Genomic DNA, 57,671 nt, shown 5'->3' with positions numbered 1-57,671 from the left:
TCGATCCGCGCGCCGTCGGACACGTCGGCGTAGACCGGGATGAACACATCGCCGCCATTGTCCGGCACCCGCAGCAGGTCGATGTTCGGCCCCACGGCTCCCGGTGCGGTCAGGGTAATGGTGTTGCTGCCCGCCTGCAGATTGACCAGCACCTCCTGGAAGAACCAGTCGTCCTCGGCGTCATTGCTCTGGCCGACGAAGTTGAGCTGGCCCAGGTCAGTGCCATTGATGGTCAGTCCCAGCGGGCGGTCGGCCTTGCTGGCGGCAAGCGCATAGCGGAAACCGATCTCGTAGCTGCCGTCTTCGGCAACATCCACCGTCCAGGTGATGGTCTGATCGCCGCTGCCATCGAAGTCGACGAAGCCATCGCCGGACGCGTTGCGGTCATCCTGACTCTCCGGCACGAACACGGCACCGCCCAGCACGGCGTCTTCGGCCTCGTAGACGGTGAAGCCCGGCGTGGCGTCCTCCTCGCGCAGGATCTCCAGCTGGTCGATGTTGGGCCCGGTGTCCTGGGTCGCCTGGAAACGCACGGTATTGAGGCCGGCGGCCAGGTCCGCGGTGATGTCCACGGTCAGCCAGTCAGACCAGCGGGCGTCAGGATCGGTGATGCTGGAATCCTGGCTCGGCGGGAAGGACACCACCCCCACCGAGACGTTGTTGACGAAGACCTCCAGCGGGCGATCGATGTCCGAGCCATTGCCATAGCGCACCCGCAGCACCGACTCGCCGGCCTGGGCGGGGTCCAGTTCGAAGCTGAAGGTGATGAAGTCGACGTTGGTGCTGCCGAAGTCGGCATAGCCCCCCGGCACGCCATCGTCATCCACGGTGTTGCCATCCAGGCCAAAGGCGCCGGGACGCAGGCCATTGGGCAGGTTCTGGTTGGTCTCCGGATTGTTGATATCGCGGATCTCGATCTCCGCATCGGCGCCGGTGGCGATGGTCACCGAGGTGCCATCGTTGGGCGTCACGTCCTCGGCCTGAATCGTCAGGACGGTGATCAGGTCGTCGTCCGGGTCCGGATCACCGGGATCGGTGGTGCCGCCCGGCACCGGATCAAGGCGGATGATCTGGCTCTGGCCGTTGCCTCGGTTCAGGGTCAGCAGATACAGCTGACCGGTGGCCGGGTTCTCGATGATATCCAGCGGATCGACGTAGGTGATGACGTTGCCGTCGGGATCGCGCAGCACGTCGTCACCGATGACGTTGCCGTTGGCGTCCAGGGTGATGGAGCGCACGTCGTCACCGCCGGAGTACTCGGTGAACAACACGTTGCCCTGCAGGTTGCCGCCGAACACACCGCTGGTGTATTCCACCGCACCGTTGGGCGAACGGTTCTCGCCCAGCGAATAGACCCCGGCGATGTCATAGGTGCCCTCGGGGTTGGTACCCGTCGGATACTTGTCGACCTGATTGGGATCATTGCCACCGGTGGGGTTGCCACCGTTCAAGATGTATTCGTCGCGCAGCGGGTTGGGATGGCCGTAGTAGCCGCCCTCCTCGATGCGGAACAGGTAGTCATCCTGCTTCTCGACGTTGGTGTAGCGCTCGTCTTCCGGTGTATTCGGATCATCCGGCACGTTGCCGCCGGCGGCCGAGCCGTTGGTCGGCACGTACAGATAGCCGTTGGAGTGCCACACCAGGTCGTAGGCGTTGCGCGCCCCGGTGGCGAAGATGGTCAGCACCGCATCGGGAGCATAGGGGTCGTAGTAGGACTCGAGCACATTGCCGTCGGCATCCTGCACCGTGGCGACGCCGCGATCATCAAACACCAGGAACTCGCCATTGCCCATGGGAATGGGGTCGTCCTTGGGATGGCCGTCCGGATCATCGAAGCGCTGGTTGAGCCCGTTGTCGGGCAGCGGCTCGGTGGTCACGTCGAAGGGGCCATTCGACACATCGCGGGTCGGATCGATCTCCATCACCGCCGCATTCAACAGCCGCTCCGGGCGGTTGCCCCAGGCGCTGTCCGGCTCACCCATGGCCGAGTTGGAGCCCTGGATCAGGTACAGCAAGTGGCTCGGCACATCCGGGTTGGTGTCCGCGTCGTAGTCCGGGTTCACCCGGAACTCCAGGCTGTTGGTGACGTGGTCACCGTTGGAGCGCGGAAGGCCGGTGATGTAGGCCTCGGCGGTGCCGGAGAAGCCGGGTCCATCGTCCAGAGTGATCTTGGTGATGCGACCACTGAAGTCCGGCACCCCGTTGTCACGTCCCGACAGCGGGATCGGGTAGTTATCGGTGATCCACAGCACATTGGGGTCGGTGGGATCGACCACCAGGCCAATGATGCCCCGCTGCTGGGTTTCTCCCGGCTGATCGAAGTAGTCGTTGGGCAGGCTCAGCTCCAGCCGGTTGGACAGTGAACCATCGATGGGGTCCACGTCGTAGCGCAGCAGCTGGCCACTGATGGTGGCGATGTACATGAAGGCGCCGTCGGGGCTCATCTCCAGCGAGGTGAAGCCGAAGGCCCCATCGGCAGCGCCGTTGAGCTCGACCACATCATTGAAGGCCACATCACGGGCCACGATCTCCGGCTCAGGGCCGGTGACGAAGGTGTTGGTGTACTTCTGGAACTCCCGGGTCGGCGCGCTGGCATCATCGTTGGGGCCGCGATCCTGGAAGCCATCGATCACCAGGGTGTAGCTGGTGAAAGGCTTGAGCGACTGGCTCGGCGAGATGGTCAGGGAGTCGAAACCACCGGTGGTGTTGGCATTGAACGTGACCTCCTGGCCGGTCACGGTTTCGAACAGGCGGATGGAGCCATCGGCCAGGCTTTCCAGCAAGGCCCCGCCGCGGCCGTCCACCACCGAGATGCCGACGAAGATATCAGAGGTCGGATCAACGCCGGTGGGGATGCTACCGTCGTCCGGGTCGAGATCCACCTCCACTTCGTTCTGCCCCACCCCAGCGATGGCTCGGGCGTCGGTAAAGAAGGCGTAATCCTCGACCGCCTCGCGTCCATCTCCTGGCGTCAGATCCGGCAACGCCTGGATCTCGATGTACTGGATCTCGGTGTTCTCGTTATCGAGACCCATGGAGTCCAGGGTCAGGCGACCGTCGGTGACCTGAACGATGCGGGTCACCAGGTCGGAGCGCACGCCCTCGGTGTCATCGGCCGGATTGCCGTCTGCCGGGAAGTCGTCCGGGCGGAACGGGGTGAAGGGGTCGTTGAACAGCTGTCCTTCGGCATTGAGCACATTGTTGCTGTCGTAAGGCCCACTGGTATCGCCGATGGAGATGGTGACCTCGTAGTAGCCATCGTCGAGCTCGATCTCCCAGCCGGCGCGCACATAGTTGCCGGGCTGGTCAAAGTGCGCATAGGTGCCCTGGCGCGGGTCGAGTCCGGCGATATCGTCGGTGCGGTCATTCACCGCCACGCTGGTCAGCGAGCTGATATCCAGCGGCTCGGTGCCTGGGTCACTATCGTAGATCGACTCTTCGGTGACCCAGCCATACTGGTGCACCTGGCCATCCACCGTCACCGACTGGGTGCCAAAGGCCTTGCCGTTGTCGGCGATGTAACCATCGGGCACCGCGGTGCCTTCGGGCTGGAAGTTGATCTTCACCGAGAAGCGGTCGCCTGGCTCCACCGGGCGCGGCGGCGCTACGCCGTCACGGCTGACGGTGACCAGGTCAATGTTGGGGCCCGCGGTGCCTTCGTTGGCCAGGCGAATGGTGTTATCGCCGGCCGCAAGCTCCACCTCGATGGTAGTGGTGGTCCAGTTCTCCCAGCCCACCGGGTCGCCGCCGGTGGAAGCGAAGGCCAGGCTGCCCTGGCTCGCCCCGTCCACCAGTACCGTCATCGGACGGTCAGCGCCATTGCCCGCGCCGTTGGCGTAGCGCACTTCCAGGGTGTAGGTCCCAGCCAGGTCCACGCTGACCTGAAATTCCGCGGCGTCGCCCACGTCACCGCCCATGTCCAGATATCCGGCACCGCTGAAGCCATCCCACAGTCCGTCCGCGCCTGCCGCGGCGTTCGTCTCGGGGTTGCTCGGGTCGCGCACCTGGGTATCGCCATCGGCGTCGACGATATCCAGCGCCTCGCCTTCGATGCTGAAGCTGAACGGTGGCTGGGTCACGCCGTCGTTGAAGTCGAATACCACCTGGTCGATGTTCGGGCCGTTCACCGCGCCAGCGGGAATGGTCAGGGTGAAGGTGTTGGCGCCCTCCACCAGCTCCACCGTGACCTCGAGGGTCTGCCACTCTTCCCAGGGCTCGGTGACACCGGTGGCATTGGGGAAGCCTAGCTGGCCCTGGTCGCTGCCGTTGACGGTCAGATCCAGTGGCCGTGGGGCGTCACCGCCGTTGGCGAAACGAATGGTGGCGGTATAGCTGCCCGCCTCCACCGCGTTGACGTTGAAGGTGATCTGGTCACCGGGGTTGGTACCAAAGTCGAGATAGGCCTCGCCCACCGCGCCAGGGCGGTAATTGCCAAAGTCGTCAGGGTTGGCCGAGTCGACCACGCGGGTCACTTCACCCTGGGCGGTGCCACCGACGTCGACGATGTCGGCATCCTCTGCCTGCAGGGTGATCGGCGCTACCACCACAGCGCCATCGTCGTAGCTGACGACCTCATCGACGCTGGCTTCGTTACCTGTTGCGTCGGTGACGATCAGCGTCACCGTGAGATCGCCACTCTGATCATCCAGCAGACCGCTGAGGTCCAGGGTGATGTTGCCCGAGGCATCCGGCGTCACCTCGGTGCGAGTGGCGCCGCCGTCGTAAGACACCTCGACGGTGGTGACGTCGTCATCGACACCCGACACATTGAACAACGCCGTCGCCAGCTGGCTGTCGTCCAGGCTGTCGTCGGCGGCCACGAGAGCCAGATCGCCGTCTTCATCGGCGCTGTCATCGATCACGATGGGCCCACTACCGCCCTCGGTAATCTCGATGCGGTCAATGTTGGGGCCGGTGTTGGCACCTGCCGGGATCGCCAGGGCAATGGTGTTGCTGCCCGCCTCCAGGGTCACCGTGATGGTCTCGAAGGCCCAGTGGTCGAAGCCTTCTTCCGGGCCCGTGCCATCCGGGTCGGTGCTGGCCATGGCAAGCACCAGCGGATCACCACCGTTGATCACCAGATCCAGCGGACGATCGGTATTGGTGGCGTAGCGCACGTTGATGTCATATTGCCCGGCCTGGGCCACATCAATCTGCCAGCTGATGTTGTCTCCGGGGGTGTCGCCAAAGTCCAGGTAGCCGCTGCCGGAGAATCCCGGACGCAAACCGGTGGGCTGGTTGGGCTCCGGGTTGCTGGGATCGCGAATCTGGGTATCAGCGTCGTTGGCATCCACGTCGAAGCTTTCTACCGCACCATCCTCGGCCTGCAGCGATAGCGGCGAGAAAGGCGCTTCATCCACATCATTGACGCTAACCGACACCAGCTCGCTGGTCGTCAGGCCATCGTCGGTGACGCTGACCTCGACTTCGTAGACGTTGTCCTCGTTGGCGTCCACGGCCAGCTCGAAGTCACGGGCCGAGGTGAAGCTGAGCACCCCGGTATCGGGGTCGATGGTAAACAGCGGTGCGTCGATGCCACCGGTTATGGCGAACACCGGTGCGCTCAGCGCGGCGGGCTGACCGTCTTCATCGAGTACCGCGATGGCACCGATCTCGGTCAGGTTCTCGTCCACGTCGAGCGTCGTCTGTGCGATGGATAGGCTTTCGTTGAGGTCGTTGACCGTGATCAGGGTCGCCTGGGACACGCTGTCTTCCCCGTCGCTGACGACCACGGTGACTTCGTAGACGCCGTCTTCATCGGCGTCGACCGCCAGTTCCGCATCGGGCGGGTTGACGAAGCTGAGTACGCCGGTGGCCGCATCGAAACTGAACAGCGGCGCGTCGACGCCTTCCAGGGTCACGCTCAGGGTGTCACCATCCAGGTCGTCCAGGGTGAGCGTCGCGACCGCGCTCGAGTTCTCATCGACGCTGACGCTAGCGCCAAGCCCGGTGATGGTGGGCGCGTTGTTGACCGGCTCTTCAATGCGCTCGAACGCCACCGAGTCGATACGCATCAGCTCGCCGCCCTGGCCACGCAACTCAAGCCCCAGCTGCGAGTCGGCGGTGATCTCGACCGCTGTCTCGAACACGATCGCCTTGCGGTTACCGCTCTGGCCGGCGTTGCCTCTGGCGCCACTGCCCACCAAGGTGCCGAAGTCGTCGCTGAGCACCACGTCGGAGGTCAGGCTGTCACTCGACAGATTGCGAGCCTCGAGCGCCGTTCCATCGATGGACAGCGTCAGCTCTCCCTCTCCGTCGGTTTCATCGAAGACGTACAGGGTGACCCGATACCAGCCTGGCTCGACCCCGGCCGCCGCCAGGTCGGTGCCGATGGCGGCAGGCGCGGTGCTGGTCAGGCGAATCAGCTGGTCGTTGGAGGCACTGGTATTGGCGGTGACGATCAGGTTGGCGGCATCCAGGTCACTGAAGGCTTCCGCCTCGATGGTCACCACATCGCCGATATCGGTACCGGCGATCTGGAAGTCGAGCACCTGGATGGCCGACAGGCCGCCCGGATCGGAGGCCCGCAGCGTCACGCTGAAGGCCCCACCCTCGGTCGGGGTGCCCTGGATCACGCCATTGACCAGCTCAAGACCCGGGGGTAGGTCCTCAACGCTCAGCGTCAGGTCGTCCCCGTCGGGATCAGAGAACAGCACAGCGTAATCCGCCAGGGTAATCTGGACGAAACTTTCGCCTACCTCGCCAAAGAATGGCTCCAGCGCGGCGGGCTCGGCCACCGGCGCGTCGTTGACGTTCTCGATGGTCAGCACAAAGCTGTCGGAGGTCTCGAACTCCCCGTCGTCGGCGAACAAGGTAACGGTATAAACCCCCGGTACCAGGTCATCCAGGCTGCCGCCCAGTACGCTGCCATCGATGGCAAGGCCAGCGGCGTCGACGGGCGCGCCGTCGCTGTCGGCCACCTCGAAGCGATAGCTCAGGTCGTCGCCATCGGCGTCTTCGAAGGGCAGATCCACCTCCAGCGTTGCGCCCTCGTCCAGCACCAGGTCAGCGACGCCGCCTCCGACCACCACTGGGGCCTGATTGGTGTCCACGGTGGTGGCTTCGCTTAGCGTCACATTGGAAAAACGCGCACTGCCCTTGGCGCCAAGGTCATCGTCATTGACGAACACCAGGGAGTCGATGGTCGAGCCGGCCAGGGACGACAGGTCGATGGTGAAGGTCAGAACGCCATCGCCATCATCATCGGTGCCTTGTCCCCGCAGGTCGATAAAGCCCTGCTGGGTCTGGGTGCCGCCCAGCTGGAACAGGCTGCCGCCACCACCGAAAGGGTTGTCGTCCGGGTCGATACCGACGGCGATGATCTCCGATACCGGGGAGCTCGAGGCGTCCAGTTCCAGGGTCAGCTGTGTATCCGCGGTAATCTGGTAGTTTTCGCCCAGGGCCACCCGCTTCCATACGTTATCGGTCAAGGCCAGGGTCGCTCCTGCATCCTCCGACGCTGCGCCAGTGCCTTGGCTGGGGTTGTCCTGATTGCCGCCGTAGGACGTGATCGGCCCCGCGGCAAAGTCCAGCGTCAGCGGAGCATCGCTATCGTCTTCCAGGGTGACTTGGGTGGAGGTAGTGGCTTCGTTGCCGGCGAGATCGGTCACGTACAGCACAATGGGATGACTGCCGCCGCCCAGACCGGACAGGTCAAGCTGCAGGCTGTCGCCATCAACCCCGACCGGGGTGCGCGTGGCGCCGCCATCCAGGCTGACCTCGACGCTGTCGGCGTCAGCATCGAGCCCAGCCAGGGTGAAGGTCACGGCGGCACTATCCGCCTGGGCCACCGGGTCTGCCGGGCCGCTAAGCGCCAGATCGCCGCCTTCGTCGGCGGTGGTATCCAGGGTCAGGGCCAGCTCGCGAGTCCCACGGTTGCCATAGGCGTCCATGACAATCAGGGTGGCCGACAGTGGACCGTCGGCTTGACCGGAAAGGTCCAGGCTGAAGGCACCGCTGGCGTCCGGAGTGACCTCCTCTACATTCACGCCGTCATCGAAGCTTAAGCCCACGTAGACGATATCGTCATCAAGCCCCGCGACGGTAAAGGGCACAGCGTCGACGCTTGCGGCGTTGACCACACTGTCAGGCGTGGTAAAGGCCAGGTCATCGCCCTCGTCCCCTTCCACATCGCCCACCGGGCCGGAGCCCGCCGTGGTCAGCTCCAGCCGGTCGATATTGGGGCCGCTGCCGGCGCCGCTGGGAATCGCCAGGGTGATGGTGTTGTCGCCCGCCTGCAATGCCACCGTCTGGGTCTGATAGGACCACACGTCAAAGCCTTCCGGCGCTTCGTTGGTGGCATTGGGGTCGGTAGTGACGAAGGCCAGGGCGCTGGCGATACCGCCGTTGACCGCCATGTCCATGGGCCGGTCGCCGTTGCTGGCGTAGCGGAAGTTGAGGTCGTACTGACCCGCCTCGGCCACGTTCACGGTAAAGGTCAGGCTGTCGCCGGGCACGCTGCCGAAGTCCACATAGCCGGTCCCGGAGTAGTCGGGACGCAGGCCCTGGAAGCCGGTCCCGTCCTCGGGATTGGCCGGATCACGCACCAGGGTGCCCGCATCGTTGCCAGCGCCAAGCTCGGCGTCTTCCGCCTGGACCACCTGGGGCGCAATGTCGGGCCCGGTGACCGCGGCGCTGACCAGCACCAGCTCCATCTTGTCGATATTGGGGCCATTGGTATAGCCGCCCAGGCGCAGGGTGTTGCTGCCGGCGGCCAGCTCGACCTCTACCGTCTCGACCGTCCAGCCTTCCCACTCGCTCTGCAGGTTGCCGCCGCTCGTGCTCGGGCGGTTGGCCACGGCGATATCCGCTTCGGTATCGTCCGGGTAGTAGACCGGCTCCAGGGTCGGCGCAAAGTCAAAGGTGGCCAGGGTGGTGGTGCTACCGCCGTCGACCAGCATCAGGTCCAGTGGACGGGCGCCGGACGTCGCGTAGGTGATGCTGATGGCGTAGGTGCCAGCGGTGGCGATGTCCAGGGTAACGTCGGCAGTGGCGTTGGCATTGCCAGAGGCCCAATCCAGATAGGCTTCTCCTTCGGCACCAACCCGGAAGGTCTCCAGACCGCTGGTGAAGCCGGCGATGGTGTCCAAGGTCGCCACCCGGTTGGTGCCGCTGTCTTGCGCGTCTTCCGCCGGAGACAGCTGCATATCTTCGCCCTGAATCACGTAACGGTCAGGGTCCGGTGCGGTGATCTCGAGATAGTCGATGTTCGGCCCGCTGGCGCCGTTGGAGGTCAGGGTAATCGTATTGGTGCCCTGCTCCAGGGTCAGACGCACCGGCTGGGTCAGCTCGAAGTTGGTGAAATCGTCGCCGGTGGAGGTCAGGTCGAACATGCGGTCGAACAGCTCACCGTTGACGTCCAGGCGCAGCGGGCGATTGCCGGCGCCCATGGCGTAGCGCAGCACCAGGTCGTATTCACCGGCCTCGGGCACGTCGAAGGTAAAGGTCAGGCTCTCGCCGCCGGCCACCCCATTGCCATAGTCCACGTAGGCATTGCCCTCGGCGTCCGCCGCGTCCGGGTTGGCTGGATCATCCACCACCGCGATGCCGGTATCTCCGGTGATACTGGCCGATGCGCCGTCGCTGGCATCATCGTCTTCGGCCTGGATGCGCAGCGAAAAGCCCACGGGGGCTGCCAGGGCCACTATTGCCGGGGCCGCGGCCGCTGCAGGCAGGGTGTCTGACGAGGGGGCTGACGAGCTGTCTGGAAGGCTGTCTTGAGAAGCGTCTTGAGAGGCACCTGAAGCAGGCCCTGAGGACGCTGCGGCAGAGCCCGCCACCCCTGACGCGCTGTCCATGTCAGCGCCATCGCCTCCCCCGTCACCATCGCTGGCGCCCGCCTGCGGGCCGTCGACATCCTGCGCTGACGATCCCGGGTCGTCGCCCACGGCTGGGTCGATTGGCTCAGGGTGGCTTGCTACAGGGTCGGTGGAGCCTTGCTCTGCTCCATCATCGGTATCGGCCTCGGCGTCCTGCACCAGCACTTCACGCAGGGCGGCAACACCGGGGAGCAGCGCTCCTCTGGCGTCGAGCGCCTCGATCATCATCCCCAGCTTGCCAATGGGGGGCGTCGGCAATTGCTCGAACACAAAGGGTCTTTCGAATTTCTCGAAGACGCTTCTCGCTCCTGACGCGTCTTCCCATGTCATGCGCACGGCCGCGACAGCCTCTTGCCAGCGCCCGGGATGGGGCGCCACCACTACGTCATGCAACTCGAAATCTTTATTTAGGAAATGCGCCTTGTCTTCCAGGCGTTTTTGAAAGGACTTGCGACCGCGACCAACAAATGACATGGAAAACATGAGCTGTCCCCTGACGATGATATCGGATGATCAGTCCTTGACGAACCACATTTTATTGTCGGCATCCACTGCCAAAGCTTGGTCTTATTTGCGACTACCCTTGCATTGCCGAGGTAACGAATGATTCCGCGATTCGCGAGAACATCCTTTCCTCTTTCTGGTGCTCTTCCGGCCTTACCCTTGCCGACCACACCCTTGGAACCCACCCCATGGAGAAAAGCTGTCACTCAGCACTATGTTCCAGTAGCCATGCTCCACTAGCCTCTATGCTCCGCTAGCCTCTATGCTCCACTAGCCACCGTGCTCGAAACAGCAAAACTCATAAGATGTAGCCCACCTTCACTGATTCTATAACCCCATCGACATACAGCAAGATTTTTTTGACAGCGCTAACGCTAACGCCACTTAGCCTTCAATAAAGGAAGATATGCTACGCTCAAATCATTGTATAAATTGATTTTTTTAGTTATCTAAACTGAAAACACTAGACTTCATATTTGAAAAAATTCAGTTAAATAGCACTGACAGCACCAGCAGTAACCAACCCAACGATGAGACTTAAAGTGTAAAAAAGCAGACTAACCTCCACTTTTCTCCAACACCCTTTATTCAGGGATACCATCGCATTCTTTCCTCTCTGCAAAAGCCGAAGAAAACATTGGCTTCATTGCTGTCACCGCTATTGTGGTTGGCCATATTTTCGCTACTATCCCTTCGAGACCCGTTTCCGTTTCATGGCTCTTTTTCACCATCATCACATCACCTGGACGGACCAATATCTCGGAACACTTCCGAGGGTCTTCAGGAGAACACTCAAGAGAACATCAATAGATCGAAGATGCGCCACACATCACTAAAAAAAGAAAACCACGGATAACGACAACAACACCATCCCCGCAAGAGGGGTGATGTCAGGGGGAACCATCATGGCTGCAGAGAAGAATGACCTGCGTAAGGTCCTCGCCTTCTGTCGAAGAAGCTTCGGCTATGTGGCGCTGTTCAGCATGTTTATCAACCTGCTGATGCTGGTACCGCCGCTATATATGCTGCAGGTCTACGACCGCGTGCTGACCACCCGCAGCCAGGAAACCCTGTGGATGTTGACACTGGTGGTGGTGTTTCTTTTTGTGGTGATGGGGGGACTTGAGCTGATGCGCTCGAGAATCCTGGTCAGGGTGGGTAACCGACTGGACACCTTGATCAGCCCACGCCTCTACGCCGCCATGTTCAAGCGCAGCCTGGCGAGCCCCGGCAAACCCTCCGCCCAGCCGCTCAACGACCTGACCAGCCTGCGCCAGTTCCTGTCGGGCAACGGGTTGTTTGCCTTCTTCGACGCTCCCTGGGTGCCGATCTATATCGGCGTGCTGGCCCTCTTCCATCCCTGGTTTGGGGTGTTCGCTCTGGTAGCCGGGATCATCCTCGCGACCATTGCCGTGATCAATGAACGACTGACCAAACCGCTGCTGACAGAGGCCAACGGTCGCCACGTGCAGTCACAGGATCTGGCCAACAGCAACCTGCGCAATGCCGAGGTGCTGCATGCCATGGGCATGCTGCCCGGCATCCAGGGGCGTTGGGCAGCACGTCATCGCGAATACCTGGTGCTGCAGTCCATGGCCAGCGACCGCTCAGGCCTGCTGACCAACACCTCCAAGGTGCTGCGGCTGATGTTTCAGTCCTTGATTCTTGGAGTCGGTGCCTTTCTGGTTCTGCGCGGTGAGTTGACCCCGGGGATGATGATCGCCGGCTCCATTCTCATGGGCCGGGCGCTGGCCCCTATCGACCAGATGATCAATGGCTGGAAGGGATTCTCTGGCGCGCGTACCGCCAAGGGGCGGCTGGAAGCCCTGCTGGACGAGGTTCCTGCCGATCCGCCTGCGATGCCACTGCCGAGTCCCAAGGGTCAGCTGACGCTCGACGATGTCAGCGCTGCTCCCCCCGGTGTCAAGCTGCCCACCATCACCAACATCGACCTGCGCATGGCCAAGGGCGAACACATTGCGGTGGTGGGGCCCAGCGCGGCAGGCAAGTCCACGCTGGCTCGGGTGGTACTCGGGTTGTGGCCCACTCAGCTTGGGTGCGTGCGCCTGGACGGCGCCGACATCAATAAATGGGAACGCACGGCGCTGGGGCCGCATCTGGGCTACCTGCCCCAGGACATCGAGCTGTTCGATGGCAGCGTCGCCGAGAACATTGCGCGCTTTCAGGACGTGGATCCGGAACAGGTGGTGCGGGCCGCCCGCCGCGCCGGTGTGCACGAACTGGTGCTCAAGCTTCCGGACGGCTATGACACCTGGCTGGATCACGGCGGCAGCGCGCTGTCCGCTGGTCAGCGCCAGCGTATCGGCCTGGCCCGAGCGCTGTACGGCAACCCTGCCCTGATCGTGCTGGATGAACCCGATGCCAACCTGGACGATGCCGGCGAAGCGGCCCTGGCCCAATGCCTGATCGAATTGCGCCAGCAGGGCACCACTGCACTGATCATCACCCATCGTCAGCGCCTGCTGGCCAATGTGGACCGCATTCTCGTGCTCAAGGAGGGACGCGTGGCATCGCTCACGCCACCGGGGCGTCGAGAGCCTGTCTCCGCCGTGGCGGCGGGAACAAGACGGGTCTCCCCCGTCACCACCCTGCGCCCCAGCGCACGTGGCAGAAGCGCGGCCGTGCCCGCTGAATCGGCGTCGCCGGTATCCACGGCGTCCACTGTCCGTCCCGACAGCAAGGAGACCTGATCATGAATCCCGCAGGTGCCCCTCAACAAGAATTGCCGTTGCAAGATCAACGTTACCGCCGCCTTGGCCTGCTCATCCTGCTGGTGGCGCTGGGCGGCTTCGGCAGCTGGTCGGTGATGGCCAGTCTGGCGGTTTCCGTCGTTGCCCCCGGCTCCGTATCGGTGGAAAGCTTCACCAAGACGGTGCAACACCTGGAGGGCGGTATCGTCGAGCGTATCCATGTGGAAGACGGCAGTCAGGTCGATGCCGGCGACGTGCTGATCACGCTGGATGACACCCAAGCCAGGGCCCAGAGCCGTATCGTCGAGGCGGACTATCTGATCGCCAGGGCCAGCGAGGTACGGCTACTGGCCGAGCAGGCAGGAGCGGACCAGCTGGTGTTTCCCGACGCTCTGCGTCAGTCCGACAATGGCCGCGTCCAGGCGGTGCTGTCGGTTCAGCAGCGCCTGTTCGAGGTCCGTCGAGAGTCTCTGGACGGCACCCTGGCGGCACTTGATCAGCAGATTCTGCAGCTGGACGAGCAGATCACCGGGCTCGAGGCCACCCGCCAGATCACTCAGCGAAGGATCGACTCGCTCAATGGTGAGGTGGCCAATCACCGCAAGCTGTTCCGAGATGGACTGATCAGCAGCCAGCGGATGCGCGAAATGGAGAGGGAGAGCCTCGAGTACCAGAGCGACAATGCGCGTCATCTGGCCGAGGTCGCCCGACTGCGCGCGCAGATCAGCGAGAACGTGCTGAACAAGCAGATTCGCCTGCAGGAGTTCCAGCAACAGGTCGGCGAGGCCCTGCGCCAGGTGCAGTCGGAAGTGGCCGATGCGGAGGAGCGCCTGGTAGCCCTGACCGATACCCTGCGACGCACGGCTATTACGGCGCCGGTGGCCGGCACCGTGGTGGGACTGAAGGTCCATACCCTGGGAGCGGTCATCCGCGGAGGCGATCCGCTGATGGATCTGGTGCCAATGGGCGATGGCTTTATCGTCGAGGCCAGGGTAGCCAACCACGACGTCGACCATCTATACCTGGGGCAGCCGGCGGAGATTCGCTTCAGCGCCTTCAACCAGCGTCTGTCCAACGTCATCGATGGCGAGGTGGTCCATGTCAGCGCCAACAGTTTCGAGGACGAAGCCACCCGAGAGCGCTACTACAAGGTGCGCATCCAGGTCACGCAACAGGGCGAGGCCAACATGACCGACAACATGCGTCTGATGGCCGGCATGCCAGCGGAGGTGATGATCCGCACCAGCGAGCGCAGCTTCGCCAGCTACGTGGCCAAACCGGTCACCGACATGCTGGCAAGAGCCATGCGCGAGGAGTAAAGACGACGATCCTGCGCCGAATGGGAAGAGGTTCAGCCTACACGCCCTGCCGCCGTAGCCAGCGTCTGTTCTGCGTCTGTCCTAGGTCTGTCCTGGGTCTATAGTGAGGTAGAGACGCTGGTACGGCGATGCCACATTGCGGGGTTCGGCACGTGTACGACAATCGCACCAAGATGCTGCTGGTGGTGTCGAGGCGACTGCTGGTGTTCATCATTATCAGTCTGCTGGCCACGGCGGCCCTGTTCGCGGCAACGCTGTGGTTTCAGCAGCGCCTGATGATTTCCTGGCTGGTGTTCGAATGCGGCATCGTCGGAGGCTTTGTCAGTATTCAGCAACGCTTGAAGCACATCTCGTCGACCGAACTGCGACTGCTCACCCAGTCCTGGGCGACCGTGCTGGTGGTGCCCATCTACGGAGGCACCTTTGCGCTGGTGTTCTACGCGCTTACCCTGGCCGGCCTGATCGAAGGGCACCTGTTCCCCAGCTATCACATCGCCGCCTTCCCCGAACCGCCTACTACGGATGACATTCTTCACTTTCTCTCGCGAACCTATCCCGCCCAGGGAGAGGACGTCGCCAAACTGATCTTCTGGTCCTTTGCCGCGGGGTTCTCGGAGCGGCTGGTGCCACAGATCATTCATCGCACAACGGACCGACAGCCTTGAGCCACGCTTTAGCCTGCCCTGCACTCGCGGGACGGCGTCACACCGCTATCAGGCGTTGAAGCGAACGGCTCCCAGGTCAGAGACGTCGTAACCGCCGAACTGTTCGGCCTGCTCACGCAGGCGGGGTTGCCGTGCGAACGCCAGCAGTCGTTGCAGCGGCGGCTCGAAGTAACTCCTGCGGCGCAGCAGCAGATCAAAGGACTCCTGCTGCAGCGGCAGGAAGGCGAGTCCCTGACGTCGCGCGGCCGCTTCGACACCAAGGCCCGCGTCTGCCCTGCCCTGGGCAATCGACAGGGCAAGATCATCCTCGCTCATGGCGGGTTGCTCCAGCAGGCCAAGGGCGTCCATCGAGATGCCCTGCCGATCCAGCAGTCCTTGCAGCAGGCGATGGGCCCCTGCGCCCTGCGGTCGACGTGCCACCCGGACGTCGCCCCGGGTCAGGTCACCAAGACCCGAGATACCCAGCGGATTGTCCGCCGACAGCATCAACCCCTGCTGGCGACGTGCCCAGTGGACAACGACCAGGTCACGCATGCCTCCCAGTCCCAGCTGCGCAGGATCGTTATAGCCGCCATCGGCATCCAGCAGGTGCGCGCCGACCACGCTCGCCTTGCCGGCCAGCAGTCGCTGGATACCGTCACCACTGCCCTGGCACAGGCTGGCCAGGCCACAGCCGCTCTCGCGCATGGCCCAGTCGAGCAGCGGATCCTGACTGCCACCGAGGACTTCCTGAGGCCCCACGCTGGCTGCCTGATCCCCCTCCAGGTGATTCATGACCCACAGATCCACCGCCTGCCGCGGAAACAGCAGCTTGCCAGTGGCCCGGCTACACGGAATCTGCCCCTGGCGTACCAGGTCATAGACCTTGCGCGGCTTCAGCCGCAGGTAGTCCGCCACTTCCGAGGTGGTCATATAAGTCGGGAACGCTGCGTCATCCATGGTCCTGCCTCCCTTTTGCTCTGCGGGGCTGGTCGTCTGTCTCGAAGCGCTGGTTCACTGGTTCAGAACGAGCCACTAGCCGAAAGATGTAGCCAGTAACTATGCATGAAGATGTTTCAGGCTGCATAAATTTCAGTGCCCGGATGCGCATGCCGACGTTTCATCACATTATGCTGGTATATCAAGGGCATCCCGCGACCGCGGCGCCGTTCTGACCCTACCTGACCCGAGCCGTGATGACCAACTCCGCCTTTGCCACCGCCCTGGACCTGATTGTTGGACTGGATCCCGACCTGCTGGCCATCGTCAGCCTGTCCCTGCGCATCTCGCTGACGGCGGTCGCCATCGCTGCCGCGCTGGCGTTGCCCCTTGGCGCGGCGCTGGCACTGTACCGTTTCCCTGGCCGCGCCCCGCTGATCATCGCCCTTAACGCGCTGATGGGCCTGCCACCGGTGGTGGCGGGCCTCACCGTCTATCTGCTGCTGTCCCGGGCGGGGCCCCTTGGCTCCCTGGGCCTGCTGTTCACCCCCACCGCCATGGTGGTGGCACAGGTCATTCTGGTCCTGCCGATTCTGGCCTCGCTGACCCGGCAGAAGGTCGAGGAGCTGCATGGCGAATACGCCGAGCAGCTGGCATCCATGGGGATTTCCCGAGTACGCCGTATCCCGACGCTGCTGTGGGACGCCCGTCTCGCGTTGATTACGGTCATGCTGGCGGGCTTCGGACGAGCCAGCGCCGAGGTGGGCGCCGTGATGATCGTCGGCGGCAACATCGACGGCGTCACCCGGGTGATGACCACCGCCATCGTGCTCGAGACCAGCAAGGGCAACCTGCCCCTTGCGCTGGGTCTGGGCATCGTGCTGTTGGCCCTGGTAGGGCTGATCAACGCCCTCGCCCACCTGATCGGCGAGTCCACCAGGAGGCAGCTGGGATGACCACGATGACGCTGTCGGCGCCAGCCTCGGCCCCTCGCCTCACCCTCGACCGGGTCAGCTTCTCGACCGCTGGTCAGCGCCTGCTGGGCCCCCTGTCACTCACTCTCGACGGTCATCGGCGCACCCTGATCATGGGCCCCAATGGCGCGGGCAAGAGCCTCTTGATGCGTCTTGCCCATGGCCTGCTCTCGCCCACTCAGGGACAGCTGCAATGGGAAGGTTCGGCTCCCCGCCAGGCCATGGTATTTCAGCGTCCGGTCCTGCTCAGACGTAGCGCCCTGGCCAATCTCGAGTATGCGTTGGCGGTGAATCATGTGCCACGCCGACAGCGGCGCCAGCGCGCCATCGCCGCCCTCGAGCGCTTTGGTCTGGAAAGCCTGGCCAAACGCCCGGCTCGAGTGCTGTCAGGTGGAGAGCAGCAGCGTCTGGCACTGGCCCGGGCCTGGCTGCTGGAGCCCGAGGTGCTGTTCCTTGACGAACCGACCTCGGCGCTTGACCCCGCCGCCATTCGGGCGGTGGAAAGTGCCATCGAGACCTTTCATCAGCAAGGCGTGCGGATTGTCATGTCCAGTCACGACATGCACCAGGCGCGCCGTCTGGCCGACGACGTCATCCTGCTGCACCGGGGCCGACTGGTCGAACAAAGCCCGGCCAACCTGTTCTTCAGCCGCCCCGTCACCCAGGAAGCCAGCGCTTTTATCGCTGGAGAGCTACTGGACTAGATCGAGGCCACGGTGGTGACCACGCCTCAGGCCCATTCATCCACCGCACGACACCCGTCGTGCGATCTACGCAAGGAACTGCACCATGTCACATCGCCATACCCCATCGTCGCGCAGGCTGTCTCCCATGCAGGTTCGTCGTGCGGCCACCAGCGCTGCCGCGGCGTGCGCGCTGATGCTCGGTGCCAGCAGCGCACTGGCCCAGGACGAGGCCCCCTTCATCACCCTCGCATCGACCACATCCACCCAGAACTCTGGACTGTTTGACGCCATTATTCCGACCTTCACCGACAGCACCGGCATCGACGTGCATGTGGTCGCGGTGGGCACCGGCCAGGCCTTCGAAATCGCCCGTCGCGGTGACGCTGACAGCCTGCTGGTACACGACACTGCCGGTGAGGAAGCCTTCGTGGCGGACGGCTACGCCAGTCAGCGCGATGACGTCATGTACAACGACTTTGTAGTGATCGGACCGTCCGACGATCCGGCCGGCATCCGCGACGCCGACAGTGCAGCCACTGCCTTCAGCTTGATCGCAGAGAGTGGAGCCCCCTTCACCTCTCGCGGCGACGACAGCGGCACCAATCGGGCTGAATTGCGCCTGTGGGATGCCGCTGGCGTTGAGCCTGGCGGTGACTGGTATCGCGAGCTGGGGAGCGGCATGGGCGCGACACTCAACACTGCCGCGGGTATGGATGCCTACGTCATGTCCGACCGCGCTACCTGGGTCGCCTTTGATAACCGCCAGAACCTTGAGCTGTTGTTTGAAGGCGATGACGTCCTGTTCAACCAGTACGGCAGCCTCAAGCTGTCGCGGGAGCGTCACCCGGAGCTGAAGCATGACCTGGCTGACCAGTGGCATGACTGGCTGCTGTCCGAACAAGGCCAGCAGGCGATCGGTGACTTCGAGGTCAAGGGTCAGCAGCTGTTCTTCCCCAACGCTGACGCCCAGTAAGCCTATCCTGATCGACGCCGCGAGCCCTGTCGAGATAGCCCTGTCGAGATAGCCCTGTCGAAATAGCGCTGCATGGCTCCGGCGTCTAGGCTGCAATGAGGACCGACGCAGGACGGACGACGCCCCACTTGCGGGCTGCTCGTCCGTCCGCTGCACACACAAGGACCCTCAATGCGCGCACGCATCCTCTCTCTCTGCCATTGCCCGATTGCCCGAGAACACCACCAGCACGGCGACAAGGTCGACGCCAGCATCATCAACCTGACGCCGGTGCTGGGCATGCGCGATCTCGGTTGTCGCCGGGTCACCCTGGCGCCGGGCTGCCACGCCTGGCCCTTTCATTTCCATCACAACAACGACGAGATGTTTGTGGTGCTGAAGGGCAAGGGCAGCGTGCGCCTGGGCGACAAGCGCTATCCGATCGTCGAAGGCGAGTTGATCGCGGCACCTGCCGCAGACCCCGACTGCGCCCATCAGATCATCAACGACTCCGACGAGCCTCTCACCTATCTATGCATCAGCAGCATGAATGCCCCGGACGTGACGGAGTATCCGGACTCCGGCAAGTTCCAGGTCGTCACCGGCTCGGCCCCGGGGGGCGACAAGGCCAGCCGCGGCTTCGTGCACACCGGCCTGCGCAAGGATACCGTGGACTACTGGCAGGACGAGGACTGACGCTGGCTGAGCCGGCTGACCATCAGCCGACCTGGCCGGCTTCGCCAGGGGTCTAGCCCAATTAGCCCAAGGCCAAGAGGCCTTGGCAGAAAACCGAGAGGCCTTAGCCCAAAGCCAAGAGGCCTCTGAGGGCAGCTTGCGCTGTGCGCCGACTCCTACTCTGCCCATGGCTCCCCCCAGGTCCATCGATTCCCCCCTGCAGACGATGTCGCCCCCCACTTTGGTCGCAAGCGGCAGAAGCTGCACTTTACGTTAACGTCAACTTTGCCTAGTCTTCTTAGCATTCCGCCAGCCGCTGCCTCGACGGCCGCTGATCGGCTTTTTCAGCCCTACATCACTGCCGATGGTCGTGGTCTTGACCGCCACCGCAACGACCATTCAAGACGCTTTGGAGCCCGCCATGTTCAGCCCCTATACCCCGCTCGATTTTGGCCTCGATGAAACCCTGGTCATGCTTCGCGATCAGGTGAATGCCTTTGCCCGCGACGAGATCGCCCCTCGCGCCGCCGAGATCGACGAGCGCAACGAATTTCCCGCTGATCTGTGGCAGAAATTCGGTGACATGGGCCTGCTGGGCATCACCGTTCCCGACGAAGATGGCGGCAGCGGCATGGGCTACCTGGCCCACTGCATCGCCATGGAGGAAATCTCCCGCGCCAGCGCATCCGTCGGACTGTCCTACGGCGCCCATTCCAACCTGTGCGTCAATCAGCTGAAGATCAACGCCAACGCCGAGCAGAAGGCCAAGTACCTGCCCAAGCTGATATCCGGCGAGCATGTGGGCGCACTGGCCATGTCCGAGCCGGGAGCCGGTTCCGATGTGGTGTCCATGTCGCTGCGCGCGCGCAAGGAAGGCGATCGCTACATCCTTAACGGCAACAAGATGTGGATCACCAATGGCCCTGACGCCGATGTGCTGGTGGTCTATGCCAAGACCGACCCGGACGCCGGGTCCAAGGGCATCACCGCCTTCATCATCGAGAAAGGATTCGACGGTTTCTCGACCGCCCAGAAGCTCGACAAGCTGGGGATGCGGGGTTCCAACACCTGTGAACTGGTGTTCGAGGACTGCGCGGTCCCCGCGGAGAACGTGCTGGGCGAAGTCGGCAAGGGCGTGCGCGTGCTGATGAGCGGCCTCGACTACGAGCGCACCGTGCTGGCGGCGGGCCCTATCGGCATCATGCAGGCCGCCATGGATGTGGTCGTGCCCTACATCCACGAACGCAAGCAGTTCAACCAGTCCATCGGCGAATTCCAGCTGGTGCAGGGCAAGATTGCCGACATGTACACCACCCTGAACGCCTGCCGCGCCTACCTGTATGCGGTGGCCGCGGCCTGCGATCGCGGTCAGACGTCACGCAAGGACGCCGCCGGGGTCATTCTCTACTGCGCCGAGAAGGCTACCCAGGTGGCACTGGATGCCATTCAGCTGCTGGGCGGCAATGGCTACATCAACGAGTACCCGACGGGTCGCCTGCTGCGCGACGCCAAGCTGTACGAGATCGGCGCGGGCACCAGTGAGATCCGGCGCATGCTGATCGGCCGCGAGCTGTTCAACGAGTCCGCCTGAACCCGACGTTGACCCCGGAGCAGAGCGCGTTCAGCGCCTTGTGAATGCTGGCGTACGTCGCCCCTCTTTTGCCTACGGAGCCACCAGATGGCCATGTTGGATACCGCAATCAATCCGCGTTCCGAAGACTTTGTGGCTCGGGATGCGGCCATGCGTGCCGAGGTCGGCAAGCTGAACGAACTGACCGACGCCATTCGTCGCGGCGGCGGTGACAAGGCACGCAGTCGCCACGAATCCCGCGGCAAGCTGTTTGTACGCGACCGCATCGATCACTTGATCGACGAGGGGTCGCCCTTTCTGGAGCTGTCGGCCCTGGCCGCCCACGGCGTGTACGACAGCGATGTGCCGGCGGCAGGCCTGGTTACCGGGATCGGTCGTATCAGCGGCGTCGAGTGTGTGATCGTGGCCAACGATGCCACCGTGAAGGGCGGCACCTACTTCCCGCTGACGGTGAAGAAGCATCTGCGTGCCCAGGAAGTCGCCCGCAAGCATCGCTTGCCCTGCGTTTACCTGGTCGATTCCGGCGGTGCCTTTCTGCCACGCCAGGACGAGGTGTTCCCCGACAGAGACCACTTCGGCCGCATCTTCTATAACCAGGCCACCCTATCGGCCGAGGGTATTCCCCAGATCGCCGTGGTCATGGGCTCCTGCACCGCCGGGGGAGCCTACGTGCCCGCCATGGCGGACGAGTCCATCATCGTGCGCGAACAGGGCACCATCTTTCTTGGCGGTCCGCCCCTGGTCAAGGCTGCCACCGGTGAAACCATCAGCGCCGAGGATCTTGGCGGCGCCGATGTCCACGCCAAGATCAGCGGCGTTGCCGACCACTACGCCGACAATGATGCCCACGCCCTGCAGCTCGCCCGGCGCTGTGTCGCCCGACTGAACTGGCAGAAGCGTGGCCGACTGGCGATGCAGCCACCGCGTCCTCCCGCTCTCGATCCGGCCGAGCTGTACGGTATCGTCGGCACCGACCTGAAGAAGCCGTTCGACGTACGTGAGGTCATCGCCCGCATTGTCGACGGTTCCGACTTCGACGAGTTCAAGCGCTACTACGGCGATACGCTGGTCACCGGCTTCGCCCATATCCACGGCCACCCCGTTGGCATCGTGGCCAACAACGGCGTGCTGTTCTCGGAAAGCGCGGTCAAGGGCGCCCACTTTATCGAGCTGTGCGCCCAGCGCGGCATTCCCCTGGTGTTCCTGCAGAACATCACCGGCTTTATGGTCGGTTCGAAGTACGAGCATGAAGGCATTGCCAAGCACGGCGCCAAGCTGGTCACTGCGGTGGCCTGTGCCCGCGTGCCCAAGTTCACGGTGCTGATCGGCGGCAGTTTCGGTGCCGGCAACTACGGCATGTGCGGCCGCGCCTTCGAGCCCAACCTGCTGTTCATGTGGCCCAACGCCAGAATCTCGGTGATGGGGGGCGAGCAGGCGGCCGGGGTGCTGTCACAGGTCAAGCGCGAGCAGCTGGAACGCGCCGGGGAGTCCTGGACAGCAGAGCAGGAAGAGGCCTTCAAGCAGCCGACCCGAGAGCAGTACGAGCACCAGGGCCACCCCTACTACGCCAGCGCGCGGCTTTGGGATGACGGCGTCATCGACCCTGCCCAGACCCGCGACGTGCTTGGGCTGTCACTGGCCGCCGCGATGAATGCCGAGATCGAAGAGACGCGCTTCGGCGTCTTCCGCATGTAACCGAGGATGCAGACATGTCTCAGACATCGACACTAGACATTGATGCCAGGGGGGTGGCCTGGCTGACGCTGACGCGTCCGGAGGTCCATAACGCCTTCGATGATGCCTTGATCGGCGAGCTCAATCGCCACCTGGACCGAGTTCGCGCCGCCGCAGAGCGCGGCGAGGTCCGGGTCATGGTGCTCGGCTCGGAGGGCAAGAGCTTCTCCGCCGGTGCCGACCTCAACTGGATGAAGCGCATGGTCGACTACAGCGTCGACGACAACCTGGCCGATTCCCGCGAGCTGTCGCGCCTGATGCACGGACTGGACACCCTGCCCTGCGTCACCCTGTGCCGGGTACAAGGTGCCGCCTTTGGCGGAGCCGTGGGCCTCGCCGCCTGCTGCGATATCGTGCTGGCGTCCCAGCGCGCCAAGTTCTGCCTGTCCGAGGTCAAGATTGGCCTGTCGCCAGCTGTCATCAGCCCTTACGTGCTACGCGCCATCGGCAGCCGCCAGATGCGCCGCTATGCGCTCAGCGCAGAGGTGATGGACGCCACGACAGCGCAGGCACTGGATCTGGTGCACAGGGTCGTTGAACCCGAGGCCCTGGACCACGCGGTAGAGAGCATGCTCGAGACCCTGCTGGCCACCTCTCCCCAGGCCAGTCGAGCGACCAAGGCCTTGCTCGCTGAGGTCGCTCGCGCGCCGGACGAACAGGCCACGCGGGAGCGCACCTGCCTGGTCATCAGCCGCCTGCGCGTCAGCGACGAAGGCCAGGAAGGGCTTTCCAGCTTCCTCGACAAGCGCCGCCCTGCCTGGGCGGGCACCTCCAACCATAGCGGGAGCGCCTCATGAGCTCGACCCCCACTGCTGACCAGCTGCGCTTCGACACCCTGCTGGTGGCCAATCGCGGTGAGATCGCCTGCCGCGTGATGCGTACCGCACGCGCCATGGGCCTGAAGACCATCGCCGTCTATTCAGATGCGGACGCCGACGCCCGCCACGTGCGCGAAGCCGACGAAGCCATCCATATCGGCCCGGCGGCCGCCCGGGAAAGCTACCTGGATATCGCCAAGGTGATCGACGCTGCTCGCCGCAGCGGCGCCGACGCCATTCATCCGGGCTATGGTTTCCTGTCGGAAAACGAGGCCTTCGTGCGGGCCTGCGAGGACGCCGGCATTGTCTTCGTCGGCCCTCCCGCGGCCAGCATCAAGGCGATGGGCGACAAGTCCGCCGCCAAGGCACGCATGATGGATGCCGGCGTGCCACTGGTTCCGGGTTACCACGGCGATGACCAGGACGACGCTCTGCTCAAGCGCGAGGCGGATGCCATCGGCTACCCCGTGTTGCTCAAGGCCAGCGCCGGCGGCGGCGGCAAGGGTATGCGCGTGGTCGAGAGCGGCGGCGAGTTTCAGGCGGCGCTGGAAGGCTGCCGCCGGGAATCCAGAGCCGCTTTCAATGACGATCGCATGCTGATCGAGAAGTATCTGACCCAACCCCGCCACGTTGAGGTCCAGGTGTTCTGCGACCGCCACGGCAATGGGGTGTATCTGTTCGAACGGGACTGCAGTGTCCAGCGCCGTCACCAGAAGGTACTGGAGGAAGCGCCCGCCCCCGGCATGACGGCCGCGCTACGACGTGCCATGGGCGATGCCGCGGTTCGCGCCGCCCAGGAGATCGGTTACGTCGGCGCGGGCACCGTGGAATTCCTGCTCGACGCGACGCCCGGCGCTTCGCAACAGCAGGACGGCGCCTTCTATTTCATGGAAATGAACACGCGGCTGCAGGTCGAGCACCCGGTGACCGAGATGATCACTGGCCAGGATCTGGTGGAATGGCAGCTGCGGGTGGCGATGAATGAACCGCTGCCATTGCGCCAGGACCAGCTGTCCATCGATGGCCATAGCTTTGAGGCGCGCCTGTACGCCGAAGATGCCGACCAGGACTTTCTGCCTGCCACCGGCGTGCTCGATCGCTTCGCGCTGGACCTGGTCGGGGCCGACCTGAGCTCCGCTCAGGTGCGCCTGGATAGCGGGGTGGCCACTGGCGACACGGTATCGATGCACTATGATCCGATGCTGGCCAAGCTGATCACCCACGGCCCGGATCGTGCCTCTGCCTTGGCTAGTCTCAATCGCGCGCTGGCCGCCCTGGACGTGCAGGGAGTGATCACCAATCGAGGCTTCCTGCAGCGGCTGACGAACCATCCGGACTTTCAGGCTGCCCATCTCGACACCCGCTTTATCGAGCGCCATGAGGAAAGCCTGTTTGCCAGCCGCGGGCTGGACCAGCAGAGCCTGGCCAGCGCGGCCCTGGTGGCACTGCACCAATTGTCCCGGGAGTCGGAAAGTGACTCTCCATGGGATCGCCACGATGGCTTTCGCGTCAATGGCCCCCGTCAAATCCGCATCGCGCTGTGCGATCCACGGGAGGCCGCTGAGGCCGAGCCATCCAGCCTTTGCGTGGTGGAGGGACGGCACGCCGCCAGCGATCAGGCATGGCAGCTCAGCATCCGGGGTCCCGGGGAATCTCGTGCCGAGGTATCTGCCAGCCTGACTGAGCTGCCCGGCGATGCGGTGGCGATCACCCTGGACGGTCATCGCCGCCGGCTGCAGGCTCGCCTGCTGGGGCAAGGCCAGCAGCGTAATACCATTGTGCTGTCCAGCCCTGAGGGTGAAGTGCGCCTCTGCTGGCGTCGCATTGATGCCATCGATCATGGCCAGCACGAGGTGGAATCGACGCTCACCGCGCCGATGCATGGCACCGTCGTGGCACTGCTGGTGGCGCCTGGCGCCGCGGTCAGCAAGGGCGACGCGCTGATGGTCATGGAAGCCATGAAGATGGAGCACACGCTGACCGCGCCTGCCGACGGTTCGGTCGAGGCCTTTCGCTACGCCGCTGGCGACACCGTCGGCCAGGGCGATGTGCTGCTCGACTTCACTGCCCAGTCCGCCGACAGCGTGCATGACAAGGAGGCTCTCTGATGGCCTTTCCCGACAGTGTGCGGATTGTCGAGGTGGGCCCGCGGGACGGCCTGCAGAACGAGCCGGACCCGATCACCACGGCAACCAAGCTCGAACTGATCGAGCGTCTGGCCATGGCGGGACACTGCCATATCGAGGCGGCCAGCTTCGTCTCCCCCAAGTGGGTGCCGCAAATGGCCGATCATCGCGAGGTCATGCGGGCCCTGATGCAGGAGGGAGCAGCACAGCCCGGACGGCGTTATTCGGCGTTGACGCCAAACCTCAAGGGGCTGGAGGCTGCCATCGAATGTGGCGTACAGGAAGTCGCGGTGTTTGGCGCGGCCTCTGAATCGTTCTCGCAGAAGAACATCAACTGCTCCATCGCCGAATCACTCGAGCGCTTTGCCCCGGTGGTCGAACGTGCCAAGGCCGAGGGCATCCAGGTACGAGGGTATGTGTCCTGTGTTCTGGGCTGTCCCTATGAGGGTGACATCGCGCCTGGGCAGGTGGCCAAGGTGGCACGAGCGCTGGATGAGATGGGCTGCTACGAGGTATCGCTGGGCGATACCATCGGCACCGGCACGCCGCTGAAAGCCCGGCGCATGCTCGAAGCCGTCGCCCGGGATGTGCCGGTCACCCGACTTGCGGCCCATTTCCATGATACCTATGGCCAGGCCCTGGCCAACCTGGTGGCGGTGCTCGAAGACGGTGTCCAGGTCATCGACAGCTCGGTGGCCGGCCTTGGAGGCTGTCCCTACGCCAAGGGCGCCAGCGGCAACGTCGCCACCGAAGACGTGGTGTATCTGCTGGAAGGACTCGGCATCGACTGCGGGGTCGATCTCGCTCGCATTGCCGCCGTCGGTGACTGGATCACCCGCACCATCGGCCGCCCGAATCGCTCCAAGGCGGGGGTGGCAATGGTCGCCAAGGGCTAACGAACACCTGAGCGATCGGCGGCGCCGTCAGGGGCCGCTGGTCGCTGATGCCCGCTTCCCTGATCTTGCCCTCGGCGCCCTGCCCTGGACGCCCTGCTCGCGGTGTTTTGCTCGCTATGCGGCGCCGCGGACATGCTACTATCCAAGGTACGCGAAGCCTTTATCCAAGGTACGCGAAAAAAGAGGCATTGCCATGAGTAGCGAAGGGCAGCTCGTACTGGAACAGATTCAACAGCAGTTGACGACCTCCATCGAGGCTGCGGAAACGGTCGGCTGGGATGACGTCGAGGTGACGCCATCGGGTACCATCGTGGTCCGCAAATACGCCAACAAGGACGCCGCTGAACTGGAGCGGCAGCGGCTTGATCACGATATTCTCTAGCGCCAGTCGCTGACCATGATCGGCCTGCTGATCTTTCCCGTATTGGTCTGCGGCTACATCTACATCACCGAAAGCCCCAGAGAGCAGATTCGCATCAGCCTCTATCATGGCTGGCTGTTGTACATCCGGGCTGCCAAGTTCGGCATTCTGATCGTTGCCTTCGTTGCGGCACTTTTTGGCTATCTGCTCCCTGCCATTGGCACGTCCATCGGGCACTGGACAGGCATTACCCTTCTGCCTGACACCCACCTGTTCCTGTACCTGGCAAACCTGATGGGGTCGGGCCTGTACCCGGGTCGTCAGCTCGATCCGTCTACCCTGGCATCGTTGCAGTTGGCGTCCCTGTCCTTCTGCTCCATCGTGCTGACCTGGCTGACCGCTTTCACCTGCCAACGGGTCAACTGGCTAGGTGCCCAGAGGCTTCGTCGGGCCAGAAAGCGACAAGTAGAGCTGCTGCTCGAAGACAAGGCACCGATCGAACACCAGCTCATCACCATCAAGACACAGGCCAAGATTGACTTCGCCCACAATGCCGCGATCTACCGTGCCAGACGAGACGTCTTGTCCCATCTACGCTGCGGAAAGATCAAGCGACATGACCCGGAGGACAGGGCGGCACTGGCCGCGATACTGAAACAGCTAACGTATCGACAGGTCACCTACGCTCTAATTAGCCTCGAGAACGACAAAGTGTATATCGGGCTACCTACCCTGCTACCGGAGCCAGATGAAGAAAGCGTGATTTCCCGAGGCATTGGTGTGATTCCGGTACGCTCGGGATATCGAGACAAAAGGCGTCGTATCGTCATTACCGGCGGACATGACTTTGACCTGGCCGCCCCGCTACCGACCAATACCCTGTCGCTGACACGAGACAAGATCATCTCTATTTCGGGCTTTACCTTTCCCAGTCGTCCCTACCCTCGACTGCTTCCCCCCAGCGATATCAGCGACACGCCAGTCACGAGCTCCCGCCGCACCATTCGCTGATCCAGTGTCGCGACGACCTGGCTTCACCTACCCCAGGCAAGCGTTTACACCTCGCCTTGTGATTCGCCTTGCAGCCGCCTAGCGTGTGGATCAAAGGTCTCTGTTTTCACCACAATTTTCACCACAATTTTCACAACAAGGAAGTCACCATGTCCCCGGTTCTCGCCTTCAGCTTGATAGCGGCGCTCGGTATCGGTGCGCAGTGGCTGGCGTGGCGCTGGAAAGTGCCCGCCATTGTCCTGCTGCTGCTCAGCGGTGTGCTCATCGGCCCGGTCAGCGGGGTGCTCGACCCCCACGCCGTCTTCGGGGACCTGCTGGAACCCCTGGTCGCCGTTGCCGTGGCCATGATTCTGTTCGAGGGTGGTCTAACCCTCAACCTGACCCGCCTGAGAGGGGCAGAGCTCGCCGTCAAGCGTCTGGTGTTTCTCGGCGGACCGCTGGTCTGGGGCCTGGCCACGCTGTCGGGACACTACATCGGCGGTCTGTCCTGGGCCTCGGCATCGGTGCTGGGCGGCATCCTGATCGTGACCGGCCCCACCGTCATCATCCCGCTGCTGCGCCAGGCCAGTCTCAAGCGGCGCCCCGGTGAGATCCTGCGCTGGGAGGCGATTCTCAACGATCCGGTCGGTGCTCTGGCAGCGGTGCTGGCCTTCGAGATCACCATCGTGATGTATTCATCCCACGACCTGTCGGTGACCCTGGGGCATATGCTGCTGGGCATTGTCGTCGCCACCGCGGTCGGACTGGCCACGGCCTGGGGCTTGATACGCGCGATCAAGGCCGGACAGATTCCCGAATTTCTGAAAGTCCCGGTCATGATCTTTCTGGTCATGGCGACCTATACGCTGCCCAATGCCCTGCTCCATGAAAGCGGGCTGCTGGCGGTCACGGTGATGGGGGTAGTGATCGGCAATTCGTCGCTGTCGTCCCTGGACGAGATTCGACGCTTCAAGGAGAACATCACCGTCCTGCTGGTGTCGGGCGTGTTTATCCTGCTGGCCGCCCAGGTGGATCTTGGCACCCTGGCCACCCTGAGCATGCGCGAGTATGTGTTCGTCGCCGTCGTGCTGCTGCTGGTCAGGCCAGTGGCGGTATTCCTGGCCTTGATCCGGGTCGACCTGCCCTTCTCGGAAAAGCTGATCGTGGGTTGGATCGGCCCGAGAGGCGTGGTGGCGGTAGCCATTGCCGGGTTGTTTGGCGCCCGCCTCAGCGATGTTGGCGTCGAGGACGCCGCCCTGCTCTCGCCATTGGCGTTTGCCATTGTCGCCGTGACCGTCCTGCTGCATGGCTTTTCGCTGCAGCCCTTGGCACGCCGGCTCAAGTTGCAGTCCACCGATACCAAGGGGCTGCTGATCGTCGGCGCCAATCCCTTTACCGCGGCCCTGGCCGAGGCGATTCAGGCCCAGGGAAGACCGGTGCTGATCGCGGACCGCAACTACAATCACCTGCGCCAGGTCAGAGGACGCGATATCCCGACCTACTACGGCGAAGTGCTCACCGAGGAAGCCGAGCTGACGCTGGAGCTCAATCGCTTCGACAGTATGGTCGCGCTGACCGACAACGATGACTACAACGCGCTGCTGTGCATGCACTACGCTCCGGAGTTCGGACATCACCGGGTCTATCGCTTCGCTCCCGGCGGAGGCGTCGGCGGCGACCAGCTCGAGCAGACGCTGGGAGGGCGTTTCTTCGCCAAGGAACTCGACTATGAAGAGGCCAATTCACGGATTCGCCAAGGCTGGTGCGTGCGCCTGACACGCCTTAGCGACAGCTACTCGTTCGACGACTATCGCCGAGACAACCCGGATGCTCGGGTGATCTCCGCCTATGCCGAAGACGGCGACGTCAGGGTCATGCACAAGGACGAGAGCTTCGATGCGGACACCGGCGAAACCTTGCTCGCCCTAGTGCCCGACGACACCCATGAAGACAAAGCCCAGCGCCAGCGCACCAGGCAACAGCGCGCCTCGGCTCAGCCGTCAGCCGACACCAGGGAAGAGAGCAACGTCGGCGATGACGGCGAGGCTCCAGGCTCCGACTCTGGCTCCTGATGGCCCCGCCAGGTGCCATCACCCCCTGGCGCCAGCGGCCGGGACGGCTCATCATGGACAGCGCCGCCGCGGAACTTAACGTTCCTCGAGCACACCAAGCTAAGGTGGCCAGCGATGGCCGCCACCCTCTGCGACAGGACTTTCGACAAGGAGAAACGTCATGAAGGTTTGCTGGATTCCCGCTGCTGCCCTCGCCCTGCTGATAACCGGCTGCGCTGGCACTGGACAGCAAGGAAATGAGCCCCCGGCAGATGAGGCAGCTTCACCCTCCGCCGATTACATCTGCCAGGATGGCAGCCAGTTCACGATTGTCTTCGACAGTCCCGATTCGGCGGAAGTCCGGATGCACGGCGATCGCTATCCTCTTGAGCGTCAGCCTGTCGCTTCGGGCATGAGCTACGCCTCGGAAAATGGCCAGCATGTGTTCCGCGGCAAGGGTAATGAAGCCACCTGGACAATTGGCAGGCGCATGCCGGTCAACTGCGAAGTCAGCGGCTAAGCCCCTTCATTCGCCTATCGCTTGGCTTATTACAACCGCTTGGCTTGCCAGCACTGTCGATCTTGCCAGGGCAGGTAACGCTCCCCGGCCTGACTCTCAGCGCAGGATCATCACTACACAAGCTGCGGTCAGAGCGCCCATCAGCCCGTTGAACACTCGCCAGGCTCGGTCGGTCGTCAGCAGGCGACCGATGGCGGTGCCAAACCCTGCCCACAGGGCAATGCACGGGAGCCCCACCACTTCGGCGACGCCTGCCAGAATCAAGGCATTGAGCAACGGCTGCCCGGTCTCTGGCAGAAACCCCGCCATCAGGGCGATACCCATCACCCACGCCTTGGGGTTGGCAAATTGAAAGGCGGCGGCCTGCACGAAGGTCAGCGGTCGCGCGTCGCCCACGCGCAGATCCGGCGGCGGAGCGGTGGCGATTTTCCAGGCCAGATAGACCAGGTAGACGCTGCCGACCACCTTGAGCGCGGCTTGCAACGCCGGATAGCGCTCGAAGACGACACCAAGTCCCAGAGCGATTGAGGCAAACAGCACAAAACAGCCGCCGACAATGCCGAAAAGGTGCGGCAAGGTGCGCCTGAAGCCGTAATTCGCCCCGGAGGCCGTCAGCATGACATTGTTCGGCCCTGGGGTGATGGTCATGGACACCATGAACAGCCCAGCCGGTAACAGGAAGGCGAACTGGCCGGACGACAAGCCGTCCAGCACATTCTCGATCCAGGACGTTTCCCACCACACTGGCTCCATCAGCCTATCTCCCGTCATGTCATGCTCCCGTCCTGTCATGGATTGGCGGGACACTTATTGTACCCCTACAATATTTACGATAACGTCAATTGCTACCGTATAATCGAGAATACCTCCGCCACAATTCCCGTCAAAGGTTTTATTGTCACCATGACAATCTGGATTCCGGATCTGGCCCACGACGCCGAAACGCCTCGCTATCAACAGATTGCCCAGGCCATCGGTCAGTCCATAGATAGCGGGCAGCTCACCGCGGGACAACGGCTCCCCCCACAGCGAGCGCTGGCGGATGCCCTCAAGGTGACTGTCGGCACCATTACCCGCGCCTACGCCGAGGCGCAGCAGCGAGGCTGGGTGATGTCACGGGTGGGAAGTGGCACCTATGTCCGTGATACGGCCTCTCACGAGCCACCTTTCAGCGTTCACGTCGCGGATGATCAGGCCGACGTGATTGACCTGAGCTTGAGCTTTGCGCCCCCCCATCCATGGCGCGACGAGTGCCTGCGCGACGCCTTGGTGGAGGTCAGCCAGGATCCCGCCGCGATTGCCATGGCGGCTGCCTACCAGCCGGATATCGGCACGACGGCCCACCGCCAGGCCCTCAGCCAATGGTTGGCAGCCCTTGGCTTCCCGCTGCACGAGGTGCTGGCGGTCACCCAGGGAGGACAGCACGGCCTTGACCTATGTCTAAGAGCCTTAACCCGCCCTGGCGACCATGTCGCCGCGGATGCCCTCACCTATCCTGGCTTCAATGCCGCTAGCCGCCATGCTCACCTGCGGCCCATGGCCATTCCGCTGGATGAGCATGGTCTGGACACCGATGCGCTGGAGCAGCGCTGCAGGCGACAGGTGCCCCGACTGATCTACGTCACACCGGATCAGAACAATCCCACCAGCGCGGTGATGTCGAGCGAACGACGTCAGCATCTCGCCGAGCTGGCCGAACGCTACGATTTCTGGGTGGTGGAAGATGCGGTGCAATATGTGCCGGCAGCGCACCGGGGCCCTTCACTGGTCAGCCTGGTCCCCCATCGCACGCTACAGATATTCAGCACCTCCAAGATTCTCTCCGGCGGGCTGCGAGTCGGCACTCTGCAGATGCCAGCCACGCTGCGCGAGCGCATCGGCAGCCTGATGCGCGCCCAGTCCTGGATGTGTCCACCGCTGATGGCCGAAGTCGCCTGTCGCTGGATCGACTCACCTCGCTATACCACTTTGCTGGCCTGGCAGGAGCAGGAACTGGCCGCTCGCCAGCGGCTGGCTCAGAGCACCTTGGCCGACCTGGAACCGCGCAGCCTGCCCTATGGCGCCAACTTCTGGCTGCCGCTGCCAGAGGGCCGTCGCGCCAGCGAAGTGCAGACGCTGTTGCAACGAGAAGGAGTGCTGGTCGCGACGCCTGAGCCCTTCTGCAGCGGCAGCGACCCCGCACCACAGGCCATCCGTCTGTGTGTCGGCGCCGCCACCAGCAGAGCACGGCTGACAACGGCACTGACGACGTTGCGGCGGGTGCTTGACGAGGGCAACACCAGTCCCTGGGCCACCCTGTAGCCAAGTCTTTCGCCAAAGCGGCTGCCGTCCAGTCAGCTGCCGTTGCAGCGTAGAACGGTGCCCATGTCGTGCCGAAGCAGACACCTCCGGCACGAAGCATGGAGCGTCTAATGTATATACATTAGACTCGAGGTAACGCCCGCTCATCGCGTCACCTCACAGGGAGTTCATCAGCATGCCCACCCTCGTCATCACCCCCGGTCAACTTCGCCTGGAGGACGCACGGCGCCAGCTGGAGAGCCCCCTCGCCATCGCCCTGCCGCCTACCGCCAAGGCCGCCATCGATGCCTCGGTCGAGGCGGTCAATGCGGTGATACGCGAAGATCGCACCGCCTATGGCATCAACACCGGTTTCGGCCTGCTGGCCCACACCCGTATCGATCGACACCGCCTGAACGACCTGCAGCGCTCCCTGGTGCTGTCCCATGCCACCGGCGTTGGCGAGCCGCTGGACGACGCCCTGGTGCGGCTGATCATGACCCTCAAGGTCAATAGCCTGGCCAGGGGCTTTTCCGGAATACGACGGGAAGTGATCGAGGCCTTGATTACCTTGGTCAACGCCCAGGTGACACCGCTGATTCCGGCCAAGGGCTCCGTCGGTGCCTCTGGCGACCTGGCTCCCTTGGCACATATGAGCCTGGTGCTGCTGGGTGAGGGCCAGGCCCGCCATCGCGGTGAGGTGCTAAGTGGACGGGACGCGCTGGACATTGCTGGCCTATCCCCGCTGACCCTGGCCCCCAAGGAGGGGCTGGCGCTGCTCAACGGCACCCAGGTCTCTACCGCGCTGGCGCTCAAGGGATTGTTCGAGGCGGAAGACCTGCTGGCAAGTGCGCTGGTCTGCGGTGCGCTGAGCGTCGAGGCCAGCCTGGCGTCACGGGTGCCTTTCGATGCGCGTATTCACGAGCTGCGCGGCCAGCAAGGCCAGATCGACGTGGCACGGGTCTTCCGCGAACTGCTTGAGGATCAGAGCGCCGTGGGCAACTCCCACGCCAATTGCGACCGGGTCCAGGACCCCTATTCGCTGCGCTGCCAGCCACAGGTCATGGGGGCGGTACTGGATCAGCTGCGCCACGCCGCCCGCGTCCTCGATATCGAAGCCAACGCCGTCAGCGACAACCCTCTGGTGTTTGCCGACAGCGGCGACATTCTGTCGGGCGGCAACTTCCACGCCGAACCTGTCGCCATGGTCGCCGACAACCTGGCCCTGGCACTGGCGGAGATCGGTGCCCTGTCCGAGCGCCGGATTTCACTGATGATGGACACTCATATGTCGCGGCTGCCGCCTTTCCTCGTCGACAACGGAGGTATCAATTCCGGCTTCATGATCGCGCAGGTGTCCGCCGCCGCACTGGCCAGCGAGAACAAGGCACTGGCCCATCCTCACTGCGTCGACAGCCTGCCGACCTCTGCCAACCAGGAGGACCATGTCTCGATGGCTCCTGCCGCGGCGCGCCGACTCGGGGACATGGCCGCCAACGTGAGAGGCGTGCTGGCCATCGAGTGGTTGGCCGCCTGCCAAGGGTTGGACATGCGCGATGGACTCACCACGACGCCGCTGCTGGAGCAGGCCAGACAAAGCCTGCGCCAGCACGTGGCGCACTACGATCACGACCGGTACTTCGCCCCCGACATCCAGGTCGCCATCGAGTTGCTTGATCGTGGTGCGCTTTCTCAGCTGATATCAGGCGCCATTCTGCCCAGTCGAGCCTGATGGCTCGACACGGCGCGCCACGGCGAGCTAAACCCTAAGAATGATACCGACCATACCCTCTTGCCCTGCCTGTCGTTCATGCCATTCACGTTCAGTCACGGCTTATGAGTCGACCTATCTCGTTGAAGGATGCTGATTGAAGGATGCCCCGTAGCAACACCACGGCCCCGTCCTTGGCAGAGCGTCCTTGGGGGTTTCCTGGCTGCTATGTAACCGCATCGTAACTGCATCTCGGTGAGCTAGTTCGGACAGACTGACTTCAGGGCCCAGACAGGAGCGACAGGGAGCGATAAGGAAAAACAAGGAGCGACAGGGGGCGACAAGGCAGTACACAACAAGGCGGGCCCGCGTCTACCGACATTCTAGCCAGCGAGATATCAGCGATGACCCAAGACCCGCAGGGAAATGCGGCCGCCCGGCCGAGCACGAATGCTAATCAGACGCTCCCCCACGCCTTTGTCATCCTGTTTCTGCTGGCGGTGCTGGCCGCTGTGGTGACCTGGTTCATTCCCAGCGGCAGCTATGAGCGCGCCACCAACGCCCAGGGCCGCTCCGTCATCGTGGAAGGCACCTACCGGCTGATCGACAATCACGGCATCGGCCCTTTTGACTTCTTCAATGCCTTCTTCGAGGGCATGAAAAGTGGTTCCTCCATCATCTTCTTTCTGATTATTGTCGGCGGCACCTTTGGCGTCTTGCGCCAATCCCGCGCCGTGGAGGGGCTGGTCAACTTCCTGCTGGAGCGCCTGAAGGGCCGGGAAATTCTGATCATCCCGCTGATGATGACCTTCTTCGCCGTGTGCTCCGGAACCTACGGCATGATCGAAGGCAGCATCGTCTACATTTTCATCCTGCTGCCCCTGGCACGCCGGGTGGGCTACGACGCCGTGGTCGCCGCCGCCATCCCGCTGATTGGAACCGCCATCGGTTACACCGGTTCCTTCCTCAACCCCTTCAATGTCGGTGTGGCCCAGAGCATTGCTGAACTGCCGCTATTTTCCGGCATGGGCTACCGCATCATCTGCTGGCTGGCCTTTGTCGCCGTCAGCATTGGCTACGTCATGCTCTATGCGCGCCGCGTTCAGGCCTCGCCGGATCGCAGCGTGGTCTATGGCCTGGCACCACCCGAGGCCAGCGAAGTCAGTGCCGAACACATCCACTTGACCCCTCGTCACCTGATCATCCTGGGCGCCTTTGCACTGGCATTGATCGCCATCATCGCCGGCGTCAGCGCCTTCGGCTGGTACCTCAAGGAAATGGCTGGGGTCTTCCTGGTGCTCGGCATCGTTACCGGCGGAGTTGCCGGCATGGGCGCCAACCGCCTGGCAGCCTCGTTTTCCACCGGGTGCAAGGACATGGTGGACGGTGCCCTGGCGGTAGGAATGGCCTTCACCATCGTCGTTATCGTCCAGCAAAGCGATACCATCGACACCATCATCCACGTCCTGTCGTCCATCATCGGCGACACCTCCTCCAGCGCCGCTGCCCTGGGCATGTTTGCGATGCAGAGCGCGATGAACTTCATCGTCACCTCCGGCAGCGGCCAGGCCGCCCTGACCATGCCCATCATGACGCCGCTGGCCGACCTGGCCGAGGTCAATCGACAGGTCGCAGTGCTGGCGTTCCAGTTTGGCGACGGCATCTCCAATGCGTTCACCCCGACCGCTGGTTGGCTGATGGCTGGCCTGACCATCGCGGGCATTCCCTGGACCCGCTGGATCCGCTTCATGCTGCCTTTGATCGCGCTGCTGTATGGACTGGGCGCGCTACTGGTCCTGCTGGCCACCACGGTCGTGTGGCCTGCTGCCTGACACCTGCGAGGAGACAAGGGTTGGCCGATATCGCGTTACCTGCCAGCGTGCCCATGATCGAACGCCTGGTGACTTTTGATACCACAAGTCGACACTCGAATCTGCCGATGATCGAGTTCATCGCAGGCTGGCTAGAACGGCGAGGCGTGACCGTCACGCTGTGTCGTAACGGCACGGGCGACAAGGCCAACCTTATCGCCGAATTTGGACCGAGGGAGGCGCCGGCGATCATCGTCTCGGGACACTCCGATGTGGTGCCCGCGGACGGCCAAAGCTGGCAGATCACCCCACCCTTTACTCCGCGTCGACATCGGGGCCGGCTTTACGGCCGCGGCACCGCTGACATGAAAGGATTTGTTGGCGTCGCGCTGACCCGACTGACGGCCTGGCACCAGCGACATCGCTCACGCCATGGGGTGATCCTGGCCCTGTCCTTCGATGAAGAAGTGGGCTGCCAGGGCGCCCCGCTGATGCTGCCAGTGCTGGCCAGGCAACGGGAGCGACTAAGGGGCGTCATCATAGGCGAACCCACCGAGATGCGCGTTGCCACTGCTCACAAGGGCCATGTGGGTCTTCGCGCTGTCCTTAACGGCGTCGGTGGCCATTCCGGCTATCCAGAACGCGGCATCAATGCCATCGACCTGGCCGCCGATGTGCTGCTCAAGCTGCGCGAGCTGGCTCAGGAAAAACGCCAGCAGGCCCTGCACGACGTTCGGTTCGACCCTCCCTGGTCCACCGTGCACGTCGGCACCATTCACGGCGGCACCGTCCTTAACCGCATCCCGGAACGCTGCGAGATGGATATCGAGATGCGCTGCCTGCCCGATCAGCGTGTCGAGGAACTGCGCGAGTACCTGCAAAGGCTCTATCCGCCTTCCGCCGTTGGTGACCCGCTGGCATCCGGGACCGATGCATCCCGACCTCCTGGATGCCTGAGCACGGGCTCTCACGACACGGACTCTTACGACACGGCCTCTCACAGCACGGCCTCTTTGCCGAGGGCCCGCGCCTCATTGCCCAAGGAACCACCATCCCCCGCTGGGTCGGCAACGGTCGCAACGCAGGCCGGCCGAAGTCAGCGCGGATCCCTGAAGCTCGAAAGCCTGGGGCACTATCCGGCACTTGATGAGCGGCGCCGCGAGTTCCCGCGCTGGATCGCCGACCTGGCCGGCAGCCCCGCCCAGCCTATGGCGCTGGGGTTCGGCTGTGAGGCTGGGCTGTTTGCCCAGTTGGGTGCGCCGACGGTCATCTGTGGCCCCGGCAGCATCCACCAGGCCCACCGGCCCGATGAATACATCACCTTTGAGCAGGTCATTCAGTGCGAGCAGTTCTTCACCCGTCTACTGGCAGCGCTCGCCTTCCCGATTCCTGGCTCAGCTGAAGCGGAGTGCACATGAACCTACGTATACATCCTGACACCATCGTCGATGACGACGTTGTGGCAGACTTTCAGCGAGACGGCGCCATCTGCCTACGGGGTATCTTCTGTCCAAAAGAACTCGCCCGACTGGCAGAAGGCATCGAGCACAACATCCAGCACCCGAGCCCTCGCGCCAAGGTGGCCAGTCGTCCAGACGATCCAGGCTGGTTCTTCGAGGATTTCTGCAACTGGCAAGACAACCCGGCCTATCGTCACTTTATCTTTGATTCGCCCTTGGGATTGATCGGCCAGCGACTGATGGGCTCGCGCCAGGTACGCCTCTACCATGACCATGTGCTGGTCAAGGAGCCGGGTACACGACAGCGCACGCCCTGGCACCAGGATCAGCCCTACTACAACGTGGAGGGTCATCAGAACCTGAGCATGTGGCTGCCGGTCGACCCGGTACCGCGGGCCTCAACCCTCGAATTCGTGGCGGGGTCCCACAAGGGTCCGTGGCTAATGCCCCGCACCTTTATGGACAACGAAGCGAAGTGGTTCCCTGAAGGCAGTCTTGCCGACCTGCCTGACATCGAGGCCCATCGCGAGCGTTACCCCATTGTGGGCTGGGCGCTGGAGCCCGGCGACGCCGTGTTCTTCAACATGCTGACGCTGCATGCAGCAGGTGGGGTCAGGGGGCCGCAACGTCGCCGCGCCTTCTCCGTCCGGCTGCTCGGCGATGACATGGTCCACGCCCCGCGTCGCTGGACGACCTCTCCTCCTTTTCCAGGCCTGGATGAACAGCTGCCAGCAGGAAGCCCCATGGACCACCCTCTGTTCCCATTGCTGGTCGAGTGATTGTCGTTATCCAGGTATCTTGATCTGTACACTGCGACACCATGTTTGCCACGACACCTTGAAAAAGCCTCCTAGAACAGGACAACGCACCCTGCCGTGGCAGGGTGCGTGGGTATCGATCGTCATCATTCGTGGATAAGGGTGCTCTCTCCCAGCCATTGACCGAGGGGGTTGTCACTGCCCCACTGGAAGCCAGAGGCCAAGGCAAGACCCGGTGCCTGGACACTGCTACTGGCCTGGGCGTCGATGCTGGAGGTGGAATCGGCCCCTTGACCGCTGCTGCCCGTCACATGACCAGCCAAATGACTCTCCAAATGGCTATCCTGTGACGCCTCCATGGTCAACAGTACATCGCCCTCGTCGGAGTCATCCAATAGATCGCTAATGCTGAGCGCTACCTCAACCGAACCGCTGCTTGTCAGCGTACCCTCTCCTACCTCGGCCACTCGCTCGGCATCCAGATCAAACGTGACGACCTTGTCACCAAAGCGCCCCTCCCAGCTGATAGTGGAACTGGCATCAAAGCCGGAACCCATATTCAAGAAGTAGCCTGCACTGGTGCCGGCATCAAAGCTGGCATTGGCACTCAAGCTGTAGCCTCCCTGAAAGCTAGAACTGCCCTCAAAGCTTGAACTGCCCTCAAAGCTGGAGCCGTCCTCGATCAGCCGATCTGTCTCCACCTCAACAGTGGAAGATGCACTGCCAGAAAAACGAGTGGCCACAGGGGTGTCGACAGGGCTGGCGAGGACACTGATGTCGGGGCTAACGAGAGCACTGGCCACAGGAGCTACAAGCGCACTAACGTCAGAGGTAGCGACAGAGGGCTCAGCGGTGACGTCGTCATCTGCGCGATATGCCCGCGCAGACTCCACGGTAGGGTTATCCCGGATATTAATATGAAGCACGCCGGATGCGCTATCCCCCTCGCTATTGTTAACCGCGTAGCTATCGTAAATCGTATAGCCAACGTCCAGATCTATATTTCCAGGAAAGCTCAAATACTCCGCTCCGACACTATCGTGATCCAGCGGCTGGAACAGGGCCACTTTAAAAGCGCCATTTTCCACGTCCGGCAGCTGAATCAAGATGACGCGATCACCATTATCATCATGACCGGCAATCTGGCGGCCGTTACGCGTTATGGACCAGGTCACCGAGCTTCCGCTTTCCGTCGTCAGATCAGGAAGGTCATCTATGTGCCAAGTAAAGCGCCCCGGTCCATCAAGCCCAAAGTCATAGCCGAGAAATCCTTTCTTGACCAACACCCCCTTGACGTCATCAATGTGTGATTCCCACAGAACCACAGCCGGGTTACGGGTACTGTCATCACCGTCCAAGTCGGGCGTTACCGGCTTATCGGGGCCAGGAATGATAAGGACGGTGAAAACCTCCCTAACCATATCCCCATCACCGTCTACCGCATCATACAAAATCGTTGCAAGTCCAACAAAATCATTATTCGGAATAAAGGTGATCTCTCCGTCAGTGGTAAAACTGACCTGGCCGACCTCATCACCACCTTCTACCTTTGCTCGATAGAGCGCTAATCCATCTAAACGGCCAGAATCATTGTCCAGCACATTCCAGGATACCGAGATGGCACCTTCATTGGCATCCACGTGATCGCTATGCGTAGAAGGCCGACTGTCGTTAAACTGTAGGCGCAATGCACTGGACGCCGTATTACCCTCGCTATCGGTCAGGACGTACTCAGCATCGACGATAAGCAAGTCGCCAACGTTGAAAGAAAATCCATCTTGTAACAATGGGTTATCATGATCCAAGCCTCTATACCTGGTAGCATTGAAGTGGCCAGACAGCACATTATCCACCACTATTTCAAAGACCCTCATACCGTCAGGGGTTTCCGCGGTGAGTGTTAAGCCGTCATTCGATACCACGTAGGACAGTTTCTCTCCGCGTGACGTCAGTGCAGGCAGACTCTCCGTGGACCAGCTAAACGCGCCCGTTTCCGCAGGCTCGAGAGCACCAAAGCTATAGTTGAGATACCCCTCATAGCTTGCGCGATTATCAATGATAACTGAGCTGCTGGGGAGCTCGCTTCTCGCTACCCCCTTGTCCTCACTCAACGCTCCATTGCTGTCAGGTACAGATCGCGCACCAACATTCACTGAAGTTTGTGACATCGTATCCTCACCGTTCATATCCGCCTCCAGAAGCGCCACCAGGTACTATGGCCTACCCACTAGTGCCGACCATACTCAAGCGTATGCGAAGGTGAGAATTTCAGCATTGTCCTATTGAACCCGAACGCGGGCATAATTTTTCACTTCAGCACACTTTTTGGTCAATTACCACGCGGATATTGTTTCACTCCAAGAGCAATAACACGATGAATAGATGCACTGTCACGCTACTACCCGACGGCAGATGTTGCGATAATGGATCTCACCTCAAAGGTTTGCTCCAATTTCAAGGGATCAGTCTTTTATGACTGGCCGAATATCTGCTCCTGGAAGCATAGATATCATGCACATATCTTTTTAAGATCGTCGCGGCAGTGCATACATAGCGGACAATGTGGAACACTACCAATAGGACACACCAATCAGATGACGGCAATGACAGCGCCCTATTGTCCCCAATAGCGGAGTGACGATATCGCTATTCTCCCCTACTGACAGGAGAGCTCTCTTCACTACAGTCCCGGCAGCGCTACCTAGGCAATGGTAGTTGGCGCAGCGGACAGGCTTTTACCAATGGCGCTCTCGAAGTAGCTGAGGGTGGGTTCCGTCAGGCGAAACAGGCGCGCGGGAGGCCCCTTGCTGCTGACCGCCCTGGTGGTGCCGGTTTCTTCGAGCAGGCCAGCCTTGATCCAGCGGTTGATGACGGTTTGCTTCTTCACCTCGATACCGAAGGTGGCGTAGGCATCGACGATCTCACCGATGGTTACCTCGGACGGCAGCAGGTAGAGCAACAACGACGAGTACTTGATCTTGTTGACGAAGGCCTGATACGCACTGCTGACCAGCGTCAGGTGGTCAAACGGCAGAGGCACCCTGCCGTCCAACAGGTCCCACAGCGAGGCCCAACGCAGGTGATCCTGGAGCGCAAGACGATCGTTGTCGGTGCGATTGAACAGGCAAAGATGAGGAATGGTGACGGACCATCCTCGCGCTATGTCGCGGTAGAGACTGCCCTGGGCCCTGACCTGCTCCAGATAGCTGGGCGCTAGCCCCACCTTGTCGCGCAAGATACGATGCACAGCATCATCGAGACAGCTGTCTCCTGCGCCGGGCTTCTGAGTCCGTTCCTGGGTCCGCTCCTGGGTCTGTGGCTGGGTCTGTGGCTGGGTCTGCCCCTGGGCCTGCTCGCGGATCCAGCCGCCTACCAGGCCATAGCTACCATGTTCGGGTGACGTCTCCCGCTTTCGCAGCAGCACTTCCGGTGCCCGAGACTCTGGGTGGAGCCGGATGCAGACGAAATCCAGGGTGACGATCATGGCGTACCTCAAGGCAGATGCTGTGCCGCTAGTGTAAAGGACACCGAACTACAGTCAAACTGTTTGACAAAAGAACATGCAGCACGCAGACTGCATTTAGTCAAAATACTTGACAGTATGGAGCGCCCCCATGAACGGCCTGCCCAGGTTCCCTGCTGGAAAGCGCAACCCGATGGTTGCCGGCGTCAATCGCTCGCTGTTCCGCAACGAGCTGATCACCAGCCTACTGGACACAGACGCCTACAAGATCCACATGATGCAGGTGGTCTTCGAGCGCTACCCCACTGCCTGGGTCAAGTACCGCTTTCACTGCCGCAGCCAGGAAAACCTGGCCGCCTACGCCGACGACGTCAGACAGGCGATCCTCAAGCTCCAGCGACTTCGCTTCAGCGATGACCAACTGCGTTACCTGCGCACACGCGGCGAGATCAAGCCTGCCTTTGTCGACTACCTCAAGCGCTTCCGCTTCGACCCGGCGCGACACGTCACGGTAGCCATCGACGCCGGCCAACTGGCGATCGAGGTCGAGGGGCCCTGGCTAGACACCATTCTTTATGAGATACCGGTCCTGGCCATCGTCAGCGAGATACGCAACCGTCGGCGCTTTGGAGAGGTCCCTGAGGAGGCGATCGGACGCACCCTGCGCCACAAGGTCGAGCGGCTCAAGACGGAAGTGCAGCGAAGGGGTCTGACCGAGTTCCGTTTCGCCGACTTTGGTACGCGTCGACGCTTCTCCTATGCCATCCAACGTGAAGTCGTCGAATACATGGTCAACGAGATTCCCGAGCACTTCGCGGGCACCTCGAACTACCATCTGGCCCGGGAGTTTCAGCTGCCGGCCATCGGCACCATGGCCCACGAATTCATCATGGCGCACCAGGCACTGGTGCCCGCGCAGGAAAGCCAGAGACGCGCCCTCGATGTATGGAGCGATGTCTATCGCGGCCAATTTGCCGTGGCGCTGACCGATACCATCTCATCCGATGCCTTCCTGAAGGACTTCGACGCCAGACGCAGCCAGCAGTACCAGGGAGTGCGCCACGACAGCGGCGACCCGATACGCTGGGGCGAAAAATTCATCTCTCACTTCGAGCGACTTGGTATCGATCCGATGGAGCGAACGCTGACCTTCAGCGACTCCCTGACCTTCGATAGAGCGCTCGACATCGCCCAACACTTCCAGGGCAGGACCCAGACCTTTTTTGGCATCGGCACCTATCTGACCAATGATCTCGGCGACTATGCCACCGAGCAGGGCGTCCCTTACACGCCGCTGAGCATCGTGATGAAGATGGTCGAGTGCAACGGCCAGCCGGTGGCCAAGATCTCCGACGACCCTGGCAAGAGCATGAGCATCGATGACACCTATGTGGCAACGCTGAGGCAACATTTCGCCAGCGCGTGAGTCCATTCGTCAGAAGCCCCGCTAGTTGAGAAGCTGCTAGTCAGAAGCCCCGCTTCCCGGCAGAGCCTGTTACTCAGGAGCGTCCCATGAGCCAGATTGCCTCTTTCGATGTCGATCCCCAGAAGACCTTTACCCCGCTATGTCCCGACGAGCTGCCGGTAGCCGATGGCGATGCCATCGTGGACGAGCTCAACGCCCAGGCGAGGCTTGCCGATCTGCGTGTAGGCTCCCGGGACGCCCACCCGGCCAACCCGGTCTGGCTGGCGAAGCATCAGGATGAGCTGTTGACGCCGGTCGACAGCGCCATTGCCGGCCCCAATGTCGATGTCCGCTGGTACCGTCATGCGGTTGTCGGCACCCGCGGCTTCGAACTGCTGGACGGCCTGCCGCATCCGGTGGAGGGCTACGACTATATGGTCAGCAAGGGCCTCGATCCCGACTGCCACCCCTACGGCGCCTGCTTTCACGACTTGAATGACCGGGTCAGCACCGGCGTCATCGAATTCCTGCGGGGGCGCGGCGTAGACAGAGTGATCGTGGGCGGACTGGCTCTGGACTACTGCGTCGTCACGACGGTGATGCAGCTTCGCGACGCCGACTTTCAGGTTTACCTTAATCTGGCAGGTTGTCGCGGCATCGACCCACAGCAATGCGAGCAGGCACTGGCCCGCATGCGAGGCGCAGATGTGGTGGTGGCCGCCGACGCAGCAGAACTGGCCGCACTGCTGTGACGACGCTTCCCACCCTGAGCTCTCGGGATGTTACCTTCTGAGCGTTTATCCTTTTCTGCTTCGAGATCGACCGCCATGTGGTTCCAGAACAGCCTTCGCCTCTCCGCCCGTCCACGGGGGTTTCACCTGATTACCGACGAGATCGTCAAGGCACTCCCAGACCTGCCTGCGATGCGCGTCGGGCTGCTGCATGTGTTCATCCAGCATACGTCTGCGTCGCTTACGATCAACGAGAATGCCGACCCCAGCGTGCGCGGCGATTTCGAGCGCCATTTCAATCAAATGGTGCCCCAGGACGCTCCCTACTACCGCCATACCGATGAGGGCAGCGACGATATGCCGGCCCATCTCAAGGCGAGTCTATTGGGGCCCGCACTGACCATACCGGTGGGAGATGGCGAGCTGAAGCTCGGCACCTGGCAAGGTATCTATCTTTGCGAGCATCGGGACCATGGCGGGCCGCGCCAGCTTATCGTTACGCTCAATGGCGAGCGCTCACGCTGGCGGCCAGAGCAGACCATGCCCGATCCTTACCGCCGGCGCGACTGACAACGATCGCGAGGATGGACGGCACCGCTGACCTGTTACTTCATGTCAGTCTTTTCGTGGCGGTTTCTACTGACCGAGACGCCGATAGTCAGGCTGTTCGTTGGCGCGCCAGAGATACCAGGATGCCAGCGTGCGCCAGGGGCGACATGGCTCGCAACGTCGCCGCGTCTCGGCGGGGGTTGGCATGTGATCCAGCCCGAACAGGTAGCGCGTGCCGTCACGGATGCCGAAGTCGTCTACCGGCAGGATATCCGGCCGCCCAAGGGTCCCGATCAGCATCATTTCCACCGTCCAGCGCCCAATGCCCTTGATCCGGGTAAAGCGCTTGACCAGATCCTCGTCGTCCATCTCGGCGGCCTCTTCCCGCCCCGGTATGTCACCTGCCATCGCGGCACTGGCCAGGCCTTGCAGGGTCGCCACCTTGCGCGCAGAAAAGCCACATTCCCGCAAGGTCTCCGGCGCCAGCGCCGCCAACTGCTGAGGCGAGGGAAAATCCTGTCCCGGGAACCGTGCGACAAGACGCCCCACGATGGCCGCGGCGGCCTTGCCATGCAGCTGCTGGTAGGCCACCGACCGCGCCAGAGACTCGTAGGGACTGCGCTCCACTGCGGTCGTGAGTCGGCAGTCTCCGACCTGGTCGACAAGTCGCGCCCAGGCGGAATCAATACCGCGAAGGTGGGCCTGGCCGGCGCTCAGATGGCGGGCGATATCATGCTCGGGCATGAGAACTCCTGCGGGTTATTGGGGGCGGTTCAGCGGCCCTCGAAAGGAGCGCTGTCCGATCGTTTCGGTCTGGCTCATCATACCTTGGTAGCAGCTGTCCGCCATCTCTGACAGCCCATGCACTTTAGCTTCAAAAAATGCGACATCCGGGCTGTAACCGACACGTGAGCCGCGTATACTTTGCTGCGCTGCGAAATGCAGTGGACAGGACCCCAGATGCGCCCTTTAACCGGCGCCTGACCTCCGCCGGGAACGCTTCCACCAGGCAGGAGCCAGCGAGCCCCTGAACCCCACTGCTTGCAGCCCTTTTTCGCTTTCAGCAAGGCGCGTGAACGCGCCTCTTGCTCAGGACCCGGCTGTCGCGATGGACATGTCATTATCGCCTCTTCTGCCCGCCACGCATTCATGTCATGCGGGTATCACAGCAATGTTCATCCCGTTTGCCGTATTCGGTCGTCACCGCATCCCAGGTGGTCGGGCCAAGGTTCGGGCCAGCGCCAAAGAGGTCTCGGGGGCTTCTTCATCCGATGTCTCGGCCCCTGCCTCAACCGCTGCTACCGCCGCTGTTTCACCAGCCGTAACACACCCTGTTACCCATCCTATTTCCGTCGAGCTTCCAACCGCGCTGCCGACGATGCTTTCCACCGCTATCTCTCCCCCTACCCCAACCACTTCAGAGGCTTCACTCCATGTCGGTGTACGACACCCTATGCCTGCTCGCCGCGATGGCGATGGTGATCTCCTTGATCAACGGCAAGATAGGCAAGTTCCAGACCACCATCGCCATCACTGCCGGGGCGCTGATACTGTCACTTGCCATTGTCATCGCTGGGCACGCGGGCTGGTTCGCCCTTGATGAAACCGCAGAGAATGCCATCAACCAGTTGAATTTCGAGGATTTCCTGCTGAAGGGGATCCTCGGATTTTTGCTGTTTGCCGGCGCTCTCGGGATCAAGCTCCCCCACCTGCGTGATCAGAAGTGGGAAATCGCCATTCTGGCGATGGGCAGCACCCTGTTCTCCACTTTCTTTATCGGCTATACCCTGTGGCTGCTGGTCGGCTGGCTGGGCATCGACTTCGATCTGATCTACTGCCTGCTGTTTGGTGCACTGATCTCGCCCACCGACCCCATCGCGGTACTGGCCATCGTCAAGAAGATGAACGCGCCGCGTCGCATCTCCACTCAGATCGAGGGCGAATCGCTGTTCAACGACGGCTTTGGGCTGGTGCTGTTTGTCACGCTGTTTGCCATCGCCTTTGGCGGTGCGACCCCCACCGTCATGAGCGTCGGCCATCTGTTCTTGCAGGAAGCACTGGGCGGCATCCTCTACGGCTTCGTCCTTGGCCAGCTATTCCACTACCTGATCCGGCATACCGAGGATCACTCCATGGAGCTGATGCTGACCCTGCTGGTGCCCACCTCCGGCTATGTGTTCGCTGAGTTCCTGGAGGTATCGGGCCCCCTGGCCATGGTGGTGGCGGGCATCATCATCGGCAACAGAACCCGGCGCAAGGGCTTCTCCGAGGAGACCCAGCAGCACCTCGATCACTTCTGGGAGCTGGTCGATGAATTCCTCAACGGCGTGCTGTTCCTGCTGATCGGCATGACCATGCTATCGTTCAGCTTCCACCCTGAAGACTGGGTGCTGATGATCGCCGCCGTACCGCTGGTACTGCTGTCGCGCTATCTCAGCGTGCGCGTCGCCTATGTTGGCTTCCATCGCTTCCGCCGTTACAACCCCTACTCCGTGCGTATCCTGACCTGGGGTGGCCTGCGTGGTGGTCTGGCGCTGGCGATGGCGATGTCCATTCCCGCCGGCATTGACGTGATTCCCGACAAGAACATCGATGTGCGTGAAATCATCCTGGTGATGACCTACTCGGTCGTGGTGTTCTCGATCCTGATCCAGGGCTCCAGCATCACCCCCTTGATCCAGCGCGCCAAGGCCTGGGAGGTAGAGCAGTTCCGTCGCGGCAAGCGCAGCTGAACCCAGGTCGCGCCGCCGGGGCCCAGCCGCGGCGGCGCGACGACTCAACGACAGCGAATCAGCGCGGCCGTGGGGCTCTGCGCCCGGTCAGGCTGGCGGTTGCGGGGTGGCCACCAGGGCCAGATTGCGGGGCGTCAGCGCTCGCTCACAGAACTCGCTCAAGCGCACCTCGAAGCTGGCCTCCTCGAGCCACAGGGCCCGGTCCAGGACCAGCCATAGCTCCAGTGGTCGGCGAAACAGGTGGCGCACCAGCTCGAATCGATTGACCCGCCCCTGCCGCGCCACACCGCGACGCTCGAACGCTTCCCAGTCGACCCCCTTAGGCAGCGCCAGCCCCTTCTCCCGGGCGGCCCAGCGACAGAACCCGGCGAAGTCATCTGGCATCTGCCCGTAGGCCAGACTCGGCACCGCCAGGTAGTCGTCCGTCCCACGCAACTCCCGCTGCAACTCATCGAAGCCGAGCCGCCAGGCGTTGGCCCGTTCGCGCTTGCGTTGCTCCCCCCGGCTGGCGGTCACCGTCTCCTGCACCGCCATGGCCAGCGTCTCACGATCCAGCGCCAGATCATGCAGCTCAGCCTGGTATCGGGCCTGGGCGGACAACGGCCGGTAGCGCTCATCCCGGGTCCGCTGGTAGCAGCATGGCGCCAGCGTCACCGCCACGCGCTTGTCCCGCGCCAGCTGCAACAGGCGCACGTGCAGATCGCCACAGGCGTGCAGCGCCACCACCTGATCGGTGTGATCAAATTGCTCGGCCGCCTCCGGCTGCATCACGTCCTGCTCCACCAGACTCACTTCGAGCCCCTGGCGATCGGCCAGCGACTGGCCGCTGCGACAGAGCGCTGGCTGCCATTCCAGAGCACGTACCGGGCCATGATGCCAGCGCGCCAACAGCCGCGACAGGTGGCCCTTGCCGGCGCACCACTCGACCAGGCGCTGGCCACGCAGTGGTTCGACCTGAGGGGCAAACGCCAGCATCTGCGACCACTTGCGCCCCCCCACGTGGGCCGCCCAGGCCTCGGGGGCATCGATCGCCGGTTTCCCCGGGGCAACGTCGGTGAGTCGCTTCAGCTCGGCCACCGGCAGCCAGGCCGCCAGCGGCGAGTCGTCGAAGGGCCGCTGCTGCAGCCGCTGGCAGCGCTGGTCATCCACCGCTTCGAGGCAGGCAGCGATGTCTCCGGCCTGCGCGCGGTCGGGCCAGGGGATGGAGGCATGGGTGAAGGGGGTCGGCGACCACAGCCAGTACCACTCGGCTAGCAGGCGGGTCAGCGCCGCGAGGCGCTCGGTGTGGCTCAAGCTGGCAGTCATGCGCGCAAGGACGACGTCGGTCGTGTGGTCAAGGGGACAGGCGCGCCATGGTAGCAGACACGGGGCCTGTCAGGCGCGTCCATCGGACTGGTGCTGAAATAGCATAAATTGCCGGAACAGCTCTGCCTGGCTCGAGATGTTCAGCTTGGCATACAGGCGCTTGCGATGATTCTTGACGGTGCCGGTAGAAATTCCCATCTTGCTCGCGATCTCCGGACTGGTATGTCCCCGCAGAATCAGCCAGGCGGTCTCTCGCTCACGCTCGCTCAGCCGATCCTGTCCAAAGCTCGCCAGCAGGCTTGGCGTTTGTTCCTCCCGCGGCAGATGCAGACTCGACACCAGCCAGAACTGGCGAACCAGTGACTCAAGCAGAGGAAACAGATAGGCCACCTGGGCCATCAGGGTGACGTGATCGGCGCCCTCCTCCAGAGCACCGTAGGCCCCAAAAGACATCGTGATGCCATCCCCTTCTCCCAGCGAAAAGAACGCGGCGGCTTCCCGTTCAAGGCCCAGGTTGCGGTAGTAGGTCGCGAAGTATTCCGTCTCGCGGAAGCCGGCGGGCGCCAGTTCTTCAAGCCACCACACCCCTGGCGCCGCCTGGGACTGCCAATGCTGATGAAACGGGTCGAGCAGGTACATGCGCTCCACATAGGGTAACAGCACCCGACGATCGAGCACCGCCGACAGGTTATGCGCCAGCACCGTGGGCCTGCCCACGCCGGGAAAGTGCATCACCGCATAGCTGATCCCCGGGGCATAGGCACCCAGCACCTCCCCTAACCCCTCGAGAAAATTGGGCGAACGCACGCGGTCGGCAAGGCGCGCCACCGGCGCAAGATCGCTCGGTGGCAGCACCTTCGAGGGCAAACGGCAGGGGCGGCAAACATCCATCGGGTCAGAATACGTCACCCCAGGTGTCTGACCAAGCCATCAAGGCGTGCCAGCAAAGCCTCCTGATGCGGCTGCAACGTCTGCTGGCCCCAGCGTGCGATCTCGTCGTTCATGGGGTCATCGGCCTGGATCGCTGATCCTGCCAGAGTCTGGATGACCGCATGACCGCACAACGGCACGTAGCCCTCGCTGTAGCCTCCCTCATGCACCATCACCAGGCGGCCCTGGCACAGTCTGTCCGCCACATTGAGCAGCCTGGCCGTCATCTCCGCATAGGCCTGGCTATTGAGCATCATGCCGCCCAGGGGATCCATGGCGCTGGCGTCATAACCACAGGCCACCACCACCAGCTCTGGGCGAAAGCGCTCCAGCGCCGGCACCACCACGCGCTCGATGGCCGCCTGGTAGGCGCCGATACCCGAGCCCGGCGGCAACGGCACGTTCAGGTTGTAGCCGCGGCCGACACCACCCCCGATATCTTCGATGTCTCCACTGTCGACGGGGTAGTTGCGGTCCTGGTGCAGCGACAGGGTGAGCACGTCATCGCGCTCCCAGAATGCCTGCTCGGTGCCGTTGCCATGGTGCACGTCCCAGTCGATGACCGCGACACGCTTGAGCGGATGGCGCGCCATCATGGTCATGACCGCGATCGGGATATTGCCCAGCAGACAGAAACCGCGGCCTCGGTCCCGCTCGGCGTGGTGCCCTGGAGGGCGACACAGGGCATAGGCGTTGTCGGCGTCTCCGCGCAGCACCGCATCCATGGCGGCAATCGCCTGTCCGGTGGAGCGACGGGCGATGTCGTAGCTGTCACGCCGCAGCGGCGCGCACTCCCCGGCATCACCAAAGCCAAACTCGCTCATCTGCGCCAGCCGCGCCAGATACTCGGCGGTATGGAAACGCAGCAGATCGCTCTCATCGGCAGGGGCCCCCTTGATCGGCACCAGCTCATCCATCAGTCCGGTGACTTCCAGCAGATTCTTGAGGCGTCGCTTGGTCTCCGGGTGTTCCACCGCGGCCGCAGGCTGGACATGTTTACCAGGCGTCGCAAAGACCGAGCAGGGACCGTTGTCGTGCCACAGGCAGTGCTCATGAAAGGCGAAGGCCGTACGTCGTTGCATTCGTGGCTACCCCAGCAGGAAATAGAGAATGGCACTGGCACCTGCCGCCAGCAGCACGTACGGCAGCTGTGTCAGGGCGTGCTGGATCGGCGTCACTCCGCAGCCACGTGCACTGAGCACGGTGGAGTCACCGAAGAAACAGGCGTGGGAACCGAAGGCACCGGCCGAAATCATCGCCCCCAGGGTCAGCCCCATGGAGGCCCCGGTCGCCTCGGCCAGGGGAATCACGATGGGAAAGGCGATGGCGTAGACGCCCCAGAAGGACCCCGTCGCAAAGGCCAGTCCTGACAGCAGCAGGAAGGTGACGCCCGGCAACCAGCTTCCCTGCATCAAAGGTTCGACCCAGGCCACCAGCGTCTCGGTCAGGCCGAGGTTCTGGTTCACCGTTTGCAGCAGGAAGGCGGCGAACACGATGCCGAGGGGCAGCAGCATCTGCTGAAAGCCCCCCAGGAGCTCATCAAACATGCGATTGAGCGGCGCGATCCGCTGCGCTGCATACAGCGCCAGGGCAACCAGCAGGGCGAAGCCGACACCGATCAGCGCATCGATACCGAACCACCAGGTCGCCAGCAGCAGCGTGGTCACCGGCAGTACGAAATTGATCAAGCGGGGCGTGATCTGGCGCTGCACCTCGTCGGCTTGCTCGGCGCTGCTATCGTCCACCAGCTCATCTCCCGCCTCTGCCGCGCGCATGCGCCCAAGGGCAGGCAACACCCCCAGCGCTACCAGCAGTACCACCAGCAGCGCAATCAAGGGGTAGAACAGCATCGGTATCAGGCCGAGATAGGTGGCGAAGCCCTCTCCGGTTGAGGCAATGCCCTGGCTTTCCAGCAGTCCCGCCAGATAGATGGCCCAGGTCGAGAACGGTATCAGCAGACAGATCGGCGCCGCGGTGGAATCGACGATATAGGCCAGCATCGAGCGGGAAATCTTGAGTCGATCGAACAGCTTCTTCATCGCCGCCGATACCGTCATGGCATTGAGGTAATCGTCGATGAAGATCAGGATGCCAAGGCCCGTGGCCCCCAGCATGGCCCGTCTGCGCGTGGTCAACAGGCGGCCCGCGCTATCGCTGAAGGCCTCGGTGCCCCTGACGAACTGCAAAAGGCCAATCAAGGCACCCAGCAGCCCACAGACCAGGGCGATCCAGCCCATGGTCGGCTGCTGCATGACCTCCAGCCCCGCCAGCGCCATGTCCTGAATGGCGCTGGAAGGTGACAGGATGATGAAACCGCTAAGACACCCAGCCATCAGCGCCTCGAGGGTACGGTGGGTGATCAGCGCCATGGAAATGACGACCACCGTGGGCACCAGCGCGTAGGCGCCATAGTGGCCATCCTGGATCAGCCAGTGGCCGGACAGGCTGGCAACCAGCACCACACTGAGAAAGAGCAAGCCGCGACGCAGGCCGCGATTGGGGTCCTGGCGACGATTCGCCAGCTCTGAAAGACTATGATCCACTGTCGTCACCATCGGGTTGTTGTTGAAATGTGACCGTGCGATGCCTTTGATAGCACTGCCCTAGCACCTGCGGCGATATCCCCATGCGGACCATCGCCACACTCAAGACCCTCGATGTCAGGAGACTCATCCCATGTCCCAACACCGCCATGTCCGGCTATGTCTGCCAGCGCTGGCGTCGATGCTGGTATCACTGTCGGCACCGCTGAACATGGCCCTGGCATCCCCTATGGGCGATGACACCCAGCCACCCGTCGCCGCGCCCTCGACAGGCGCCCCGGGCACCGCTTGTGCCCTCCCCGGCGATTGGCGAACGCCAGGAGCCAGCCTGACCAGCCGCTCCCCTCCCATGGGCTGGGCGGCGCTGGCGGACGAGCAGGTGGTACTGCTGGGCGAGCGCCACGACCAGCCTGCCCACCATCGTTTTCAGCTGGCGGCGATCAGCGCCCTGCACGCCCAGCAGCCGCGCCTGGCCATCGGCCTGGAGATGCTGCCAAGGGAAAGCCAGGCGGCGCTGGATGCCTGGGTGGCCGGAAACATCGACGAGACAGAGCTGCTCAAGCAGAGCCAGTGGTATCGCTACTGGGGCTTTGACGCCGCGCTCTACCTGCCGATACTGCACTTTGCCCGTGACCATCGCCTGCCGCTGAAGGCACTCAACGTCACCCCGGAGCTACGCCGACGCCTGGTCGAGCAAGGTGTCATGGCCGTTCCACCCACTGAGCGTCACGGCATCCCGGAACCGGCCCCGGCATCGCCCTCGTACCGGCAGCGCCTGGAAGAGAGCCTGGCCCAGCACGCGGCCGAACTTGGTGACGAAATCGGCAGTCGCGTATTCGATGCCGGAATGATCGATGACTTCGTCTACGCCCAGCAGGTCTGGGACACGGCCATGGCGTACGGACTTACCGAGCTGGTAGACGACGGCTACCTGGCGGTGGGCCTGGTGGGAATGGGACATACCAGCTATGGCGAGGGCATCGAAACGCAGCTTTCACACCGGGATATCCGCGCGGTGTCGAGCCTGCTACCGCTGACGGTGGACGAGGCCTGCACGGCCGACGACGGGCTCGCCGATGCGATCTTTGTGGTGCACAACGACATGATTCAGCATGGACCGCGACTGGGGGTTGGCGTCGACATGGACGAAGGCAGTCTGGTAGTCAGCGAGGTGGCACCCGATAGCCCCGCCGCGGCTGCGGGGCTGCGTGTCGGTGATCGCCTGCTGCGCTTTGCTGGCCAACCCCTTGACCAGCCTGCGCAGCTCAAGGCGTTGGTGAACCGCGTAATGCCGGGGACCCAGGCGAGAGTCGAGGTAAGGCGCGAACGGGCCCACCACACGCTGACGGTCAGTTTTCCCCCAGCGCCCACCGAGGTTGAGGGATAGGTTGAGGAATAGCGCGCGGCCCATAGGCCGGTCCCGCAGCGACAGGAGGCTGAGGAAGCCAAGCAGTCCGAGCCTTGAGCGTGGCCCCTCACTGACGCCCGCCCTTCAAAACGCCTCGTCTGCGTCGAGCTGGGCCAGCCGCTCTCCCAGGGCGTCCAGCTGGTGGGGAGCGAAGACCTCAATGCCAGAGGCACGCAGCAACGCCGTGGTGACTCCCTCACCGGCCACCAGAGTGCCCTCAAAATGGCCGTCGTAGATCTGGGTGCTGCCGCAGGAGGGGCTGCGGTCAATCAACAGGGCCAGGCGAACCCCATGGCGCCTGGCCGCGGACAGCGCAAGCTTTGCACCCCGGATAAAGGCATCGGTGGGATCGTCCCCGGCGTCATCCGCGATCCTTGCCTGCCCGTGCAGCACCTGACGTCCCTGCCCTCCCTGGATTTCGGCGGGAGGTCTTGGCGTCGGCAATCCTCCCGCCACTTCCGGACAGATGGGTACCAGCCGCCCCTCCTCGCGCCAGCGCCTCAGACGCGCATCGCCCAGGGCCTTGTGACTGGCGTCATAGCGCACCGGGTCTCCCAGCAGGCAAGCACTGACCAGAACCTTGTTCACGTGGCAACTCCTCACCATCACTTCTATCGTCAACATGGCATCGCTGGCGGCTACCTCCGCTCGACGACAGGATGCCCTGTGTGCCGCAGCATGCTAAGCTCCGCCCACCTTTGATTCCCCCAGCACTCAATTGGAGTTTCCCATGGTTCAAGCTACTGCTCGCCATATCCTCGTCGACAGCGAAGACAAGTGCCAGGCCCTCAAGGCCGAAATCGAGAACGGTCGTGACTTTGCCGACGCCGCCCGCGAACACTCCTCCTGCCCGTCCGGCCGCCAGGGCGGCGACCTGGGCAGCTTCGGCCCCGGCCAGATGGTGCGCGAGTTCGACGAAGTCGTGTTCTCCGCCGAGCTCAACAAGGTCCAGGGCCCGGTCAAGACCCAGTTCGGCTACCACCTGCTGGAAGTCACCAGCCGCGGTTGATATCCCGCCGAGCGAGTCACGCCGATCTAGCCACACCATGCTAGTCAAACCAAGGCCACGCCAAAGCGTGGCCTTGGTGTCTAAAACAGTGTCTTAGGCAGCCTCTTCTGCCCCCCTTCCTGCCGCTGTTATCTACTCCACTGTCTTCTCGACTCGGGTCAGGGGTTCACCGCGGGTGTGGATCATCACCACGATCAATTCCGCAGCACTTTCATCGCTGGCATTGACCAGCTTCACATGACGCACGCCCTCCGGCTCTCGCCACTCGTCGCCAGGCCCAAAGCGTTCTTCTTCCCCACCCTCAAGCTGTGAGATCACCTCGCCGGCGGCCACCTTGACGTAGGCTGGCCCTGCGTGGCGATGGGGCGGCAGACTGGCCCCCGGGTCCAGGGTAACCAGTACGACGGTGGAGATCAGGTTGGAATCGTCTGACACCCACTTCTGCTGCATGATGTTCTGGGACACGCTGGGCGTTACCTGCTCGCCACTCTGTGCCGACGCCTGGGGCGTTACCGCAATCAGCAGCGCCAGGGCGAACGCCAACCGCGACGCCAACCACAGCAAGCGCCCGGGCGACTGGGGCAGAGTCACAGTACCGCACGCCTTGTTCTTGCTGGTCACTCGTTTCAACGTCAGGGGAGACTCAGGAACCATGGAGCAGACCTCTTGGGACAACGTCGTCGGTGACGAGAGTGTTTGGATGACGCCACCACCGCCTTCCTTACATCCGTTCCGGTAACGTCCCGTGCCGAACGGCATGTTCGACCCACGGCTGCAGCTTCGTGCACATTCTATTGGGAAAATTCCCCAGCCCTGCCCGCTGGGCCGAGTTAGGCTATGCAAAAACAACCATCGACCGCCCCGACCGAGGATGAGGAGTCCCCTATGTCGATCATCGATTCACCCGAACGTTATGGCAGTATCAGCCGTTTCTTCCACTGGAGCATCGCTGCCCTGGTGCTGTGGCAGCTCGTCACGGCCACCACCACAGTGCTGTTCGAAGATTCCTGGCTGGATAAACTGACCTGGGCTACCCACAAGCCGGTGGGCCTGCTGATTCTGATCCTGATGCTGGGCCGGGTGGCCTGGGCGCTGTTAAACCAGCGCCGCCGCCCATCCAGCCTCAACCTGCCGTCGCATCTGGGTCATCTCGCGCTATACGCCCTGCTGGTCGTGATTCCGTCGATTGCGCTGATGCGCCAATATGGCTCCGGGCGCGCCTTTTCGCCCTTCGGCATCGAGCTCATGTCAGGCTTTGACGGCGACAAGATCGAGTGGATGATGCTCCCTGCCAATCTGCTCCACGGCTGGCTGGGGTGGGCGCTGTTCGCGATGGCCCTGGGGCACGTGTTGATGGCGGTTCATCACCGCATGAATCCCAGGCAGCAGGATGTCCTGCCCCGCATGCTTGACGTCAGCGCCAGGAAATAAGTCCGCCGCAGCCATGGACGGCATGAACCTGCGGCCCCGGCGGAGGGGACACACCGGCCAGGGCGTGGATCGGGCCGGTGTGCAGATACAGACAACCGCGCTAGGATGGGCGAAGGCCATCGATAAGGACGTCAGCATGGAGCATTCATCAGGACTGCCTCACCCGCCGCACCAAAACCTTGACCCCGGGGGAAGGCACCCATGAGCGACTCCCCGATCATTGATGTCCAGGCGCTGACAAAGATCTATGCCGGCGGATTCGAGGCGCTCAAGGGCATCGACCTGAGCATCAAGCGCGGCGAGATCTTTGCCCTGCTTGGCCCCAACGGGGCAGGCAAGACCACCTTGATCAGCGTCATCTGCGGGCTGGTCAATCCCTCATCAGGCCACGTCAGGGTTGACGGCCACGATATTCTCGATGATTTCCGTGCTGCCCGTTCGCTGATCGGGCTGGTGCCCCAGGAGTTGACCAGTGAAGCCTTCTCCACCGTATGGGACACGGTGTCCTTCAGCCGCGGCCTGTTCGGCAAGCCCAAGGATCCGGCACATATCGAGAAGGTGCTGCGCCAGCTCAGCCTGTGGGAAAAGCGCAAGAACCGGCTGATCACCCTGTCCGGCGGCATGAAACGTCGGGTGCTGATCGCCAAGGCACTGGCCCACGAACCCCAGGTACTGTTTCTGGATGAGCCCACCGCCGGGGTCGACGTCGAACTGCGCCGTGACATGTGGGAGGTGGTGCGAGGCCTCAGAGAGAGCGGCGTCACCATTATCCTCACCACGCATTACATCGAGGAAGCGGAAGAGATGGCCGAGCGCATCGGCGTCATTCGTGCCGGAGAGCTGGTGCTGGTGGAGGAAAAGCAGGCGCTGATGGCGAGCCTCGGCCGCAAGGAATTGACCCTGCACTTGCGCGAACCCCTCGACGCTGTTCCGCACGCCCTGGCTCACCACCACCTGGCCTTGAGCGACGAGGGCCATGCGCTGGTCTACCACTATGACGGTGCAGACGACGGTGAGAGCAGCATCGCCGACTTGCTCGCAGACGTCGACGCCGCCGGCATCGCATTCAAGGACCTGCACACTCGCCAGAGTTCGCTGGAGGAAATCTTCGTCAATCTGGTCAAGGAGCGACCATGAACATCACCTCGGTCAAGACGCTCTACCTGGCAGAGATGGCCCGAAGCCTGCGCACCGTGCTGCAGAGCGTGGTATCCCCCGTGCTATCCACCTCGCTGTACTTCGTGGTCTTTGGTTCCGCCATTGGCTCACGCATCAGTGAGGTCGAGGGCATTCCCTACGGTGCCTTCATCGTGCCGGGGCTGATCATGCTGATGCTGCTGACCCAGAGTGTCTCCAATGCCTCATTCGGGATCTTCTTCCCACGCTTTTCGGGGTCGGTCTACGAGATTCTATCGGCTCCCATCTCGCCGCTGGAGATCGTGCTGGGCTTTGTCGGCGCTGCCGCCACCAAATCTATTGTGCTCGGCTTGATCGTGCTGGCAACGGCCAGCCTGTTCGTGCCCTTTACCATCATGCACCCGCTGTTGATGCTGCTGTTTCTGGTGCTGACCGCACTGACCTTCAGTCTGCTCGGTTTCATTATCGGGATCTGGGCCGATGGCTTTGAAAAACTACAGCTGGTGCCGCTTCTGGTCATCACGCCGCTGACCTTCCTCGGCGGAACCTTCTACTCCATCGACATGCTGCCTCCCCTGTGGCAAACGGTGACCCTGTTCAATCCGGTGGTCTACCTGGTGTCGGGTTTCCGCTACAGCTTCTATGGACTCGGCGATGTCAGCGTATGGGTCAGTCTGGGCATGATTCTGCTGTTCATGG

42 protein-coding genes (2 of these 42 only partly in view) are annotated in these 57,671 nt (G+C 62.8%); 30 read left to right on the top strand and 12 right to left on the bottom strand.

Going from position 1 to position 57,671, the window contains the following annotated elements:
- Positions 1–10,301, bottom strand: partial view of a carbohydrate-binding protein gene (locus KUV72_RS10475; protein ID WP_222238266.1) — the 5' portion only. It extends 4,063 nt beyond the left edge of the window; 10,301 of the gene's 14,364 nt are visible here — the first part of the coding sequence; its start codon is at positions 10,299–10,301; the stop codon falls past the left edge of the window.
- 926 nt (positions 10,302–11,227) lie between these two features.
- Here KUV72_RS10475 and KUV72_RS10470 point away from each other — a divergent pair.
- The 3 genes from KUV72_RS10470 to KUV72_RS10460 all read left to right on the top strand — a co-directional run bounded on the left by KUV72_RS10470 (position 11,228) and on the right by KUV72_RS10460 (position 15,017).
- Positions 11,228–13,033 (top strand): type I secretion system permease/ATPase, encoded by a 1,806-nt coding sequence (locus KUV72_RS10470; RefSeq protein WP_222238265.1) that lies wholly within the window; start codon positions 11,228–11,230, stop codon positions 13,031–13,033.
- Between the two features lie 2 nt (positions 13,034–13,035).
- Positions 13,036–14,352, top strand: a complete 1,317-nt coding sequence (locus tag KUV72_RS10465) for an HlyD family type I secretion periplasmic adaptor subunit (protein WP_222238263.1) — start codon at positions 13,036–13,038, stop codon at positions 14,350–14,352.
- 152 nt (positions 14,353–14,504) lie between these two features.
- Complete coding sequence (locus KUV72_RS10460) at positions 14,505–15,017, top strand: hypothetical protein (protein WP_206937883.1); 513 nt, start codon at positions 14,505–14,507, stop codon at positions 15,015–15,017.
- Positions 15,018–15,065: 48 nt separating this feature from the next.
- On the opposite strand, the gene KUV72_RS10455 is transcribed toward KUV72_RS10460, so the two are convergent.
- Positions 15,066–15,956, bottom strand: coding sequence for a helix-turn-helix transcriptional regulator (locus KUV72_RS10455; protein ID WP_222238262.1), 891 nt, complete (start codon positions 15,954–15,956; stop codon positions 15,066–15,068).
- Between the two features lie 236 nt (positions 15,957–16,192).
- Here KUV72_RS10455 and KUV72_RS10450 point away from each other — a divergent pair, with 236 nt between their 5' ends.
- The 13 genes from KUV72_RS10450 (at position 16,193) to KUV72_RS10390 (ending at position 30,309) form a co-directional block, all read left to right on the top strand.
- The gene (locus tag KUV72_RS10450; RefSeq protein WP_222238260.1) at positions 16,193–16,891 is read left to right on the top strand and encodes an ABC transporter permease; all 699 of its coding nucleotides are present in this window, start codon (positions 16,193–16,195) and stop codon (positions 16,889–16,891) included.
- Positions 16,888–17,613, top strand: coding sequence for an ATP-binding cassette domain-containing protein (locus KUV72_RS10445; protein ID WP_261317439.1), 726 nt, complete (start codon positions 16,888–16,890; stop codon positions 17,611–17,613). The genes KUV72_RS10450 and KUV72_RS10445 overlap by 4 nt, the downstream gene beginning before the upstream one ends.
- 175 nt (positions 17,614–17,788) lie before the next feature.
- A complete protein-coding gene (locus tag KUV72_RS10440) occupies positions 17,789–18,568 on the top strand; it encodes a substrate-binding domain-containing protein (protein ID WP_261317453.1) in 780 nt (259 codons plus the stop codon).
- 171 nt (positions 18,569–18,739) lie between these two features.
- Positions 18,740–19,243 (top strand): cupin domain-containing protein, encoded by a 504-nt coding sequence (locus KUV72_RS10435; protein WP_222238259.1) that lies wholly within the window; start codon positions 18,740–18,742, stop codon positions 19,241–19,243.
- A 400-nt stretch (positions 19,244–19,643) separates the two neighbouring features.
- A complete protein-coding gene (locus KUV72_RS10430) occupies positions 19,644–20,813 on the top strand; it encodes an isovaleryl-CoA dehydrogenase (protein ID WP_222238258.1) in 1,170 nt (389 codons plus the stop codon).
- Positions 20,814–20,900: 87 nt separating this feature from the next.
- Positions 20,901–22,508 carry a carboxyl transferase domain-containing protein gene (locus tag KUV72_RS10425; RefSeq protein ID WP_206937874.1) on the top strand — a complete coding sequence of 536 codons (1,608 nt, stop codon included), beginning with the start codon at positions 20,901–20,903 and terminating at the stop codon, positions 22,506–22,508.
- A gap of 14 nt (positions 22,509–22,522) precedes the next feature.
- On the top strand, positions 22,523–23,344 hold the full coding sequence (locus KUV72_RS10420) for an enoyl-CoA hydratase-related protein (protein WP_222238257.1): 822 nt from the start codon (positions 22,523–22,525) through the stop codon (positions 23,342–23,344).
- Entirely contained in the window at positions 23,341–25,473 is a 2,133-nt protein-coding gene (locus tag KUV72_RS10415) for an acetyl/propionyl/methylcrotonyl-CoA carboxylase subunit alpha (RefSeq protein WP_222238255.1), read from the top strand. Before KUV72_RS10420 ends, KUV72_RS10415 begins: the two co-directional genes overlap by 4 nt.
- On the top strand, positions 25,473–26,387 hold the full coding sequence (locus tag KUV72_RS10410; RefSeq protein ID WP_222238254.1) for a hydroxymethylglutaryl-CoA lyase: 915 nt from the start codon (positions 25,473–25,475) through the stop codon (positions 26,385–26,387). Before KUV72_RS10415 ends, KUV72_RS10410 begins: the two co-directional genes overlap by 1 nt.
- Positions 26,388–26,580: 193 nt before the next feature.
- Complete coding sequence (locus KUV72_RS10405) at positions 26,581–26,769, top strand: hypothetical protein (protein ID WP_222238252.1); 189 nt, start codon at positions 26,581–26,583, stop codon at positions 26,767–26,769.
- Between the two features lie 15 nt (positions 26,770–26,784).
- The gene (locus KUV72_RS10400; protein WP_222238251.1) at positions 26,785–27,759 is read left to right on the top strand and encodes a hypothetical protein; all 975 of its coding nucleotides are present in this window, start codon (positions 26,785–26,787) and stop codon (positions 27,757–27,759) included.
- Positions 27,760–27,908: 149 nt separating this feature from the next.
- Complete coding sequence (locus tag KUV72_RS10395) at positions 27,909–29,810, top strand: cation:proton antiporter (protein ID WP_222238250.1); 1,902 nt, start codon at positions 27,909–27,911, stop codon at positions 29,808–29,810.
- Positions 29,811–29,970: 160 nt separating this feature from the next.
- Entirely contained in the window at positions 29,971–30,309 is a 339-nt protein-coding gene (locus KUV72_RS10390; protein WP_222238249.1) for an MliC family protein, read from the top strand.
- A gap of 96 nt (positions 30,310–30,405) precedes the next feature.
- Here the strand turns inward: KUV72_RS10390 and KUV72_RS10385 are convergent, their stop codons facing one another.
- Positions 30,406–30,966, bottom strand: a complete 561-nt coding sequence (locus KUV72_RS10385; protein ID WP_261317452.1) for a LysE family translocator — start codon at positions 30,964–30,966, stop codon at positions 30,406–30,408.
- Positions 30,967–31,212: 246 nt separating this feature from the next.
- On the opposite strand from KUV72_RS10385, the gene KUV72_RS10380 reads away from it, so the two are divergent.
- From KUV72_RS10380 to KUV72_RS10360, 5 genes are all read left to right on the top strand, one after another.
- Entirely contained in the window at positions 31,213–32,610 is a 1,398-nt protein-coding gene (locus KUV72_RS10380) for a PLP-dependent aminotransferase family protein (protein ID WP_222238248.1), read from the top strand.
- Positions 32,611–32,785: 175 nt separating this feature from the next.
- Entirely contained in the window at positions 32,786–34,321 is a 1,536-nt protein-coding gene (hutH, locus tag KUV72_RS10375; protein ID WP_222238246.1) for a histidine ammonia-lyase, read from the top strand.
- 383 nt (positions 34,322–34,704) lie between these two features.
- Entirely contained in the window at positions 34,705–36,132 is a 1,428-nt protein-coding gene (locus tag KUV72_RS10370; protein ID WP_222238245.1) for a YfcC family protein, read from the top strand.
- A gap of 20 nt (positions 36,133–36,152) precedes the next feature.
- A complete protein-coding gene (locus KUV72_RS10365; RefSeq protein WP_222238243.1) occupies positions 36,153–37,529 on the top strand; it encodes a M20/M25/M40 family metallo-hydrolase in 1,377 nt (458 codons plus the stop codon).
- On the top strand, positions 37,526–38,350 hold the full coding sequence (locus tag KUV72_RS10360; RefSeq protein ID WP_222238242.1) for a phytanoyl-CoA dioxygenase family protein: 825 nt from the start codon (positions 37,526–37,528) through the stop codon (positions 38,348–38,350). Before KUV72_RS10365 ends, KUV72_RS10360 begins: the two co-directional genes overlap by 4 nt.
- 125 nt (positions 38,351–38,475) lie before the next feature.
- Here the strand turns inward: KUV72_RS10360 and KUV72_RS10355 are convergent, their stop codons facing one another.
- Together KUV72_RS10355 and KUV72_RS10350 are read right to left on the bottom strand one after the other, a co-directional pair.
- Positions 38,476–40,515, bottom strand: coding sequence for an Ig-like domain-containing protein (locus KUV72_RS10355; protein ID WP_222238241.1), 2,040 nt, complete (start codon positions 40,513–40,515; stop codon positions 38,476–38,478).
- A gap of 515 nt (positions 40,516–41,030) precedes the next feature.
- On the bottom strand, positions 41,031–41,813 hold the full coding sequence (locus KUV72_RS10350) for a hypothetical protein (RefSeq protein ID WP_222238240.1): 783 nt from the start codon (positions 41,811–41,813) through the stop codon (positions 41,031–41,033).
- A 130-nt stretch (positions 41,814–41,943) separates the two neighbouring features.
- On the opposite strand from KUV72_RS10350, the gene pncB reads away from it, so the two are divergent.
- From pncB to KUV72_RS10335, 3 genes are all read left to right on the top strand, one after another.
- Positions 41,944–43,218: a nicotinate phosphoribosyltransferase gene (gene pncB / locus KUV72_RS10345; protein WP_222238239.1), complete on the top strand. Its 1,275-nt coding sequence runs from the start codon at positions 41,944–41,946 to the stop codon at positions 43,216–43,218.
- A gap of 86 nt (positions 43,219–43,304) precedes the next feature.
- Positions 43,305–43,949 (top strand): isochorismatase family protein, encoded by a 645-nt coding sequence (locus tag KUV72_RS10340; RefSeq protein WP_222238238.1) that lies wholly within the window; start codon positions 43,305–43,307, stop codon positions 43,947–43,949.
- 75 nt (positions 43,950–44,024) lie between these two features.
- Complete coding sequence (locus KUV72_RS10335; RefSeq protein ID WP_222238237.1) at positions 44,025–44,498, top strand: secondary thiamine-phosphate synthase enzyme YjbQ; 474 nt, start codon at positions 44,025–44,027, stop codon at positions 44,496–44,498.
- 66 nt (positions 44,499–44,564) lie between these two features.
- Here the strand turns inward: KUV72_RS10335 and KUV72_RS10330 are convergent, their stop codons facing one another.
- On the bottom strand, positions 44,565–45,221 hold the full coding sequence (locus KUV72_RS10330; protein ID WP_206937824.1) for a DNA-3-methyladenine glycosylase family protein: 657 nt from the start codon (positions 45,219–45,221) through the stop codon (positions 44,565–44,567).
- Positions 45,222–45,910: 689 nt separating this feature from the next.
- Here KUV72_RS10330 and KUV72_RS10325 point away from each other — a divergent pair.
- A complete protein-coding gene (locus KUV72_RS10325) occupies positions 45,911–47,209 on the top strand; it encodes a cation:proton antiporter (protein ID WP_206937822.1) in 1,299 nt (432 codons plus the stop codon).
- A gap of 87 nt (positions 47,210–47,296) precedes the next feature.
- Here KUV72_RS10325 and KUV72_RS10320 read toward each other — a convergent pair whose 3' ends face one another.
- From KUV72_RS10320 to KUV72_RS10305, 4 genes are all read right to left on the bottom strand, one after another.
- Positions 47,297–48,502, bottom strand: a complete 1,206-nt coding sequence (locus tag KUV72_RS10320; protein ID WP_261317438.1) for an SAM-dependent methyltransferase — start codon at positions 48,500–48,502, stop codon at positions 47,297–47,299.
- Positions 48,503–48,583: 81 nt separating this feature from the next.
- On the bottom strand, positions 48,584–49,423 hold the full coding sequence (locus KUV72_RS19975) for a helix-turn-helix transcriptional regulator (RefSeq protein WP_206937816.1): 840 nt from the start codon (positions 49,421–49,423) through the stop codon (positions 48,584–48,586).
- Positions 49,420–50,526 (bottom strand): class II histone deacetylase, encoded by a 1,107-nt coding sequence (locus KUV72_RS10310; RefSeq protein ID WP_222238235.1) that lies wholly within the window; start codon positions 50,524–50,526, stop codon positions 49,420–49,422. The genes KUV72_RS19975 and KUV72_RS10310 overlap by 4 nt, the downstream gene beginning before the upstream one ends.
- 6 nt (positions 50,527–50,532) lie before the next feature.
- Entirely contained in the window at positions 50,533–51,987 is a 1,455-nt protein-coding gene (locus KUV72_RS10305; RefSeq protein ID WP_315857876.1) for a Na+/H+ antiporter NhaC family protein, read from the bottom strand.
- Positions 51,988–52,120: 133 nt separating this feature from the next.
- Here KUV72_RS10305 and KUV72_RS19855 point away from each other — a divergent pair, with 133 nt between their 5' ends.
- Positions 52,121–53,374 (top strand): ChaN family lipoprotein, encoded by a 1,254-nt coding sequence (locus KUV72_RS19855; RefSeq protein ID WP_222563583.1) that lies wholly within the window; start codon positions 52,121–52,123, stop codon positions 53,372–53,374.
- A gap of 105 nt (positions 53,375–53,479) precedes the next feature.
- On the opposite strand, the gene KUV72_RS10295 is transcribed toward KUV72_RS19855, so the two are convergent.
- Positions 53,480–53,983, bottom strand: coding sequence for a DUF523 domain-containing protein (locus KUV72_RS10295; protein ID WP_222238233.1), 504 nt, complete (start codon positions 53,981–53,983; stop codon positions 53,480–53,482).
- Between the two features lie 142 nt (positions 53,984–54,125).
- On the opposite strand from KUV72_RS10295, the gene KUV72_RS10290 reads away from it, so the two are divergent.
- Positions 54,126–54,404, top strand: coding sequence for a peptidylprolyl isomerase (locus KUV72_RS10290; protein ID WP_206937791.1), 279 nt, complete (start codon positions 54,126–54,128; stop codon positions 54,402–54,404).
- A gap of 132 nt (positions 54,405–54,536) precedes the next feature.
- Here the strand turns inward: KUV72_RS10290 and KUV72_RS10285 are convergent, their stop codons facing one another.
- Positions 54,537–55,058 carry a cupin domain-containing protein gene (locus KUV72_RS10285; protein ID WP_222238232.1) on the bottom strand — a complete coding sequence of 174 codons (522 nt, stop codon included), beginning with the start codon at positions 55,056–55,058 and terminating at the stop codon, positions 54,537–54,539.
- 231 nt (positions 55,059–55,289) lie between these two features.
- Here KUV72_RS10285 and KUV72_RS10280 point away from each other — a divergent pair, with 231 nt between their 5' ends.
- The 3 genes from KUV72_RS10280 to KUV72_RS10270 form a co-directional block, all read left to right on the top strand.
- Positions 55,290–55,835, top strand: coding sequence for a cytochrome b (locus KUV72_RS10280; protein ID WP_222238231.1), 546 nt, complete (start codon positions 55,290–55,292; stop codon positions 55,833–55,835).
- Positions 55,836–56,036: 201 nt separating this feature from the next.
- A complete protein-coding gene (locus tag KUV72_RS10275) occupies positions 56,037–56,972 on the top strand; it encodes an ABC transporter ATP-binding protein (protein WP_222238230.1) in 936 nt (311 codons plus the stop codon).
- Positions 56,969–57,671, top strand: partial view of an ABC transporter permease gene (locus KUV72_RS10270; protein WP_222163075.1) — the 5' portion only. Its footprint extends 59 nt past the window's final position; only the first 703 of its 762 coding nucleotides appear in the window; its start codon is at positions 56,969–56,971; its stop codon lies off the right edge, out of view. The genes KUV72_RS10275 and KUV72_RS10270 overlap by 4 nt, the downstream gene beginning before the upstream one ends.

The sequence above is a fragment of the Halomonas sp. DP4Y7-1 genome (assembly GCF_019800705.1).
Taxonomy (GTDB): domain Bacteria; phylum Pseudomonadota; class Gammaproteobacteria; order Pseudomonadales; family Halomonadaceae; genus Halomonas; species Halomonas litopenaei_A.
The sequence above is the reverse complement of the archived record's forward strand: the minus strand, read 5'-3'. Positions and strand labels throughout refer to the sequence as shown.

Coding starts and splice junctions, on each gene's coding strand:
- KUV72_RS10470 (WP_222238265.1), top strand. CDS start 11,228: ATGGCTGCAGAGAAGAATGACCTGCGTAAGGTCCTCGCCTTCTGTCGA.
- KUV72_RS10465 (WP_222238263.1), top strand. CDS start 13,036: ATGAATCCCGCAGGTGCCCCTCAACAAGAATTGCCGTTGCAAGATCAA.
- KUV72_RS10455 (WP_222238262.1), bottom strand. CDS start 15,956: ATGGATGACGCAGCGTTCCCGACTTATATGACCACCTCGGAAGTGGCG.
- KUV72_RS10450 (WP_222238260.1), top strand. CDS start 16,193: ATGACCAACTCCGCCTTTGCCACCGCCCTGGACCTGATTGTTGGACTG.
- KUV72_RS10445 (WP_261317439.1), top strand. CDS start 16,888: ATGACCACGATGACGCTGTCGGCGCCAGCCTCGGCCCCTCGCCTCACC.
- KUV72_RS10440 (WP_261317453.1), top strand. CDS start 17,789: ATGCTCGGTGCCAGCAGCGCACTGGCCCAGGACGAGGCCCCCTTCATC.
- KUV72_RS10435 (WP_222238259.1), top strand. CDS start 18,740: ATGCGCGCACGCATCCTCTCTCTCTGCCATTGCCCGATTGCCCGAGAA.
- KUV72_RS10430 (WP_222238258.1), top strand. CDS start 19,644: ATGTTCAGCCCCTATACCCCGCTCGATTTTGGCCTCGATGAAACCCTG.
- KUV72_RS10425 (WP_206937874.1), top strand. CDS start 20,901: ATGGCCATGTTGGATACCGCAATCAATCCGCGTTCCGAAGACTTTGTG.
- KUV72_RS10420 (WP_222238257.1), top strand. CDS start 22,523: ATGTCTCAGACATCGACACTAGACATTGATGCCAGGGGGGTGGCCTGG.
- KUV72_RS10415 (WP_222238255.1), top strand. CDS start 23,341: ATGAGCTCGACCCCCACTGCTGACCAGCTGCGCTTCGACACCCTGCTG.
- KUV72_RS10410 (WP_222238254.1), top strand. CDS start 25,473: ATGGCCTTTCCCGACAGTGTGCGGATTGTCGAGGTGGGCCCGCGGGAC.
- KUV72_RS10405 (WP_222238252.1), top strand. CDS start 26,581: ATGAGTAGCGAAGGGCAGCTCGTACTGGAACAGATTCAACAGCAGTTG.
- KUV72_RS10400 (WP_222238251.1), top strand. CDS start 26,785: ATGATCGGCCTGCTGATCTTTCCCGTATTGGTCTGCGGCTACATCTAC.
- KUV72_RS10395 (WP_222238250.1), top strand. CDS start 27,909: ATGTCCCCGGTTCTCGCCTTCAGCTTGATAGCGGCGCTCGGTATCGGT.
- KUV72_RS10390 (WP_222238249.1), top strand. CDS start 29,971: ATGAAGGTTTGCTGGATTCCCGCTGCTGCCCTCGCCCTGCTGATAACC.
- KUV72_RS10385 (WP_261317452.1), bottom strand. CDS start 30,966: ATGGTGTCCATGACCATCACCCCAGGGCCGAACAATGTCATGCTGACG.
- KUV72_RS10380 (WP_222238248.1), top strand. CDS start 31,213: ATGACAATCTGGATTCCGGATCTGGCCCACGACGCCGAAACGCCTCGC.
- hutH (WP_222238246.1), top strand. CDS start 32,786: ATGCCCACCCTCGTCATCACCCCCGGTCAACTTCGCCTGGAGGACGCA.
- KUV72_RS10370 (WP_222238245.1), top strand. CDS start 34,705: ATGACCCAAGACCCGCAGGGAAATGCGGCCGCCCGGCCGAGCACGAAT.
- KUV72_RS10360 (WP_222238242.1), top strand. CDS start 37,526: ATGAACCTACGTATACATCCTGACACCATCGTCGATGACGACGTTGTG.
- KUV72_RS10355 (WP_222238241.1), bottom strand. CDS start 40,515: ATGAACGGTGAGGATACGATGTCACAAACTTCAGTGAATGTTGGTGCG.
- KUV72_RS10350 (WP_222238240.1), bottom strand. CDS start 41,813: ATGATCGTCACCCTGGATTTCGTCTGCATCCGGCTCCACCCAGAGTCT.
- pncB (WP_222238239.1), top strand. CDS start 41,944: ATGAACGGCCTGCCCAGGTTCCCTGCTGGAAAGCGCAACCCGATGGTT.
- KUV72_RS10340 (WP_222238238.1), top strand. CDS start 43,305: ATGAGCCAGATTGCCTCTTTCGATGTCGATCCCCAGAAGACCTTTACC.
- KUV72_RS10335 (WP_222238237.1), top strand. CDS start 44,025: ATGTGGTTCCAGAACAGCCTTCGCCTCTCCGCCCGTCCACGGGGGTTT.
- KUV72_RS10330 (WP_206937824.1), bottom strand. CDS start 45,221: ATGCCCGAGCATGATATCGCCCGCCATCTGAGCGCCGGCCAGGCCCAC.
- KUV72_RS10325 (WP_206937822.1), top strand. CDS start 45,911: ATGTCGGTGTACGACACCCTATGCCTGCTCGCCGCGATGGCGATGGTG.
- KUV72_RS10310 (WP_222238235.1), bottom strand. CDS start 50,526: ATGCAACGACGTACGGCCTTCGCCTTTCATGAGCACTGCCTGTGGCAC.
- KUV72_RS19855 (WP_222563583.1), top strand. CDS start 52,121: ATGTCCCAACACCGCCATGTCCGGCTATGTCTGCCAGCGCTGGCGTCG.
- KUV72_RS10290 (WP_206937791.1), top strand. CDS start 54,126: ATGGTTCAAGCTACTGCTCGCCATATCCTCGTCGACAGCGAAGACAAG.
- KUV72_RS10285 (WP_222238232.1), bottom strand. CDS start 55,058: ATGGTTCCTGAGTCTCCCCTGACGTTGAAACGAGTGACCAGCAAGAAC.
- KUV72_RS10280 (WP_222238231.1), top strand. CDS start 55,290: ATGTCGATCATCGATTCACCCGAACGTTATGGCAGTATCAGCCGTTTC.
- KUV72_RS10275 (WP_222238230.1), top strand. CDS start 56,037: ATGAGCGACTCCCCGATCATTGATGTCCAGGCGCTGACAAAGATCTAT.